Here is a 55244-nt window from a genome sequence, read left to right on the forward strand (position 1 = left end):
TGTCGGGGGCGGCGTGGACTTGGGCGTAGGTGGCGTTGGTGTGGGCTTCGGTGTTGTCGTCGGCGACTCGGGCGCAGCGGGCCGTATCGGTGTGGCCCTGGGCGGGAGCGGCGCGGTCAGTGTCGCTATGGGTGTTGCTGTTGCTGTTGCTGTTGCTGTTGGTGTTGCTGTCGGTGTCGGTGGTTTGGGTGCTGGAGGCTGCGTGGGAGTGTGCGTGGGCGTGTGCGTGGGCCTGGGCAGGGACGGTACAGGCGGTTTCGGCGTGGGCTTCGGCACTGCTGTCGCCGACGGTTTGGGCACGGGGAGCAGGGGGGACCGGGTTGCCGGTGGCTTCGGTTTCGGCCCGGACGAGGGTGCCGTCGCCGTCTGGTGAGGCGTCGGCTGAGGCCGGTTGCTCGAGGGTGCCGATTGCCGGGGACGAGCCGTCGCTGTCGGCTTGGGCCTCGGGGTGCGTGTAGACGTGGGCCGTGTTATTTCCGAAGGCGTGGGCCGAGCGGCTTCGTGGTCGGGCGTCCCTGTCGCCCAAATGCCGACGCCGATGCCACCGGCGACCAGCACGGCGGCGCCGCCCGCGATCCAAGGGGCTCGACGGGGTGAGCGTCGGTGACGGTTCATATTTCTTACTGTCTGCAAGGGGTGGCGATTGCGCCACCTGGGTCAGTGGCTTCGGGTTTTCCAGCTGATGCAGGTACACGGCCGCGAGAGCCCGCTGTCGCGATGAGCCGGTTGGGCCGTTCGGGTGACGCGGGAGGTGCTGGAGTTTGCTGCACGAGAGAATCTCGAGAGGGTGGGCCGGGACCGGCCGGGCGACCGGACGGCCGACACCCCGCCCGAGAAACGGACGGCACGCCTGCATGCCGGACAGCACCGGCCTACTGGTGAAGAGGCGGTGTCCCCGCCTTGCGCTATTCCGCAGTCCGCAGCCTGGCGTGATGTGGCGGGACGCCTGTGTTCAGAAGCGGGCCACGCTGCCCTTGAGGATGATCCGCGGGAGTGGACCGGGGTTTCATGCGACGAGTGACAGCGTATGTGGTGTGATCAGCTGTTGGTCGAACTCGGCTGGTGTGAGGTAGCCGAGGGCAGAGTGCCGGCGCCGCCGGTTGTAATAGGCCAGCCATCGGAACAGCTCAAGGCGGGTCTGCGCCTTGGAGATCCAGCGCTTTCCGTGGAGCAACTCCCGTTTCAAACGACCTGTGGCGGTGGTGGAGGTCCGGGGAGCCGATCAGCGTCATCTCGAGACAGATCGGCAAGCCGCCCGGCTCGGTGTTCACCGTCCTCAAGCACCACGGAGGAATCGCTCCCGTACCCCATAAGGCGCGCGCCGGCGCCTTGACCATGGGCGAGCGGGAGGAGATCTCACGCGAGCTTTGTGCAGGCGATTCCTACCGGGCGATTGCCGGCCTATTCGCGCGCCTGAGAATGTGTGGAGTTACAAGTCGGCCTCGGGCTCGCTGGTCGGCGGCGATCCGACCGGCCACAAGGCCGAGGCTATCGACGGCGACATCGGCAAGGTCGACAAGCACTCCGACGAGGTCGGTGACGCCTACACGGTCGTGGACGCCGGGGTCTGGATCTTCGGCGAGGAGGCTCTCCTCCCGGCGAGCACCGTGATCCAGATCGATTCGGAGAACAAAGAAGATCTTCGTCGACCGGACCAAGGAACAGATCAAGAACGCCCCTGAGTTCCACCGGGACAAGCACCTCGGCGACGCCGACTACCGCGAGGAACTGGGCACCTACTACTGCCGCGACCTCCCGGCGGCCGACCCGCCCATCGTCTGAGGCACGTGCTCCGTGGCAAGCGCAGGGCAGCAGCACATACATGAGCATGCGGACCCCGGGCGTGGGCGACATTGGGGGGCAGTTGGGCCCTCAGATGCGTTGGGCGCGGTGGAGGAGAGTGTGCAGTCGGTGAGGGCGCAGGGCGGCTCGGGCGGCGTTTGCGCCGGGCGCCCCGTGCACGCCTCCGCCGGGGTGGGCAGCCGCAGAAGCGAGGTAGAGGCTCTTGACGGGAGTCTCGGGTCGGCCGGTGCCAGGTACGGGACGGAAAACCGCCTGCTGGTGCAGGGCGGTGGTGCCGTTGTTGATGGCGCCGTTGTGGAGGTTCTCGTTCATGGCCTGGAGGGTGGTGGGGGCAAGGATCCGGCGAGCGCCGATCAGTGTGCGGAAGCCGGGCGCAAGCCGTTCCACCTGCGCTTCGATGCGATTGGCCATGGCCTCCTGTTCGCGGACGTCCCATCGGCCGGTGATGCGGTCGGCGCCTGCGTCGGAGGTGATGCGCTGCGGAAGGTGAGTGTAGGCCCAGGCCGATTCCGTGCCGGCGGGGGAGCGGCTGGGATCGGCCGTGGTCATCTGGCCGACGAGAGCGAACGGTTCGCCGGGAACTTGTCCCATGGCGATCTGGGAGGCGAACCGGGTCAAGCCGTCGACACCATCGGCCACATGGACCGTCCCCGCCCCGGTGGCCTGCGGCGCCTCCCACGGCACCGGGCCCGTCAGCGCCCAGTCGACTTTGAAAGTCGCGAAGTCCCACTGGAAACGCTCCAGGTCCCGCAGGAGGCGGGCCGGCAGATGCTCTTCGCCCACGAGGTCCCGGTAGAGGGCAGGCGCCGATACGTCGGCCAACACGGCCCGCCGCGCCGCGACGGCTTCCCCACCGGCCGTCTCGACACCGACGGCGGCTCCGCCACGTACGACGACGGATGCGACACGCGCGCCGCATCGCAGGCTGCCCCCGTGGCGCCGGAGGCGGCTCACGAGCGCCGCCGTCAGGGCGCCGGCGCCGCCGACGGGCACCGGGAATCCATGGCTCTGTCCGAGCATCGACATCAGCCAGCCAAAGCCGCCGCTGCCGACGGCCTCGGGGGCCAGGTCGGCGTGGAGGGCATTGCCGGCCAGCAGGAGGCGCCCCCCTTCCCCTGCGAACTCCTCCTCACCCAGGCGGCGCACCGGCAGGGACAGGTTGCGGGCGAGCCGAAGGCCTCCTGCAGCGCGGAGCTTCGCGGCCAGGCGGAGTCCGGCGCGGAGCGGGGGAAAGGGCGTGAACATGGCCTGTACCAGGTCCGGCCCGACACGCTTCCACACGTCGTACATGTCCTGCCAGGCGCCTGCGTCGGCCGTTGCGAACTCTGCGAGTCCGGCCGCGGTGTCCTGCACGCGGCGCTCCAGAACGGCGCACCGCCCGTCCCTCAACGGGTGGGCCAGCACACGCGGGGCGTGGCTCCACCGCAGTCCTTCCGCGGCGAGGTCGAGACGGGCGAGGACCGGTGAGACGGCGGCCAGAGGATAGAAGGCGCTGAAGAGATCCGAGATGTAGTCGGGGTGGACGCCGCGGTCGCTGCGGACCGCACCTCCCGGCTCTTCCTGTGCTTCCAGGACTTCCACGCTCCAGCCGGCATCCACCAGCAGATTCGCGGCCACCAGCCCGTTGGGTCCGGCGCCGATCACCACCGCGTCAGGCATGGCGGGTCCCCTCGTGCTGCTGTTCCACGACCCTGGCCAGGCGGGCCAGCATGCCCCGGTGCCGCAGTTGCAGCAGCGCTTCGGTCGCGGGGTTGTGGAGAGCGCCGCCCGGACCTCGCAGGGGGTGCTCGTCGCAGACGACGAGGGTTTCCTCGCCCCACGGCCGGAGCTGGAGGAAGATCCTCGCGGTGCCCAGTGGCTTGAACGAAGCCTCCAGTTCCAGCTCCCTGCCCGTTTCGCTGTGGCGGACGGTCGTGAGTCCGTCCGAGGACCAGGGACCCAGCCGCAGGGTGTAGCGGATCCGGGAACCCACTTCGGGCCACGCCTGGTCGAGGGGCGTGGACCGGGAGGGTCCCACCACCCACTCCCCGTACCGGGCCGGATCGGCAAGCACTGCCCATACCGCGTGCGGGGGACGACGAACCAGCTGATGACGGACAGCCATACAAGGAACCCTCCTGCCGTAACAAACCACGTGGAGCGCCTACCGGAGCGGATACCTGCCTGCGGTGCGCCCGGCCGGGCGCACAAGGCTGCGATATCCCGGTGCTCCCGGATCAGCAGCCGGGGATACTTTTGAGCTACTGCTTGTCATGCTTGAGCCCGTGGGGGCCGGGTGGAAGCATGGCGGCGCGCACCTCCTGGGCAGCGAAAGCCGAACCGGGCGGACGGCGGCAACGGGTGGGCGGAGGCAGGCCGATGAGTGGCTCCGTCGCGGCAGGTGCGCCGGCCGTGGGCGGTCTACTCGTCGGCGCTGGGAACGGCGAGGGGATCACCAGGGGCTTTCTTCTTGGCCGCTTCCATCTGTTCGCCGAGTTCGGTGAGACGGTTGCGGCCCATGGCCTTGCGAACGTTGGGAAACCACTCCTTCTCCTCTTCCTCGACGTGGTGGCGGACGTTCTCCATGAGGACTGTCATCTTGGCGTCGAACCGTTCATCGGCCGGGGCGAGGTCCTTGAGTTCGGAGAGCATCCACAGCACGACGTGGTGTTCCTCGATGCTCTCCAGCACGTGGTCCTTGGTGTCGGGAGCCGCCTCGCGGGCGGCCGGGTAGAAGATCTTCTCCTCGATCCAGGTGTGGGTGGTGAGCTCCTCGATCACCTGGTCGGCGATCTTCCGCTTATCGGCGTGCGCGTCGTCGCCTGCCTTCTCGAACTGCTTGAACAGCTTCTCCACCGTCTTGTGGTCTTCCTTGAGCAGTACGATCCCGTCCACAGTTCTTCCTCCGTGTCAGCTTCCCCCGAGACAGCCGGTGCCGCCCGGCGAACGTGTACCCACTGCGGCCACGAACCTGGCGCAGACGAGGTCCGGCTGGCCCGGAATGATGACCCGGGCTGGGTGCCGTTCGACCAGGTGGGCTGCAAGTTTGGGCCAAGCTCCAGGTGGCGAGGGCGCCGATGTTCCAGTCGGCGCGGGAGGCTTCCACGCAGATCACCTGCTCGTTGGTCGGCGGGGTGTCGTACAGGGCCAGGACCCGGTGCATCCTGGCGATGAAGTCCGAATCGGTGGACGCCTTCCTGGTGGTCCTGGCCTGCCAGGAGACCTTGGCGTCGCGCAGGTTGCGGCGCAGGGTCTCCCGGCTGATCGTCGCAACCACGTAGTTCGGGCCGCTCAACCTGATGCCCCGAAAGGGCGGAGCATGGCGTCCGGCCGGCAGGCGCCGTCGGCTGCGGGCCACTTACGACCGCTACGGCCGCGGGACGCACATACTCGCCCTCTGGACCTGACCACCGGGAAGATCTACTGCCGGATCCGCAAACGCAAGCGGTGGCGCGATTTCCTCAGCCTGCTCAAAGCCCGCGCACCTGCTGGCCCGGAGAGAAGCTGGTCCTGGTGCTGGACGACTTCTCGCCGCACAAGCACACCGAGGTCCGCACCTGGGCCGCCGACAACGACGTCGGGCTGGTCTTCCTGCCGACCTACGGCTCCTGGCTGAACTGGGTCGAATCGGAGTTCGCCGCGCTGCGCTACTTCGCCCACAACGGCACCGACCGCCGCACCCCCGCCGGGCAGAGCGGGCCATCGCCGAACGTGCCTGTCGCCCTGGACAGCGTGGATGAGATCCCGTCGGCCCTCGGCCGCCTCGGCGAAGGTATCGAGCGCGGCCTTCGTACGCGTTCAGACGAACCTGTAGCCTCCTGGAGCAGCACGGCGTCTGGGACGGCACTGGGCTGCGGCGGGATGCGTGGGGGTGCGGGCGATGCTTGCCGAAGACCGAGCGTTCCGTGATCGTTTGCTCGCCCGTCAAGGGGGAGGGGCGCGAAGTACGCGTGGACGGGGAGCCCATGGGGCGGCGTGCAGTCTGCGTGACTTGGCCGAGATCATCCGGATGGCGGGCGGTTCTACCAACATCACCGTGAAGGAGCTCGGCCGGGCGAACACCAACGGCGTAGCCCCCGGCGTCAGCGGACGCCGCGGGCCCGTTACCTCGCCACCAGCGAGCTGATCGGCGGCATCAACGACCAGCCGATCCCTCGTCCGGCCGGTCGAGATCAGCAGGCCATTCGGCCGCTACTGCCTGCACCGCGGGGGAAGACACCGGGCAAACAGCCGGATACAGAGCCTCACCCCCTTCAGCGACCGCACGACCAAACCGTACCGACCGAATCAGAAGCAGGTACGCATTAGGTGCCGCGCCGGTTCAGGGCGGCGGCTTCGTTGGTGAGCCTGTCTCCAGGGGGCGATCAGCGCGAGTCATGACTTCACTCGGCGTGACCTCCGATGGCCGCCATGCTGTCGTCGTCGGCAGGCTCTTGTGTTCCATCGCTCCTCTGATGCCCCGCCCACTGCCCGGGGCGCGTTTCGCGGGTGCTCTCATGCTGGTCGAGGGCGTCCAGCAGGCCCTCCACGGTGAGACCGGCGTCGGCCGGATGCCGGAGGACGGTCCCCTGCTCGATGCGGTACACATTCGAGCGGCCCTGTCGGGTGTGGGTGAGATAGCCGCTCTGCTCAAGATCAGAAATGATCTTCTGGACAGCACGCTCGGTGAGCCGGCACCGTGCGGCGATGTCCCGGATGCGAGTGCCTGGATCGTCGGCGATCGAGGCCAGCACCCGGGCGTGGTTGGTCAGGAAGGTCCAGCCGCTGTGTCCTTCAGGTACTCCACCCATGCCTCTCAGCGTAGTGCCTAACGTTCGCGTATTCAAAAGGGTGAAAATGGGTTCATGTATCTCTTGACGTGCGAGGTGGGGGAGGTCGAGGCTGGAGGAGGCAAAGTCCGTGGATGCCCCGGAAGTGACTCCCATGCCAGAACATCTGCATTCTTCTCAGGCGAGAAGCGGTGACGAAGCCGTCCATGAAACGCTGGCGGATGGCACGGTTGGAGCCCCCGCCTCGCCCTTCCTGAAGATCGCTGCCTACCCCGCCGGTGGGCGGACGGTTGTGGTGGTCGCGGGAGAACTCGACATCGACACGGAGCAGGCGCTCCAGCACGGCCTGCGCGAAGCGCTGGCCCATTCCGTCCACGGCCTCGACCTCGACCTCGCCGGGGTCGACTTCTGTGACTGCTCCGGCCTCAACGTCCTGCTGCACATCCGCTGCCTGGCCCTGGCGGAGGCCAAGTCGGTCCGCATCCAGACCGAGGGGATCGCGGTCGAGCACCTGCTCGCGCTCACCCGCACATGGCCGCTCTTCGCGTACGCAGATGACGCCGGCGCCGGTCCCGGCATGGCCGCCAACGGCCAGGGCACGCGTACCGGTATTACTTCCAACCTCGTGGAGGAGGACGAGTTGCCCGCGGAAGTCGAGGAGAAGCTGCGCACCGAAATCGGCCAGCTCAAACGGGCCATGCAGACCCGGCCGGTCATCGATCTGGCCCGCGGAGTCCTGATGGCCTCCTTCGGCCTGAATTCCGAGGACGCCTGGAGTGTTCTGGTCGAGGCGTCCCAGTGCACCAACATCAAACTGCACCACTTGGCCCAGGAGCTGGTCGGGGCGGTCAACGGCGCTCCGCTGCCCGACCGGGTGCGGCAGCAGGTCTCCGCGGCGGTCACCGAAACACTCAACCCGCTCTCCCCGAACCGCCGACGCCATGACTGGACCTCTCCCACCAGCAGACCCGCACCACCGGACCGTGACAGCCTCGGGCTGTGACTCTTCGTCAAGACGTGCGCTGTCGGCACAGGAGCCCGGGGCTCGCATCTGGAGCCGGGACGCTGTGGATGCCGCCTGCTCGTACTCGTCCGAGGCGGTGTCAGTAGCCGGCGGAACGGGCCGCCGACGATGCACTACTCCAGCGAATAGCGGCAGGGCGGCAGGGCGGCAGCGGAGCGTGCGGTCGACGGGCGACGTGCCGCACTCGCGACTGAGCGGCAGTTGACGAGGCGGCCGTGGATGGTCTGGGCCCGCGTGCCCACCACGGTGTGCCGGCGGCCATGGCTCTATCGGTACCGACAGTTGCGCCGAGTCGTCGAGACGCTTCGGCGGGGTACCCGGCAGCTGCACAGCGGTGCAGGTGGCCCGGACGTAGTACATGCGTTTGCGGCTCCGCCTCGGCGCCGCACAGGGTGAGCAAGGTGCCCCGACAGCCATTCAGGGAGTGATCATGCCTCGTGGGTCGAGCCCCAAACGGGAACGGCAGTACGAACACATCAAGGAAAGCGCCGAGCAGCGCGGCGAGAGCACGAAGCGGGCCAAGGAGATCGCCTCCCGCACGGTCAACAAGGAACGGGCCCGCAGCGGCGAGTCGAAGACAGCGAGCAGGACGTCCACGCAGGACAAGTCGTCGTCCCAGCGGGGCGGCCAGCGCTCGCACAGCGGCTCTCAAGGCCCCACTTACGACCAGCTGTACGAGGAGGCCAAGCGCCGCAACATCGAAGGGCGTTCGTCCATGAACAAGGCCCAGCTCAAGCAGAAACTCGGCAAGTAGGGCGGGGACCTGCCGTCTCCGGAGGTTGGTGTCGTCGAGTTCTCGTCGGCCACCGGGATTAGGGACCACCAACCTGGGAACGCGCGTTTTGACCCGGAATATCCGGTCTGTTCGGATACGAGGAGCAAGGAGGATGCCGTGAGCACCGTGAAGGAATCCATCGACGTCGATGTCCCGCTGCGCCGTGTGTACAACCAGTGGACGCAGTTCGAGGAGTTCCCGCGCTTTATGGACGGCGTCGAGGAGGTTCGTCAGATCGACGACGAGCACTGCCACTGGACGACGAAGATTGCTGGTGCCCGTCGCGAGTTCGACACCGAGATCGTCGACCAACTGCCCGACGAGCGGATCTCCTGGCGCACTGTGGGCGGCGAGGCCGAGCAGATGGGCGTCGTCACGTTCCAGAGGCTCGACGACGCGCATACCCGCATCAGCCTGGCCATGGAGTTCGAACCCCATGGCATGGCGGAGAAGGCGGGTGACATGCTCGGCGTCCTCGACCGGCAGGTGAAGGGTGACCTGAGGCGGTTCAAGGGCTTCATCGAAGAGCGCGGGCAGGAGAGCGGCGGCTGGCGCGGCCGGATCACCCCCGTCGGCACCGACACCGGCCCGGCCGCAGGCGACGCCCCGATCAGGGAGACGCCGCAGTCCCGGATGACCGGTGAAGGGGCACCGGTCGGTCCCGAGGACACGCGCCAGGACACCCCGCAGGGTTTCCCGGGCTCGCTCCCGACCGACCCGGACGACATGCGGCACGGCTGACCAACACCCGGCCCCGGGGTACCCGCGACCGCGGGTACCCCGGCAGTCCTGCTGTCTGTTGTCCCTGCCGCAGCTCCGCGGCGACCCGTTCACCTCCGACCGAAGGTAGGGAGCGGCCTCTGCGCTGGGCTGCCGGGTCGACGTCATACAGGCAGCGTCATCGCGGTTCACCTCCGCGAAAATCTGAGGCTCGGGCCGATCTCCACGGTGCGCCCCTCCACGTCGGACCGGGCGGGCCCGTTCGCGCTTGTCCTGCTGCGCACTCGACGCATCCGGTCACTTCACGTGAGGGCGTCGAGGTGCCGTTCCGCTCCACTGAGGGAGCGCCGGCAGCGGCTCAGCCCTTTCCATGCGTCCCCATACTTGTCGAGACGTTCGGGGAGGGTGCGCAGCGTCCACCGGCGCGGGCCCAGTTCCGGGTCGTCGAGTTCGTCCCACTTCAGCGGTGTGGCGACCGGGGCGTGCGGGCGGGCGCGTACGGCGTAAGGGGCGACCGAGGTCTGGGCGTAGGCGTTGCGCTGCGTGTCCAAGTAGAGGCGGCCCCGGCGCTTGTTCTTGCGCGGCTCGGTGGTCAGCCGGTCGCTGTGGCGGGCGGCGAGCAGGTCGGCGACGCGCCGGGCGAAGCGCCGCGCGGTGTCGAAGTCCGTGCGCCGGTCGAGCAGGACCAGCAGATGCAGGCCACGCGACCCGGTCGTCATCAGGGCCGGGCGGAGCCCGAGTTCGGTCAGCAGGTCGCCCAACTGGCGGGCGCTCCACCGTAAGGTCTCGAAGCCGGCGCCATCTTCTTCGGAGGGGTCGAGGTCGAAGACCAGCCGGTCGGGGCAGTCCAGGCAATCCGCGGGACTCAGCCACGGATGCGGGGTGATGCAGGCCTGGTTGGCGAGGTAGACGAGGGTGGCCGTGTCGTCGCAGACCACCATGGTGAGGGCGCCGCCCTCCTTGGGCACCGGTACGGTACGGATCCAGTCGGGGAAGTAGTCAGGAACGTCCTTGTGGAAGAAGGACTTTCCCAGGTATCCGTCGGGATAGCGCTCCATCACGAGTGGCCGGTCCTTGAGGTGGGAGAGCATGGGGCGCGCGACGGTCCAGTAGTAGTCGATCACCTCGGCCTTGGTGATCCCGTCGTCCGGGAACAGCTCCTTGTCGGGGTTGGACAACGCCACCTTCCGGTCGCCGATGCGTATCTCGTCCTTGGTCTTCGCCTTGGCGTTCATGAGTTCTTCCTCGCCTTTCAGCCGGGCCGCTCCCGTACGACTTCTGGTGCCGCTTTGTCGGTCTGCGGTCCCATGGACCGCGGGTGGCGCGGCTTCCCGTCCTCCGTCCACTCGGTGAACCCGATCTCGGCGACGAGCTGCAGCCGGATACAGCGGGTATCACGCTCACGGAGGCTGCGGCGACGAGCGGGGCCGGCGCTTCAGACGGTCCATGGGTGCCCGCATTCCCGATGCGCTGCCGCAGTCGCGCGGAGCTGGTCCGGGAGCCCTCGAAGGCCACGATCTCGCCGTCTACCACGAAGTCGTCGCAGTCCTGGCGGTGAAGTGCGTCCGCGATCTCGGGGTAGGTGTCGGAGAGTGACTGGCCGCTGCGCGACAGCAGCCTGGTGGGGGCGCTATCACGGACACCGAGACAGTGTTCTCCGCTGAGTTCGCACTCGCCGATCCACTCCGGGTCGGAGGAGTAGCGCTCGGTCAGCGTGACCGGCACGGGCCCGGGGGTTTTGGGCTGGGACGCTCGCCGCAACGCCGTCCGCTCCTTGGTCGGCACACGGTCGAAAAGGTCCGTCACGGATGCGGAGACGGGCATGCGCGTCCACCCTTTCCATGGGACGGGCAGCAGCCAGTTGCCTCTGCGAGTGCCCCTTGGACGTGGTCGCATGCAGGCAGCAGCGAGGAGGTGCGGCATCGAGGCCGGGGCAATACCCGCGCCCCGATAAACGATCAAAGCCGATAAAATGGAGAGGGGAGGTGTGATCATGAAGAAGCAGATCAAGTACCGCAGGATCTATGAGGAGACCTCGCCGCGAGACGGCAAGCGGGTGCTCGTCGATCGTGTCTGGCCGCGGGGGATGCGCAGCGAGGAGGCACAGGTCGACGAGTGGCTGCGCGACGTCGCGCCGTCGACCGAACTACGCAAGTGGTACGGCCACGAGTCGAGCCGCTTCACGGAGTTCCGCCGCCGCTACCTCGACGAACTGGGCGACTCCGAGCACCGGGATGCGGCCGGGCATCTGCGTGACCTCGCCGATCATGACAAGTTGACGCTGCTGACCGCCACCAAGGACGTGGAGCACAGCCAGGCGGCAGTTCTCGCCGAGTGGCTGACGGGCGGGGCGCGGCGAGCCACTCGGTAACTTACAGCTCTCCCCGTGGAAGCCCTGTATAGAAATCCTGAGGTCGATCCTCTTCTGGTACGTCCCATGCACGAACACGGCGGGAAGCCAGGGGGATGCGCGCCGTGCGGAGCGCGGTGGCGCGAATGACGCCGCCCGGGGACAGCTGGGCGTGCGCGACGATGTGGAAACCGGTGATCAGTGTGACGGGCAGCCGCATCCCGCCCACCGGGCGCAGGCCGGGCAGCACCCGCCACGCTCCCGGCCGGCCGACGCGCTCGTCGCGGGCGCGCTGGTCGAAGTTGACGGAGGAGAGATTCCGGTGTTGCGCGTGTTTCCGAGACTGTTGGGGACAAATGGATGTATCGATCGGTCCTGGGCGGGTACACGGAACGGGTTATGCCCCCTCTCTCTGGGGCACCGGAAACGTTGAATCGGTGACTAGGCGATGACTGCGAAGACCGGTAGGCAGTCTGGCAAGGAGACGACCGCCGCAGGGTGCGAGGCAGTGGTGCGTGCGCTGCTCAACCGACAGCAGCGCACATATACGGCGCAGGCCGGCATCCGGCTGCGCAACAGCCCGGCGCCGTTGTATCAGACGCTCGTGCTCGCCATACTGCTCAGCGCCCGCATCAAGGCCGACATCGCGGTGGCAGCGGCCAGGGCGCTGTTCGACGCCGGATTGCGCGACCCGCGGTCGATGGCGGACGCATCCTGGCAACAGCGCGTCGACACACTCTGCGAAGGCGGCTACCGGCGCTACGACGAGCGGACCTCCACGCTGCTCGGCAGGGGAGCCGAGCTACTGCTGGAACGCTACGGCGGCGATCTGCGCCGACTGCGCGACGAACCCGACCCGAAGAAGGCCCTGTTGGACATACCCGGAATCGGGCCCACGGGGGCCGACATCTTCCTGCGTGACGTGCAGGGCGTGTGGCCGGAGTTCGCGCCGTACATCGACCGCAAGGCCCTGGACGGTGCCCGAAGGCTCGGACTGCCGGCCTCACCCGAGAAGCTGTGCGGCCTCGTCCAGCGCCGAGAGATGCCCCGACTGGCGGACGGCCTGGTCCACGCGGCCCTCGACAAGCCGCTGGCCGACGAGGTGCTCGCCACCGCCACAGCCAAGGCGGCTTGACAGATCCTCCTGGCAACCGACGATCCACGGAAAGCTCCGATGTCTCTCCGACTCTTGATCTTGGACCACCCCCGAATCCGGCTGCTCCTGTTGCACCCGGTCATCGCACTCGTCATGACGTGCAAAAGTGAACCGCATTCCGCCGGTTCCGTTTCGCGGGACCCGCCGTCCGCTGAGGTGAGGATATTCCGGAAGAAGTGAAAGAGCAGTCCCGTAACCAGGTAAAGAAGGAACGGCAGGTTTCCGCGCGAACTCGTGGGAGGGCGAATCGTCGCAGGAGTTCCCGGCACCGTCGTTCACCAGCAGCCCGAATGCGCCGACCGGCTCTACAGGCCGCTCCGGGCCGCACCGCCCGCGCTGACCGGCGCTCCCCTCGGAGCGGCCGCGCTCCGGCGGGCCCGGCGGTGACCTGAGCGGTCTCGGGGGAGGGAGGTCGGGGCGGGGTGCCTGTGCGGCCGAAGGAGTGCCGCGCCTCAGGCCGGGCGAGTGTTCGCGCGATCGGGGTACTCGCTTCCGCCAGCGGCAAGGCACGGACAGGGTCGACAACCTGTGGGAACCGGCCGACGACCCGAAGGGCCACGAACACGGAGCCCATGGCATCTTCGACGACCGTGCCTGGCAGCACTCCTTCCCTGCCGTGCGCCGGTTCGTCGGTCTGCTGAGAGTCGAATTCGGTGCGGGCGAGGTAGCGGTCGAGCAGGGCCGTGGCCACCTTGTCGGCGAGGAGGGTGGCGACGGTGGACGCACCGACGTAGTACTGCTTGCGGCGCGGGTGATCCGCAGCGTGCAGGACGGCGCGCGCGGCGACCTCGAGCTGGTGGATGGGGGGTACGGGCTGCGGGTGGCGGGGCAGCCGGGGGAACTGGGGTGGGTGTTGACGGCCGGCATCTGAACAACAGTGATGTGCACTCGACTCTTCGCGTGCAGGAGTTCCGTGCGCACGGATGAGGTGAAGCCGCTGACGGCGTGCTTGGCGTCGCAATAGGCCGACTGCAGCGGGATGGACCGGTCGCCGAGCGCAGATCCGACCTGCACGATCGTCCCGCTGTCGCGGGGCAGCATGCTCTTGAGGGCGGTGCGGGTGCCGTACACGTATCCGAGGTACGTGACCTCGGTGACCCGTTTGAATTAGCCCGGTTCAATCTCGGTGAGCGGGGCGAACACGGAGGTGAACGCGACGTTGACCCAGACGTCGACCGGCGAAGGCCGCCTCGGCCGCCACTGCGGCGGCTTCGACGTGTGCGCGGTCGACGACGTCAGTGGGTAGCGCGAGGGCGCGTCCGCCTGCCCGTTCCACCTCCGCCGCGGCGGCGTCCAGACCGGTCGGCCGGCTGACGCAACCGGCGAGGATGTAGCCCCAGCCCGCAGGGCCCGGAGCCGCCAGTACTCGTAGATCCAGCTGCGTGGCTCCGGCAACGCAGGAAGCATCAACGAGGACACACTCACGTCTCTATGTTCACCCCTATAGCCAGTGAGCAGGGTGTCGGCGCCGCGACGCGTGGGGCGACCCGGGCGAACGGGTGACATGCCGACTGCTGGGTACGGGTAGGTTCGTTGAGCAGGTATGGACTCCTACTCTGACGGGCCGGATCCCGGCCCCGTTGGCCCGCTTGCCTTCCACGAAGAGGACACCTGCGTGTGGTGTGTGCGGCTGCGGGAAGGTGACGGCCAAGCTCCGCAGGTGCTTGAAAGGCAGGGGAAACGTTCCCCCTCACCCTGGATGGTGCCGTCGGGACTGCCCGCGCATCCTGCGCACCTTGACGGGTGATTGCGCTGAGAACGGTGATGATCACCTTGGCCGCAGTCACGATCGTGGTCGCGGCGCTCTCCGTTGCCCTGACGGGGTGAGCCACCCCTGCGGCAGCAGGGATCAGTCCCGGTTCGCCGTCAGGACCACGCCCCCAGGCGTCCAGGCTCCCGTGATCACCCAAGTGGGGACGCGCTCGGCCTGGAACTGGACGATCCCGGGTTCGATTACTCGGTGTCTGGCCGCACCGCTTACAAACAGCCAACCCCCATCGGCCCGGTCGTCGGCGCCCCGCCAACATCACCAAAAGAGTCCCGCAAATAGGGGCAGTAGTGACCTAATCCGATGGTGCCCGCATTACCCCGCCCGTTTCACCGTCACTTCTGCCTGGCGGCAGTGACGTTCGGAGCAAAGGAGTGGACGGAAGATCGATTGCTCGGAGAGTCATCATTCGCGCAGATCATTCGGAACGGTTGATTTTTTTGGAGAGCCGGGTACTCGGCGCCCATGATGACTACACGTAGCGCAGTTCATTACGTGGCTGTGTCGGACGCGGCCATAGGGACGATCGGCGCCTTCGTCGGGGGCCTCGTCGTCGCCGGCGTGCTGATGTGGGCGGTCAGCCTGGGTGTGAAGATGCGGCGGCGGGAGCCGAGGCGGCCCCGGCCGGACGAACAGCCCAGGGAGCCCGAGTCCGGCCCGGTCCGGGAAGTCCGCGAAGTACGGGAGCCGGACGAGGTGCCCCAGGCCGCCGACGAGAGCGAGCGGCTGAGGCCGCGCAACCTTCACGCCTCAGGAAGCAAACGGAGCGAGAACCAGGACGTCCCCCGATGGGTGCGCGGTTCGAGCGGTTCCGTCGGAGGCGGCGGACCTGGCAGGGCGTGAGCAGGTGGGAGAATGAGCCGATCCGACCACGCCCACGCCGACCAGGGCCCCGGGCCCGACGCGTACGACGCCACCCCTTATCTGCCGAAGCGGGGTAGCCTCCGTGCGCACCGTCGTGCGGCGGCGGAGTGCCAGGGCTGCCCCCTCCATGAGAACGCCACCCGGACCGTCTTCGGCAAGGGGGCAGTCACGGCACGGATCGTCCTCGTCGGGGAGCAGCCCGGAGACCAGGAGGACAAGCGGGGCGAGCCCTTCGTCAGCCCGGCCGGCCGCCTGCTTGACAAAGCACTGACGGGGGCCGGGATCGACCGGGACACCACCTATGTCACCAACGCCGTGAAGCACTTCAAGTTCACCCTCGCTGAAGGCGGCAAACGCCGTCTCCACAAGGCGCCGGACCTGTGGAAGCTGACCGCCTGCCGCGGCCCTGGCTCCTCGCCGAGCTGCACCTGGTCCGACCGGACGTGGTGGTGGCTCTCGGCGCGACAGCCGGAAAAGCTCTGCTCGGACGGTCGTTCCGCGTGACCAAGGATCGCGGAACCCTGGGCCGCACCCGAGCGGCGCGGACTGTCGGCCGCCGAGAGTCTGCCGCCACGATGGGGCGGCGGACTCTCGGGGTCGCACGCCGGAAACATGGACAGAGGTGCCGATAGTCGTGCACCCGGCGATCGAGCAGGGCGGCCGACCCGCCGTCGTGCGGAACGAGCTCGCCGGTCTCGCCCACGACGACCATGAAGTCGGCGAGTTTTCCGGCGGGCCGGTCTGCCCCTGAGTGCGGACATCCTCGACGATCCGGTGTGGGTGGAGTGGAGGGGCGGCCGGGCTCACGACTACGAGGCCGCCTGCATCGCACCGGGCGGGACCGGGTCCGGCCGCTATCGGCCGGTGGTGTCAGAAAAGCCGACGTCGTCCGCGGTCGTGACGCGCGCGGCCATGTTGCGTTCCATCATCCGCAGAGCTGCCTCGGCAAGGTCCTGGTGGATATGAGCGACCGCGTCGCGGGGCACCGTCACCTTCAGGTGCCGGATGTGGGCGTCGAGCGCCGAGTAGAGCACGCACTGCTCGGTGACCTGCCCGCACAGCACGACGTGGTCGACATTCTCCTGGCTGAGCAGATAGCTCAGGGGGTCTCGTAGAAGGCCGAGTGCCGCGCCTTGACGACGAACAACGACGTCTCGTCCGGGGCGATGGCCCGCACCAGGTCCGCGTGCGATCCGCGCAGCGCGGTCTCCAGGATTTCGCCATGGTGCGACCGCCACTGCCCGAAGTTGTCGTTGACGTAGATGACCGGGACGTCGCACCGGCGCGCGTGGGCCAGCAGCCTGCGCACGGCCGGTAGACACGCCCTCACCGAGGGAAGTAGCAGATCGGCGTCATCGTGGTCGTATGTGTTGATCATGTCGATGACGATCAGAGCGGTCCTTGCCATGCCTTCCACCCTGCACCGTCGACGGTTTCCCCGCGTCTGACCGGTCGACGGCACGCGGCAGGATCCGCCGCGCGGCTCGGGCGGGAGCGGGTGGGTACTCGGTCTGCGACACCGTGCGCCCCGGTGAGCGCGTCCTGCCGGGACGGCGTCCCCCGGGTAGGCGCGAAAGAGGGCTCGATGTGACTGACAAGAACCCGCTGCGAACGTATCGCGGCAAACGCGACTTCGACCGGACGAAGGAACCCCGCGGCCGGCCGGGAGCCGGTCACAAGGAGCCGCGCTTCGTAGTGCAGATCCATGACGCGAGCACGATGCACTTCGACTTCCGCCTCCAGGTCGGCGACGTGCTGAAGTCCTGGTCCGTACCGAAGGGACCATCCACCGATCCCGGCGACAAACGGCTCGCCGTGCCCACCGAGGACCATCCCCTGGAGTATGAGGAATTCGAGGGAGTGATCCCCGGGGGTGAGTACGGCGGCGGCACCGTCATCGTCTGGGACCGTGGCACCTACCGGCCACTGAGCCATGACCGGCGCGGCCGGCCTGTCCCGTTCGACGAAGCGCTTGAGCGCGGACACGTCACCTTCTGGCTCAACGGTTCGAAACTGCGCGGCGAGTACGCGCTCACCCGGTTCCGCGGTGGCAAGGACGGCGGAGAGGGCGGTGATAAGGGCGAGGCTTGGCTGCTGGTGAAGGCCAAGGACGAACGGGCCCGCACCAACGGCCGGGCAACCCCTGATCCGCGCCGGGCCCGCTCGGTGCGCAGCGGCCGTACGCTCCACCAGGTCGCCGCTGAAAGCCGAGGAGCTGAAGGGCGATGACCGATCTGCTGGGCACGCTGCCCGCCGAGGAGGCCGCACTGCCGCGCGAGGCACGGCCGGGCTGGGAACTGGCCGCGGATCCCATGCTCGCCACGCTCAGCGACAAGCTGGCCTTCCCCGGTGAGTGGATCTTCGAGCGCAAGCTGGACGGCATCCGAGTCCTCTCCGTCCGCGACGGGAACGGCGTCACGCTGCTTTCCCGTACCGGCAGACGCCTCAACGCCACGTATCCCGAGATCGTCGACGCGCTCGCCGCGCAGCAGCGCACGGACTTCACCATCGACGGCGAAGTTGTGGCCTTCTCGCACGGCCGCACGGATTTCGCCCGCCTCCAACAGCGCATGGGACTCACCAAACGCCGGGACATCGAAGCGAGCGGCGTCGCCGTGACGTACTACGTCTTCGATCTCCTGCGACTGGAGGGCGCGGACACGAGGTCGCTGCCGCTGCGCACCCGCAAGTCCCTGCTGCGCCGAGCCTTGACCTACCGCGCCCCGCTGCGCATGACGACCCACCGGAACCAGGGCGGCGCCGAACTGCTGGCCGACGTCTGCGCCCGCGGCTGGGAAGGCCTCATCGCCAAACGCGCGAACAGCCGCTATCGGCCGGGCCGATCCACGGACTGGTTGAAGCTCAAGTGCTCGTTGGGCCAGGAGTTCGTCATCGGCGGTTTCACCGACCCGGCCGGCAGCCGGGTCGGGTTCGGTGCGCTGCTGCTGGGCCACTACGAGGGCGATCGCCTCCGCTACGCGGGCAAGGTCGGCACCGGCTTCGACCGCCGTACCCTCCTCGGCCTGCGCGCCCGGCTCGATGAACTGAGCACCCCCGAGCCGCCGTTCGCCGACCGCGTCCGCGAAGTGCGTTCCCACTGGGTCGAGCCTGCTCTCGTCGCGCAGATCGCCTTCACCGAGTGGACCCGAGACGGCATGCTGCGCCATCCACGCTTCCTCGGCCTGCGCGACGACAAGGCGGCGCGGGACGTCGTCCGCGAAGGTCCTTCCGCGTTCACCGCAGGATGAACGGACTCAGGGCGGAGTGAAGAGTGAAGAGCGTGCGGTGCGGATGTATCGCACCACGGAGCCGCCAGGGCCGCAGATCAAGCGGCTGGCCATCGACCTCGGAGTCCACGCCGAGGCCCTGCGCGGTTGGATCCGCCAGGCCGAGGCCGAGGCCGACGAGCGCGATGACAGGCTCACCACCGACGACCCCACGGCGACGTGATCGAAGTGCTGGACGTCGGCTGCGCACGATGAGCCCAGACTCGGTCGGCCAGCTTCGATCCCCGCCCCGAGCCGCCTCACCTCCGTGGACGGCACCGCCTGATCGGCGCCAAGATCGGGCTGCACGTGGACGGACCTGCCGCAGGAGATTCGCCCAAGGCCGGCTGCCTGCCCTGGTCGACCGCCCGCGCTCACCCGCTTCACTCCGACGCAGTTCGCCTAGGCCAAGGCGCTGGCTTGCCGTTCCCCGCTGAGATCGGCGCGCCGCTGTCATGCTGGTCATGCCCGAACAACAGATCCTTGTCACGGCCACCTCGACCGGAGATGACTACTGCCTTGGAACGGCCTCCAGGCATGACATCTCCCACCCTCGGTTGTCACGGTGCATCGGGTCGGGACTCGTAGTGCAGGCTGTGGAAACGGCCGTTCTCCTCGCGACCCGTAGGGTCGCCGCCCAGCGCCCGTACCGCCGCGATCGCGTACTGCCGTTCCCGCTCGTCGGTGAAGAGGCGCTGCGGATAGGTACGGGAGACATTAAGGGTGGTGCGTAGACCGTGCGCGGTCAGTGTCTGGACGATCGGATGGTACGACACCGTCCGCAGCACGAACGCGCTGATCCATGCCGGTCTCCGGATGCCGTCCAGCAGCGCCGTGAAGGTTCGGGCAGTGACATAGCTGCCGCCGCCTGTCAGCGTGATGAGGCCTACCTCGGCGAGCGCGCGGCTCAGCCTGGGGCTGGGTGAGCCATGTTCCAGGTCGTCGGTGAAGGCGGCATCCAGGAGCCCCACCTCGAGCGCGTAGTGCACGGCTGGGGCCGAGACGTCCAGGCCGAAAGCTGGCACTGCGTCCGTTCGGCGCCGCTCGGCATAGAACTCCTTGTCGCGTGCCGCGAGTTCCGCCGTCGACATCGTCTGGTGGGCGGAGGAGGTGTAGCGCTCGTACATCTCCGCCAGCGTGACGTCGTGATTGAGCAGCGCGGCGTTGATCCCGTAAGAGCAGCACACGTCCAGCACCGCCGGACCGTGGGGGCGGCCGTCATCGAGAGCGGCACGTTCTGCGGCGGCCTGCCGGAAGATCGGCTGGGCGTGATGCGGGATCTCGTACTCCAGCGGGGCCAGCCGCCTGAAGTACGCGCGAGGGTCCGGCCGGTCGTAGATGTCGTCGAACCGCGACTTGCCGCCCGCCGCGCTCTCGGTACCGCCAGAGACCGACCCAGCCATGCCGTAGTCCTCCTTGCAGAACACACCTGTACTTCCATCATGTCCCGCCTCCTGCGCCCTGCAGCGCCTGCGCCACGCCGTTGCAGCGGCCTTGGAGACGCTCGAACGCTAGCCGCCCGGACTCCCGCACCACCGACGCACGATCCAGCGCTGTCGTGTCTGGCAGCTGCGCCGTTGCCGCCGCGATCTCGGGAAACACCCTGCGAGATCGGTGCCGGGCCGCGAGCGCGCAACCTGACCGTCGTCCACGCGCTCCTGGTGACGGCGTTGGGACCGGTCGCCTACGGGTACTCGTGGCCCGAGCGGCGGTGAGAGAACCGCCCGCTGCACGGAGGGATGGTTCCATGACTCAGCATGTCAGCGACGTCATGACAAGGGCCCCGTTGACCGTCGAACCACAGACCTCGGTGGCGGTCGTGGCCCGGATGATGCGGGACGAGGACATCGGTGCCGTTCTGGTCACCGAGGGCGAGCGGTTGCGCGGGCTGGTAAGTGACCGCGACCTGGTGGTCCGCGCGGTGGCCGAGGGCGGCGATCCGAACCGCACGACCGTGGCGGACGCGTGCAGCGACGATCTGGTCACGGTGAAGCCCGACGACGACCTCGGCCACGCCGTGGAAGTGATGCGCGAGCATTCCGTCCGCCGTGTGCCGGTCGTCGACGAATCGCAGCACGCGGTGGGCATCGTCTCCATCGGCGACCTGGCCATCGAGCGCGACCCCGAGTCCGCTCTCGGCGACATCAGCGCTGCGCGGCCCAACACGTGACGCGTCCCTCCTCCACACGGGGGTGGTGAGATTACTGGAGACCCGAATCGATCGGGCTGCTCTTCGCCACCACCACGCCGTCGGGCGGTGGGCCCCGGGCTCACCGCCCGGCACGCCTGAACATGCCAACCTCAAGGACAGCCAGCCGTAGGCACCTGAGCGCCGATAGGAGCGTGCGCCATGACGACTCTTGACCCCGACGCGAGGCGAACCCCAGGACTCGAACCAGGCGACGGGGTGCCATCCCGTGAGACCCCACCCACCGAAGGCGGCACTTACGGCATCTCGGGGGGCGTCGTGCCCGGTGGCGCGGTCCAGATCTCGGTGCCGGTTCAGGCCCTGCGCGGTCGCGGTCGCCCGGGAGTGGTGTGTGCCGGTCCTTCGTCCCCCTCGCACAGCCGGGCGAGACGGCCCAACATCGCGCGGTGCCGAACTTGCTGAGCTACCGCCTCCAGAAGGCCGTTGTGCAGGGCGCCCGCCGCACCGCGCAACGGGTGTTCGCTGCGGCGCACGACGGTCCGGTTGTGCAGGGTGAGCGGCCCGATCCTGATCTCGTGGCGGAGGGCCGCCCCCAGCCCGGGCCACTGCCCCTCGTCCAGTTCGACCCGTGAGGTACCCACGCCCCAGTCCCCGTACCGTTCGACTTCGGACAGGACCTCCTCCCAGACATCCTCGGGGGGCTTCCTGATCAACCGGTGCCGTACGGCCATGCGTTCCTCCGCCGTTCGAAGCGTTGGGTCCGGCGCTGCGCGTTCCCACGCTAGGACCGGCTGCGCACTGCCGCGCGGGGACGGCGGTCGTCTCGGTGCCGCCCGGTCGGCTGCCGGAGCGCCGCCCGCCGTGGCCCGGGGCATTCTGGGCGCGGAAACCGACCTGTTCCGCTGTGTGGAGGTGCCATGTCCGTTGCGAGTCCCCTGGTCGGCTGTACGGCGGTCGTGACCGGAGGCGCCCGCGGTCTCGGCGCCGGATGGCCTGACGGCTGCGGTGCCCGGCTGGGGCTGGAGGGGGGGAGCCGACGAGGACGGCGGCTGCGCCACCCGAAGGGGTCGGGCCCCTTGGCGGGTCTTCGACGTGAGCGATGCCGTCGCGATGGAGGAGACGGCCCGGTCCCGCTTCGACTCCGATTCGCGCGTGTGGAGCCGAGTCGTCGAGGTCAACGTGGTGGGCATCGCGCTGACGGCACGCGCCTTCCTGCCCGACTTGCTCCGCACCAGGGCTACTACCTTCAGGTGTCCTCCCTCGCGGTGCTCGCGCCGGCGCCGCTCATAAGCGCCTACTGCGCCTCGAAAACGGGCGCTGGGCGTCGCCGCCTGTACCTTCGAGCTCGGCAAGTGCTGGGAGACAGCGTCAAGGAACGGGCAATGAAGGTGCTCGTCAACATCGATCCGGACCTGTGCACCCACAGGCCTGGTCGGTGTCGTCGAGTACCCGCTCCGGCTTCGTGCCGGAAGGCGGTCGACGTGACCGACATCGACGTCGAGCCGACACGGGGACGGGACCATCGCGTCCAAGGCCTGCTCAACTGTTGAGGATTCCCGGCAGGGCCAGCGCCGCCAGCAGCGTCGTGCCCACTAGCATCCACGCCACGTAGTCGCCGATGTGGCCGGACTGCAGGCGTCGTAGCGGAGCCATCCATGCCCCGTCGCCGAGCGGCTTCGGGCGGGTCACGGCGAGCGTGGCCAGGCCGAGGGCCAGTAGGGTCGAGGTGAGGCCGAGGAGTAGTCCGGCAAGGGTCCAGTGCGGCGAGGGGGCGGCCCCGCCGGACACGGCGTGCCCGACCGCGGCGGCGAAGCCGGGTACCGCGCCCACGGCGAGGGACGCGGTGAGCAGTACGGCGGGGACCGCGGTCATGGTGTCCGGTACCCGGCGCAGTCGGTGCCGCGTCTCCGGTTCCTCTCTGATGCCGGTGGTCTCGTACGACGACTCGTCGCCGGGCTGGGTGCCGAGGCCGAAGAACACCCGCGCGGCGACCCGGAGTACCGCGCCCGCGGTCACCGCCGAGACAGCGACGAACAGCACGGTCAACGGGGCGCCGACCGACTCCTCCAGCACCGCCTTCCCGAGCCCGATGCCGAAGGGTGGCAGACCGGCGAGGCTCAACGCGCCGACGACGTACAGTACGGCGACTCCGCGCAGCCTGCGGGCGCGCCCGTGCAGGGCGTGCTCGTCCACCGAGCCGTAGCGGTCGAGGAGGACGCCGGTGCAGGCGAACAGGGCGGCCTTCACGCCGGCGTGTCCCAGGATGTACAGCGCGACCCCGTCGTCGGCCTCGGGACTGAGGCTGCCGATCCCGATGAGGAAGAGCCCCATGTGGGCGACCGTGGAGTAGGCGAGCAGCCGTTTGATGTGCCGCTGGAACCAGCACATGACCGCGCCGACCACGGCGGTCAGCACACCGAGGACGAGGAGGCCGCGTTCCAGGTCGGACGCCGGGATTCCGCCGGGCCCGGAGAAGACCGTCCGGTAGACCCGCCAGACGCCGTAGGCGCCGAGTTCGACCATGACGCCGGACAGCAGCATGCACACGGGCGTGGGGGCGACCGCGTGCGCGTCCGGCAGCCAGAAGTGGAACGGCACGGCAGCGGCCTTCACCAGCAGGCCGGTCAGGACCAGCGCGAAGGCCGCGAGGGTGAGGGCGTCGGGGCCGCCGTGCCGGTCGAGACCCTGGCCGATCTTCACCATGGCGAGTTCGCCGGTACGTGCGTACAACAGACCGATGCCCATCAACACGGCATACGCGCCAAGGGAGTTGAGGACGCCAAAGGACAACGCGCCCTGCACGGCCTTCGCCTCCTCGACGCGATGACCGGTCAACGCGTACGCCACAACGCTCATCAACTCGAAGAACACGAAGGCGTCGAACAGGTCCCCTGCGATCGCGAAGCCGCACATGCCGCCCTGGAAGAGCAGCATCAGGGCGGGGAAGGAGCCTGCGTGGCGACGGGGCGCTTCGTCGAAGTAGTGCCAGGAGTACGCCAGAGCCGCCACGGTCAGGAGCGAGGCGAGCGCGGCCATGCCGAGGCCGGGGCCGTCCCCGATGAGGACGATTCCGACGCTTTCGCCGCGCATGGGGGGCCAGCCGCCCACCCATTCGGTCAGGGGCGGGGAGGAGTTGAGGAGGAGGACGATCGCGAGTCCGGCCGTCCCCGCGGCGAAGGCGCACCCCATCGATTCGGCGGCGATGCGGGAGAGGTGGCGTCCGCCGGCGACGAGGACAGTGGCTCCGAGTAGGGGGACGGCGACGAGCACCGGTAGCAGGTGGTGCATCAGCCGCGCAGCTCGGAGAGTTCGTCGGGGTCGACCGTGCCGTGGAGTTTGGAGATCTGCAGGACGAGGGCGAGCAGCAGGGCGGTGACGGTGGCGCCCACGACCACGTCGGTGAGGGCGAGGGCCTGGACCACCGGGTCCACCACGGGGCGCGAGCCGGGCTTCAGGTCGGAGAAGACGGGTGCGGTGCCGCCGTCGCGGTAGCCGACGGCCAGCAGCAGGACGTAGGTGGCGGACTGACAGACCGCGAGACAGCCCACGGCATGGATGAGATTCCGGCTGGTGACCAGTCCATAGCATCCGACCAGGAACACCCATGTGGCGACGAGGTACGGCAGTACCGCCATCAAACCCCGCTTCCCTTCTCGATCTCCACGGCCTGGTCCAGGAAGCGGGCGAGCAGTACGACGACCGCGCACGCGACCTCCATGCCGATGGCAGCGTTCAGCAGCGGGACGGTTCCGCCCGACGACAGGGTGTTGAAGGTGCCGAAGGGGAGGAAGTTGGCGAGGAAGGCGGTGCCGGCCAGGAGTCCGGCGAGGCCCAACACGAGGTAGGCGGAGGCCGCGAGCGCGTCGCCGACCTCGTAGGAGCCGACCGGCCGGATGCGTTCCAGAGCGCGGTAGTCGGCGCCCAGGTAGAGGAGGTGCAGGGCGGTCGCCGCGACGACACCGCCCTGGAAGCCGCCGCCCGGGCTGAGTTGGCCGTGCGCGATCACGTACAGGCCGGTGAGGACGGCGACGGGCAGGACGACGAGCGCGTACCGGCGTACGGGGAGTGCGACCTCCTCGGGATCGGGCGCGGCGCGGTGTTCGTCGCGGGTCTGGCGCAGGAGGACGACGGTGCCGAGGACGGACGCGAAGAGGATGCTCATCTCGCCGAGGGTGTCGAAGGCGCGCTGGTCGAAGTTGACCGAGGCGATCGTGTTCGCGGTGTGCCGGGCGAGGGAGGCACGTACCACCCGGTCCCCGTACGGATGCCGGTTCCCGCCGAAGCCCGGCAGATCGAAGCAGGCGGCGACGAGCAGAGCTGCGAGGCCCGCGCCGCCGACGGCCAGGACGATCAGCCGCACCCGCCGGGTCATCGTTCCGTCTCCTTCCGCCGCTGCGGCCGCCGGACCTTGCGCACGGACAGCATCAGCAGCAGGGGAGTCAGGGCCGAGCCCACGGCCAGTTGGGAGAGCGCCACGTCGGGGGCCTGAAGCACGGTGAACAGAACGGCCAGAACCGTCCCGAGCACCGCCAGCACGAGTGCCTGCCGCGAGGGATCACGGGTGGCCACGGCGGCGGACGCGGACACGGCGACCAGCAGCAGCGCCACGACGATCAGCGGGTCATCCACGCCGACTCCCCGTGAAGCCACCGGCCAGGGCACGGGACGCGGTGAGGTTCCCGCCGATCAACAGGGCACCGACGACCAGGAGTTTCACCAGCGCACGGCCCGGACCCGTAGCCACGCACACGGTGACCACGACGCCGCCACCGAACGCCGCGACCGCGTACGTGAGCCCCCACGCCCGCGGCGGATCCTGCGCCAGATCCTCCGCGAGCAGCCGGGCGAAGACGAGGGTGCCGACGGGGCCCAGCAGGGCGAGGAGCAAGGCGAGATCGACGTACGACGGCCGGCCGTAGCCCTGGGCCAGGAGCAGCAGAGCGGGGCAGGCCAGCGAGGTGGACAGGTTCTGTGCCACGACCCGGCGCCGCAGCGGTCCCGTGGTGACACCCCACACCGTGGCCCCGACTCCCAGGGTGAGCGCGGCCGTCGCGGCGAGGGTCCACCCGTTCACCACCCGCTCACCGCCCGGCGCGCACCCCACGCGGCGAACGCGCCGACCAGGGCGGCAGACATCCCCACGACGAGTTCCAGTGTGTCCACCGCACTGATGAAGACCAGCCACAGCAGGGTGAGGGCGGCCCACCATGTCAGGACCTCGCCCGCGCCGAGGAGCGTCGTACGCCGGTTCACATGGCACCTCCGCCGACACCGCCTCGCCAGCTTTGATCGTTGAATTCTGTTGTGTCATCCAAGCAGCGCCACGCCTCCGCCAAGTGGCGGCACGCGATGACCTGGCCTCCGGAGTGCTCCGACAAGACCAAGGAAGACCGGTCGTGTGCGGAGGGTGGCGCGGAGCCGGACGCGATCGATGCCGCCAGGGTTTCCGAGCGAGGGCACGAGACTCGCCGCCGGCACGGGAGTGGGTGCCGGCGGCGTGAGGTCCGGTGCGTGTCGGTCGGCCCGCAGCTCCGGCAGCAGTAGTTCCTCGTACCTGCCCGATGCCAGCACCAGGCCGAGCATCGGATCGGGATGAACACCGCGTGCTTGGCCATGGGGGTCCTTCCCCAGACGAGGCGATGGTCGATGATCACGCGGATGAGCCGGCGTCTGGCACGGGCACGGGCCGCCGACCGGCGCTGAACGTCCCTGACGACTCCTGCATCAGCCACCCGCGCTCCGCCAGGCGCCTGGCCCTCGAACGCAGCCCCTCGACCTTCGCCGGCGTCGTCTCCAAACCCAGCTCCACCGCGATCTCCCTGGCCTTCAGCGCCCCCCCTGGCCGCCGCCCGCCCCTCCTCCAGCACGCCCAGAAGCCGCTGATAGTCCGGCGCCAGAACCGTCACCGGCAACCCGTCCCGCCAGGGCGGCACCGTCGAGCCCGGCACGGGCAAGGACGGGGTTTCCCGCTCCGCCCCGGCCTCAGTCACGGCCGTGGACTCAGCCGCACAGACCGCCAGGGTCTCGACCAGCTCCTCCCGCGCGATCACCCGCCGGTCCAGCTCGATCTCCGCGGCCTCCAACACCTCAGCCAGCCGCGCGGCTTCCTCCCGCAGACCCTCCATCCGCACCCGGGCAGCCGTCTCCCGCTCCTCCAGCATTCCCAGCACCGACGCCACCGCGCACCCCTCGACCACGAAGCGGACACAAGACGCCGCATGCCTCCCTCACCTCGGACAAAACCATGCCTGACCAGCAGGAATCACACGATCAAGTTCGGTTGAGATACGGCTTCTCAGCTTTTGCGCCAGGAGTTCGGCGGCCTGGTTAGCGGTCAGCGCATTCGGCGTCTGCGTCGGCGAAGGCGGCGAAGACCTCACTGAGCTCTTTCAGCGTTGGCGCTCCAGGGTGAGGATGGCCGCGGCGATTGACGACATTCGATTCGGGCTGCATCGGGACCTTCCGCAGGACCGCGGGGCGCGGATCGCGGGCGGTGCGCGCCCGAACGATGTCGACGTAGGACTGCGAACTGAAGCCTCGTATGACCAGCACCGGGATGCCGAGGGCGGCGAGCCAGTGGGTGAACATGCGGCGCAGGGTGTCCTAAGAGGGCGGTTCGTGAGTCTTTGACTGAATCTGCCGTCGCCTGATCGTGTGGCTGCGGGGCGGACTCTGCCGGTCCGCGGTTGGTGGTCTGGTGATGTGACCGTGTGAGTGAACGCAAGCCGTACCCGAGTGACTTATCGGACGAGCAGTGGTCGTTGATCGAGCCGGTGATCACCGCCTGGAAAGCCCGGCACCGCTCGGTCAGCGGTCATCAGGGCGCCTATGACATGCGGGAGATCGTGAACGCCATCCTCTGCCAGGGCCGGAACGGCTGCCAGTGGGCCTACCTCCCGCACGACCTGCCCCAGAAGAGCGCGACCTACTACTACTTCGCCACCTGGCGGGACGACGGAACCGACCAGGTCATCCATGAACTCCTGCGCTGCCAGGTCCGCGCACGCGCCCGCCGATTAGAGGACCCGACCCTGGTGGTTCTGGACACCCAGAGTGTCCACGTGGCCGCCGGGGTCCCCGCCGCCACGAGTGGCCACGATCCGGCCAAGCGGGTGCCCGGCCGCAAGCGCGGCCTGGCCGTGGACGTCCTCGGCCTGGTCATCGCGGTCGTCGTCCTCGCCGCGAACACCCACGACAACGCCGCGGGCATCGTCCTGCTGGACCAAGCCGCCGAGCACGCCGACGGAACCGTCCGCAAAGCCCTGGTCGACCAGGGTTTCAAGAACCAGGTCGTCGTGCACGGCATCGGCCTGGGCATCGACGTCGAGATCGTCGAACGCAACCCGCAGGTCAAGGGGTTCGTGCCGGAGCCGAAGCGGTGGAGGGTCGAGCAGACCTACGGGATCCTGATACTGCACCGGCGCCTGGTCCGCGACTACGAGCACCGCCCTTCCTCCTCCGCTTCCCGCGTCTACTGGGCGATGACCCACGTCATGACCCGACGCCTCACCGGCGCGAACGCCCCCACCTGGCGCGAGACGCAGGCGGTGGCAGCGTGAACATCCAGCCTCTGCTCGACGCCCTGGGCCTCCAGGAAGACGCCGCCCGGGCCCTGGCCGACGACCTCCGCGCACAGATCGACGACCTGCAGACCCGGCTGCGGGAGGCCGAGACCCACCTGGAGCACCTCGCGATCACCCGCAAGACCATCACCGGCCTCACCGACCGGCTCCCGGCCCACACACCGGACCTGCCCGAGCACCCGGACTACCCCGGCATCCTCGCTGCCTTCAACCACGCGGCCGGGCCGCTACGCGCCAAGGACGTCTGCGAACCTCGGCCACGCACTGCTGCCGAAGAACGTCGAAGGCACTCGCGCCAAGCTGAAACGCCTGGTCAAACTTGGGATCCTCACCGAGGCCGACACCGGCAACTTCGCCAGGAAGCCATAGCCGACGGAGCCTCCACCAGCGACCTTGCCCAGCCTCAACCGGAAACGGACATCACCTTACGAACTGCCCACTAAGAGTGTCGAAGGGGCGGTACGGAGCTCTGATGCGGGCCAGTGGCCCTCGAGCCCCGTGACCAGACGGGGGCGGCGTACAGGACCAGACGTCGCCACTCCCCCGTGCTGTCCTGGTACAGGAGGCCGGTGCTTTGCGCGGGCCAGGCAAGTGTCCATGTGCCGGCAGTTGCCTTGGCCAGTCACATGCCGAGCACCCGTCGGGTCTCGGCGGCGATCTGCTGTGTCTCGCCGGTTGCGACCACGAGGACCGGGACACCTCTCCGCGTCTGATCGATGCGTCGGAGGCCTTCCCGCATCAAATCTTCCAGTTCGGGGACGAGCAGCCCGCCTCGTACACCGAGAACAGTCAGGGCCGAGCAGATCTCCTCGCGGACCTCGGGTTGGTCTTCGCCGATCTCCCCGGTGAAGACCAGCGCGTCCAGCCGGTCCAGCGAGGCGGCCATCGAGGCGATGCCCCTGCGGCAGCTGAGTGTGAACGTCGCCAGCGCCAACGCGGCCGCGGCATCACCCTCCGCGCGGGCGCGCACCAGGTCCCGGGTGTCTCCCGAAGTACCGGAGAGGCCGAGCAGACCGGAATGCCGGTGGAGTGTGTCATCCAATTCGTCCGTGCTCAGACCGTGCCGCCGCTGCAGCCACAGCAGTGCGCCGGGGTCGAGGCTGCCGCTGCGCCGGCTCATCACCAGGCCTTCCAGCGGAGTGAGGCCCATGGTGGTGTCCACGCTGCGTCCGTTCCGGACGGCGCAGGCCGAGCAGCCGCCGCCCATGTGCACGAGCACGACCTGGAGGTTGTCGACGGGTCGGCCCAGGGCCTGCGCCGTCCTCTGCAGTGCCCACGAGTAGGAAAGCCCGTGGAAGCCGTACCGGCGCAGCCCGTATTCGGCTCGCCATCGCTCCGGCACGGCGTACGTGCGCGCCTGTGCCGGCAGATCCTTGTGAAAGACAGTGTCGAAGCAGGCGACATGAGGAACGTCGGGCAGGAGTTCTCGTGCGGCATCAATCAGAGGCAGGGCAGGGGCCACGTGCAGCGGCGCGAGATCGGCGACGTCCGCCAGCAGAGCCCGTACGCGTGCGTCGATCAGCGTATGTCCAGTCAGGTGCGGACCGCTGTGGACGATGCGGTGTCCAACCGCCGCAGGAGCGGGCACCTCGCTGAGGAAGTTCCGCAGTTCCGCCGCCGCAGCAGGCCCCGGGGGCTCCGAGGCGTCTCGATCCGCCACCCGTTCACCGTCGGCCGCGAACAGAGCAATGTGAAGGCTCGAAGAGCCAGCATCGAGGACCAGTACGTGACCATCAAGGCTCTCGTGGGAGCGGTCAGCACTCATCACACACCTCCAGTGCTCTCGCGTCCTCCGGCACGGTGCGCCCGCCACGCAGCAACGGGCCCGTACAGGTTCCCCGCCACCGCTTCGCGCCACTCCGGCAACGCAGAGTGACGACCTGCCAGGTCGTGTCGTTGATGAACCCGACGGCCGCGGTGGCGAACGTCCGCCGGGGCGCGCGAGCTGCCCCGGCACCCGGATCGGGATGCCGGGGCAGCTCGCGTGCAGGGTCCCCGGGAACACCGCCCAGGGGCGGTTGGCGCGCACCATGCCCAGGACCAGGCGGACGTGCGCAGCCCTGGCCCTGGCACCGCGTAGCACTCGTGCCTGGACTCCTCCGCGGGCGCGGGACGGCCGGCGACGAGGGAACCAGAGGCTCTTCGTCCTGCGCGGCCTGTGCCTGACGACGCCGGCCACCGCCTGCCGCTCCCGGCGCCGCAGACGCCGGGAGCCGAGGGCGGGCAGCGAGATCAGTGCGACCCTGTGCTCAGGGTCGGCCTCGGTGCGGACCGGGTTGTGCTCCGCCCGGCTCGGCAGGTCGGTGAGGAAGACGCCGATGTTCCCAGTCGCGGTCCTCCAGGCGGGTGCCGACGTTTCGGCCACGTCGGACACGTCGCCTGCTCGTTCGCCGCCAGGGGCGCCGTCGGTGTCCGCCTGCCAGCGGATGCCCCTGGCGGTGCGGCGGCGCGGTTCCTCCCGCAGGCCGGGGGCGAGGTCCCGGACCGTCTCGGAGGGCAGACCCCGGGTCGACGCCAGGACGGGCCGCAGGATCCTGCCGTTCGTGTCCGCGTCGGGCTGCCTCATAACCCCTGTCCTGCCGCCGGGTAGGCCTCGGTGATGTCGCGCCTCGCCGCTTCCCCCAGGCTGCCACCACAGGGAGGGGTCCGCTCGTCCACCCGTTCGGCAGCATGCCGCGCCTGCGGACCGGGGCACCCCTAGCATGCTGACTGTGCGACCCATTCTCCCGAAGATCGAGGGCGGCCGGGTACAGGGCCTCCTGCAGCTCATCGAGGACGGCATCCACCTCGTCGTCGCGACGCTCCTCGTACTGCTCGCGGGGCTCCTGACCGTCGGGGTCGTCCACGACGTCATCAGGTCGATCCAGGGGCCGTACCGCGAGGAGACGGTCGTTCTCTCCGCCCTTGACAACGGCCTTGTGCTGTTCATCGTGGCCGAGCTGCTCCACACCGTCCGCCTCACCATCAGGAACCAGACCCTCGACGCGGAGCCGTTCCTCGTCGTCGGCCTGATTGCCGGCATCCGCAAGGTGCTCATCGTGACGGCCGAGGCGGAGAAGTCCTTCCGGTGGAACGTCGAGGGGATCGAACTGCTCATCCTGGCGGGGCTGATCCTCGTGATGGCGACAGCGGCGTACGTGTGGCGGCGCTCGACGCGGCCGGGAGACTACTTCCCGCTCCAGGAGGCGCGGCGCTCCCCGTCGCCGGCGCCGTCACCCACCCCGGGGCGCGGGTCCTGATCCGTCACCTTCCGCCGCCACGGCCGCCCGCACCCGCTGCTCCTCGCGAGCGGAGCCGACGTCCCGTTCCAGGCGTGTGCGGCTAACGGCCGTCGCGAGGTCCTCCAAGGCTTGCTTCTGCAGTTCCGCCCCGCGCCGCACCACCGGGCTCCGGTCCCCGGCGGCGGCGCCCTCCCACGCGTGGAGCGCCTCCTCCACGCGCCCCCAGTCCGGATTCCTGTGCTCGCGCACGTCGACTGCCGCCTGCTCGGTGTCCGCCTCCAGGGCCTCGGCGAACCGCTCCGCCTCGGAGACGAAACGGCTGTCGGCCCGCGGGACGTGGCTCTCCATGAGCATCGCCGCCCGGCCGAACCCCTCGAGCGCCTCCTGCGCCTCCTGCGCCTCGCGCGACGTCAGACCCCTGGGGCGGACCGGTTCCTGCCTTGCCCGGTCGTATGCCTCCTGCCAGGCGGCACGTGCCTCCCTGCTCGCCAGCAGTGCCCTGCGCATGTCGGCGTGATGCTCCCGGGTCGGTTCGGCGTAGTTGCGGAGCACCGCGGCCGCGTAGCGGCCGTTGGCGGCGAGCCAGTCCGCAAGCCGGCCCGGCAGCCGGGGTGTCTCCCATGCGGGGAACACCACGTAGGCCAGCATCGCCAGGGCCCCGCCGAGCAGGGTGAGCACCACCCGCTCCGGGACCGTCTGCTCCCACGCCTGGCCGCCCATACCGAGCAGGAAGACGACGTACGCGGCAGTGAAGCACTGGGAGTAGGCGTAGCCGGTACGGTTCAGCGTGTACGACAGGCCCGCCGAGACCACCGCCAGCGCGCCGAACACATGGGCGTCCGGGCCCAGGGCCCGCACCATCCCGGTGGCGAGCGCGACCCCCGCCAGGGTCCCGGCGAGACGGGCCACCGCGCGCGCGTACGTCCGGTGGAAGTCCGGCCGCATCACCATCACCGAGGTGATGGGCGCCCAGTAGCCGTGGCCCAGGGGGAGCCGGGCGGCGATCAGGTAGCCGAGCGTGGCCACCGCCGCCAGGCGGACGGCGTGCCGGAACACGGGCGAGTCCCGGCGGAGCTCACGGCGGACCGCCCGGACGACGACCGGGACCAGCCGGAACATTGTCGGGCGCACCAGGAACTGGGCGCTCGTCGAGCCGGGCGGCGCGGGCGTCCTCCCGGAGACGCTGCCGCTCCCGGCGATCTCCAACGCCTCGCCGAGCAGTTCCACGAGCCGCTCGGCGGCCTGCCGGGCGGGCCCCTCCAGTACTTCGTGCTCCTCGTCGACGCGCAGGACGTCCGTGCTCCTGGGCGGCACCTCGGCGGGAGTGCCGCGGCGGATTGAACGGGCGGCCGCATCCAGGACGTCGGCAGTTGCGTCGAGCAACTCCCGCGCGCGGTCCCGCCCGGGTCCCTCCGCCGGGGCGCCGACGTCCGGGTCGGCGAGCGCGGCGACGACCGGCCGAATGCGCTCGGCGAGTCCCCGGGGGCCGTGGAGGACGGGGGGACGGGTGCGGGCCTGTGATGGCGTCACGGCGGCCGCGTCCCGGGCCGTCATCAACGGCTCCGGGTCGAACGGGGCGGTCGGGTCGTGCCGCAGCCGGCGTGCGTAGTCCGCCACGGCGGCCAGGGCGTCGGCGAGCGCGTCACGATGCGCCCCCCAACGGCGGATCGGGAACAGCAAGATCAGCACGGCCTGCGCCACGCCTCCGAGCGCGATGACCCCGGCGTGCTCCAGGGCTCGCCCGATGCTCGTGGGAAGGGTGATGGTCACCAGCATGCTGCCGACGGTCGTCGCTGCGACGATCCCAGCGGTCGATCCGACGGCCCATGCCATTCCCGCGGCAAAGGCCCATACGGCCAGCAGTGGGAGGAACGTCACGAGTCGTCCCGCCGCCAGGTAGCCCACGAAGGTGCTGAGCGCCAGACCCGCGCCCGCGCCGAGCGCGATCACCTTGCGTGGACGCCAGGTGCGCTGGAAGGTGGCCCCACCCGCGGAGTAGGCACCGAGGGCGGCGGACGCGGCGTATGCAGGGGAGACCAGCCACAGCGCCGGCCCGATGACGATCGCCACCCCAGCAGCCGTGCGCAGCGCGAGCAGGGGCTCCAGCCGCGTCTCCTCGATCGTGAGCCCGGATCGCACGACCTCCCCGAAGGCCCGCAGCCACGTCACGGGTGCGAGCCTAGCCGGAACGCCCTGCCGGGTCGCGTCGGCTGCGCCGCCGCCTCCTGGCGGCGCCGCGCTCGGCAGACGCGCGAGCCCGGGCCGACCTACACCCACAAACCGGCACCCTCGCGTACAGGGCGATCGATGACCACACCCCCAGCGCCGCAGGTTCACCCGCAGCGGCCGCGGCTCGACGTCGTCCTCGTGGCCGATCCGGGATGGCCAACGGAGGTCGCGAAGCGACTGAAGAAGGGTGACGGACCTGCCCTACCGGGACAACACGCGCCCCGTCATGGGACGCCTTGGCCTGGCAGGGCAATTCAGGGAGGCGAATTGGTCCCGACATGCGCATGCGTTCGCGCGCCCCCGTCGGCCAGGCTGACTGGGAAGCCCAGGCGCCAGGAGCCACCCCGGCGCCCGCAACCGGAGGTTGCCGTCATGACCGTGATGTCCATCGCCAGGTTCGAAAGGTTCTTCCGCGCGGCCGCGGGGCTGGACGTCGACAAGAACGATCTCAAGCGCTACAGCGACTTCGTCGACGCCAAGCTCTACGATCTGCTGACCGTCGCCCAGGCCACTGCGAAGGCCAACGGGCGCGACATCATCCGGACCTGTGACCTACCGATCACGAAAGGCCTGCAGGAGAGCATTCACCACTTCCAGAAGATCGACCAGGAAGTAGAACTTAAGCCGATCCTGGAACAGCTCGCCACCCACCCCGCTCTGGACCGCACGCCCGACGAGGAGACCGAGGCGGCCTATCCGGACATCATCGGCGGACTCAGCCTGGCCCTTGCCCAGAGCTTCAAGATCCTCCACCCCGACCTGAAGAACCCCCAGACCCAGCACTGGGACGAGGCCCGAGCCCTCTTCGACCTCCTGCTGTGAGTGGCGACCGGACCAGGCGGTGCAGGCCAAGGCCAAACAGCGTCAGCGCGCCCTGCTTCCTCGGCTGCCACAGCGATCCTGCTGGGCCGCCGCAGGGCCTCGTCCACGGGCAGGGCGCTGCCAAGAGCGGTCGTGACCTCCGCCAGCAGCGCCAGGCGGTCCAGAGCCCGCTGCAGCGCCGCGTCCACGTCGAACTCGTCCTGCGGTGGAGCGCAACGCCCGACGCGCGCTGGGCAAACAACCCTTGGGGCGGCTGACGCACCTGGTCGGTGAGCCGGCCGAGACCGCGGCGGGCACCCGCCGGCTGCTGGAGCAGACCGCCGTGCGGCTTGCGGGGATCCGCACGATCCCCGACCGGCTGGTGTCGTCAGCCGATTCCGATCCCGAAGCCCGACCAATCCGCAAGGGCAAGCCCCAGCACCCCAGACTGATCGGCCCACATCTCGGGTGTCGGAGAGCTCAGATTGTGGCGGCTCGACCTCGCAGGGATCATCGAAGGCATGGACAGGAACATGTCCGTCGGGTCCGGGGAGCAGCTGCTGGAGGAACTGGTCATAGCAGCCCAGCTGGCATCACCTGCGGAACTTCCCGTGGTCCTGAACCGGTATGCCGGGGCCATAGGTCTGGGCAGGGCCGTTATCTATCTGGTCGACATCCAGCAAAGACTGCTGGTGCCGCTTGTCGAAGGCGAGCCGGAACTGGAGCTCGACACTTCGCTGGCCGGATGGGCCTACCGCACCGACTCTCTCCGAGTGGAAGAAGGCCCCTCCGGCGGGCTGAACGTATGGCTACCTCTGGCCGACGGAGCGGAGCGGCTGGGCGTCGTGGAGCTGAACATGAGCACCCTGGACGGGCTCAAGCTACGGCGCTGTCGAACGACGGCGCTGCTCCTCGCACTGATCATCACATCCAAGCGCACCTACAGCGACGCCATCGCGCAGCGCATGCGTACCAGGCCGATGCACCTGCCCACGGAGATGGTGAGGGCTTATCTCCCTCCCCGGTCGATCGGCACCGGGCGGGTCGTTTCGACGGCGGTTCTGGAGCCTGCGTACGAACTGGGCGGCGATGCTTTCGACCATGCGTTCACCGAGGACGTTCTACACGCCACAATCCTTGACGGCATGGGGCACAACCTTGCGTCCGGACTTGCCACCTCTGTCGCCATGGCAGGCTGCCGTAACGCCCGGCGCAGCGGGGCAGACCTGAACGAACTCGTGGGCACCGTGGACGAGGCGCTGGCGAAGTGGCTTCCGGAGCAGTTCTGCACGGGTGTCTTCACCCAGTTGCACATGCCCACCGGTGTGCTGCGCTGGTGCAACTGCGGCCACCCGCCTCCGTTGCTGATCCGTCGCCACCGCCTGCTCCATAAGGCCTTGGAGCGGCCACCTGAGCCTCCTTTGGGTCTGCCCGCCAGTCTCGCCGGGACCGCCCGTCAGATGCACGACGTCAGCCTCGAACCCGGTGACCGAATACTGCTCTACTCAGACGGCGTCGTGGAGTCACGCGATGATGCAGGCGAAGAGTTCGGCCTGGAGCGCTTCACCGACTACATCATCCGGTCGACCGCAGCGGGGCAGAGCGCCCCGGAAGTGCTGCGCCTGCTCATCCATGCCATCCTCGAGCATCGGCACAACAAACTCAGCGACGACGCCACGATCTTGATGTTCGAGTGGCAGCCCCCTGATCCGTGATCGCAAGAGCCGGCTTCGACGTCGATGTCCTTGCTCTTGACGCCGGGGAGTTCGATCTCGACGTGGAAGGCGTCGTCGGACTCCGTGACATCCGCCAGGGTTTCCACGCGACGCTGGCGCCGCGCCTCCCACCGTGGATTCGATTAGTCCGCTCATCTCGCTGAGCAGTTGGTCGAACTCTGTCAGCGGATTGCGCGCCCAGCCAAGGGGCCTGTCCTGCCTTGCGCCACCGCGGTGGTGCCGGACGGGCGTGGTCGTTCCCATCGCCCCTTCTCCTTCTCGTGATCTCGTCGCCCGATGGGTGTCATGCGAGCCAAGCGGACTCCTTCGGACGGGTGTGCGGGGAGCTGTCGGTGCCGCCGGGCGCGGCCGTGTGGCCCAGGTAGCGGTGGACGAAGTGGATGCTCATCGCGCCTTCGCCGACCGCGGAGGCCACACGCTTCACCGAGCCGCTGCGGACGTCGCCGGCGGCGAAGACGCCAGGCAGGCTGGTCTCCAACGTCAGACAGTCGCGGCCCTGGCTCTGCCACAGTTCGGGAACGGAGCACGCCTGCGCCTCCGTGCCGGTGAGCACGTAGCCGCGCGCGTCGAGGGCGAGCGCGCCGGACAGCCACTCGGTGTGAGGGTCTGCGCCGGTGAAGACGAACAGGGCCCGCACCGCGAGGTGGCGATGCTCGCCCGTACGGTGGTCGACCACGGTGACCGCCTCCAGCGCCTTGTCGCCGAGTGCCTCGGTCATCTCGGTTTGCAGCAGCACGCGCACCCGCGGGTGGCGCTCGATCTGATCGATCAGGTAGCGAGACATGTGCGCCTCGAGGCTCGGCCCACGGACGAGCAGATACACCTGCGGTGCGTACCCGGCCAGGAAGAGCACGGCCTGGCCCGCGGAGTTGCCGCCGCCGACCACCGCCACCGGGTCGGTACGGCACTGCTGGGCCTCGTAGACCGTCGCCGAGTAGTGGACGCTCGCGCCCTCCAACGGCTCGATGCCGGGCACATGGAGGCGGCGGTAGCGGGCGCCGGTGGCCAGGACGACGGTACGGGCGGTGATCTCGCTGCCGTCGGCGAACCCGACGGCGTAGTGGCCGTCCCGCCGTTCGAGCCGGGCCGCCTCCGCCGGGACGCTGATCCGGGCGCCGAACTTGCCCGCCTGGAGCACAGCACGCTCGGTGAGTTCGGCGCCGGAGATGCCGGAGGGGAAGCCGAAACAGTTGTCGATGCGGGACGACGTCCCGGCCTGGCCGCCGGTGGCCAGCGCCTCGACCACGGTCGTGCCGAGGCCCTCCGAGGCGGCGTTCACCGCGGCGGCGAGACCGGCCGGACCGGAGCCGACGATCAGGAGGTCGCCGCGGCCGTTGCCCGATTGCAGGGGCGGCAGGCCGATGAACCGGGCCAGTTCAGCGTTGCTCGGATTGCGCAGCAAGGTCGTGTCCCGCCAGATCACCAGCGGCGTCTGCTCCGGACCGACCGCGAAGCGGCGCAGCAGCGCCTCGGCCTCCTCATCCGTCTCCAGATCGATCCAGCGGTGCGGCAGCCGGTTGCGGGCGGCGAACTCGCGCAGCCGCCGGGTGTCGGGCGAGTAGCGCGAGCCGATGATGCGGAAACCGGCGCCCTGCCCGACGAGCAGGGCACGGCGGCCCAGGCAGGCGCGCAGCACCACATCACCAAGGATGGAGTCCCGGGTCACCAGGTCACGCAGCTGATCCATGGACAGGGCGAGGATCTCGCCGGGGTCCCTGACCACGGCGGTGTAGAAGGCCACCTGTCCGTTCAGGAGGCCGAGTTCGCCGATGAAGCGCCCAGGGCCGTGCACACGCAGCAGGCGTTCACCGGGTGTGCCGTAGCCCTCGACGATGGCGACCGAGCCACTGAGGACGACGTAGAACGTCTCGCACCGCTCCCCCTCCCGGATCAGCACGTCACCGGCATCAACCACGCGCCTCCGGCCATGCTGCGCCAGGCGGGCCATCTGGTCGTCCGACAGGCGGGGATAGGCGCCGTAGATGTCGGGGGTCTCGAAGGGGACGCTCTCCTCCACCTCGTCCGGCACCGGCACTGCGCCCGGCCGCGTCTCGTCGCCGGGCATCACACGAACGCCTCGTGGACGAAGCACCACCGCCAGTCCTCGCCGGGCTCCAGCGACGCCACGATCGGATGGCCGTCGGCGGCGGCGTGACGGCGGGCGTGCCGGTTCGGCGAGGAATCGCAGCAGCCGACGTGGCCGCAGGTCAGGCAGAGCCTGAGGTGGACCCAGGGGGAACGCGTGGCCAGGCATTCCTCGCACCCCGGGGCGCGCGGGGTGACGGGGCGTACGAGGGCGAGGTGGGGGTCGGTCCGTACGGTCATGGCCGATCACCCTTTCCCGGCCGGTTCGCGGCCCGCGATCGACTGCTCCACCCACCGCCGCAGGGCAGGGGCAGGTGCGGCACCCGCCTGCCGGGCGATGGTCTGTCCTTTGTCGAGGACCAGCAGCGTCGGTACCGCCTGGACCTCGAACCGCCGCGCCAGGCGCGGGTTCTTGTCGATGTCGACCTTGACCAGCTTGATCGTTCCCGCGAGATCGGCGGCGACCTTTTCCAGCGCGGGGCTCACCATGCGGCAGGGGCCGCACCAGGTGGCCCACAGGTCGACGACGACGGGCACGGTGGCCTGCTCGACGACCTCGGTGAAGTCGTCGTCGCCCGCGTCGGCCATCCACGGTAGGGGCTGCTTGCAGTGGCCGCACCTGGGGCGACCCTCGGCGGCCACGGGTACCCGGTTGGTGCGCCCGCAGTTGGGACAACTGACGGTTGTCGCCTGCATCGTGCTCATGCCGCTTGCGCTCCCTTCACGTCCTCGGGCTGGTCGTAGGTGACCACCAGCTCTGCGTGTTCGGCGTCGACGCGGACCGTCGCGCCGTCCTGGACGTCGCCGCGCAGCAGGGCGCGTCCGACCAGTGTCTCGACCTCGTGGGAGATGTAGCGGCGCAGTGGCCGGGCCCCGTACACCGGGTCGTAGCCTTGGTGGGCGATCACTTCCCGGGCAGCGGCGGTGAGTTCGACGGTGATGCGGCGTTCGGCGAGCCGCTGCCGTAGTTCGTCGAACTGCAGCTCCACGATCCGCTCGATCTGCCGCTCGCCGAGCGGTTTGAACAGCACGATGTCGTCGACGCGGTTGAGGAACTCCGGGCGGAAGTGCCCGCGCAGCTCGCCCATCACCAGGGCGCGGGCGTCGGGCTTGATTTCACCGTCGGCGGTGGCGCCGTCGAGGAGGTGCTCGGAGCCGATGTTGGACGTCATGATGATCACGGTGTTGCGGAAGTCGACGGTGCGGCCCTGGGCGTCGGTGATGCGGCCGTCGTCGAGGATCTGCAGCAGGGTGTTGAAGACATCGGTGTGCGCCTTCTCGATCTCGTCGAACAGCACGACCGAGTACGGCTTGCGGCGTACGGCCTCGGTGAGCTGGCCGCCTTCCTCGTAGCCGACGTATCCGGGCGGTGCGCCCATGAGCCGGCTGACGGTGTGCCGCTCCTGGTACTCGCTCATGTCGAGGCGGACCATGTTCTCCTCGGAGTCGAACAGAGTCCGGGCGAGAGTCTTGGCCAGCTCGGTCTTCCCGACGCCGGTAGGGCCGAGGAAGATGAACGAGCCGATGGGGCGGCGAGGGTCACGGATGCCGGAGCGGGCGCGGATGATGGCGTCGGTGACGAGTTTGACGGCTTCGTCCTGGCCGATGACGCGCTCGCGCAGTATCTCGTCGAGGCGCAGCAGTTTCTCGCGTTCGCCCTCCTGGAGGCGGGCGACTGGGATGCCGGTCCAGGCGGCGACGATCTCGGCGATCTCCTCCTCGGTGACGACCTCGCGCAGCAGCCGGTTCTGCCCTTGTTTGGCGGCCAGTTGCTCCTCTTCTGCGGCGAGTCGGCGCTCCAGTTCCCGGAGTCGGCCGTAGCGGAGTTCGGCGGCGCGGTTGAGGTCGTAGGCGCGTTCGGCCTCCTCCGCCTCGTGGCGGACCTGCTCCAGTTCCTGGCGCAGTTCCTGCACGCGGCGGATCGCCTGCCGTTCGGCCTCCCACTGGGCGTGTTTGGCGTCGGCCTCGCCGCGCAGGTCGGCCAGTTCCCTGCGCAGCTCCTCCAGGCGTGTTCTGCTGGCGGGGTCGGTCTCCTTGGACAGGGCCGCCTCCTCGATCTCCAGGCGGGTGACGCGGCGGGTGATCTCGTCGAGTTCGGCGGGCATCGAGTCGATCTCGGTACGCAGCCGGGCGCACGCCTCGTCGACGAGGTCGATGGCCTTGTCGGGCAGGAACCGGTCGGTGATGTAGCGGTGGCTGAGGGTGGCCGCGGAGACCAGCGAGGTGTCCTGGATCTTCACGCCGTGGAAGACCTCGAGGCGTTCGCGCAGTCCGCGCAGGATGGAGATGGTGTCCTCCACACTCGGCTCGTCGACCAGGACCTGCTGGAAGCGGCGTTCGAGGGCGGCGTCCTTCTCGATGTGCTGGCGGTACTCGTCGAGGGTGGTGGCGCCGATCATGTGGAGTTCGCCGCGGGCGAGCATCGGCTTGAGCATGTTGCCCGCGTCCATGGCCCCTTCGGCGGCGCCCGCGCCGACGACAGTGTGCAGTTCGTCGACGAAGAGCAAGATGCGCCCCTGGGCGGCCTTGACCTCGCTGAGCACGGCTTTGAGGCGTTCCTCGAACTCACCGCGGTACTTGGCGCCGGCGACCAGGGAGCCCATGTCGAGGGCGAACACGGTCTTGTCGCGCAGGCCCTCGGGGACGTCGCCGCGGACGATGCGCTGGGCGAGGCCCTCGACGATGGCGGTCTTGCCGACGCCGGGGTCGCCGATGAGGACGGGGTTGTTCTTGGTCTTGCGGCTGAGGATCTGGGTGACGCGGCGGATCTCCGCGTCACGGCCGATGACCGGGTCGAGCCTGCCGTCCCTGGCCTCGGCGACGAGATCGCGGCCATACTTCTCCAGAGCCTCGTAGGCCACTTCGGGGTTGGCGGAGGTGACGCGCTGGTTGCCGCGGACCTGGGTGAGCGCGCTCAGGAACGAGTCCGTGGTGATGCCGGCCTCCTTGAGCAGTCGCCCGGCGGCGGTTGAAGAGCCCTCCTCAGCCAGGGCAAGCAGGAGGTGCTCCACGGACACGTACTCGTCCTTGAGGCGTTTGGCCTCCCGTTCCGCGGCATCGAGCAGGCGAGCGAGGCGCTGGGTGACGAAGACCTGGCTGGGTGCCGCGCCGGGGCCGGTGACCTTCGGACGGCGGGAGAGCTCCTCGCGCACGGCCGCACGCAGTTCCTTCGGCTCGGTGCCCGCCTGTTGCAGCAACCGCGGGATCAGACCGTCCTCCTGATCGAGAAGTGCGAGCAGCAGGTGTTCCCCGTCGACCTCGGTGTGCCCCATGCGGACGGCCGCGGTCTGGGCCTCCTGGAGGGCTTCCTGGGACTTCTGGGTGAGACGGTTCATGTCCATGGGTGTGTTTCACTCCTCGTGCCGCGGCCGCGCAGGGCGGCTTCGAGCAGGCTGATGCGGTCGAGCAGGTCGAGCACCAGGCCGATGGATGCGTAGTTGAGGCAGAGTCCGGAGCGCAGCCGCTGGATGCGGGCGAGGACCGCCGGGGCCGTGGGGTCGAACACCAGGTGCCCCGCGTCGTCGCGTTCGGCGTCGACCAGGCCGAGGGCGACGAACCGGCGGATCAGATCGGGGTGGAGGCCCGAGCGACGGGCCACGGCGTCCAGGGAGAGCCTGGGGGCGGGCACGAGCGCGTACCGGACAGCCGTCGAGGCGCTGACGTCGGCGCCCGTTCGTACCGGACGGTCGCCCACGCCGGCCCGGCCGATGCCTGCCGCTCCCGCGGGTCGGTCGTTCATCGCGTCCTCCTGGGGTCGAACGAGGAGGTGGCGGCGAGCTCCTCGAACAGTTCGCGCTCCCGGTCGCCGAGGGTGGGCGGCACCATGATGCGGAGTTCGGCGTACAGGTCGCCGTTCGCGCCGCGCGGGTTCGGCATGCCCTCGCCGCGCAGCCGCAGCCGCCGGCCGCTGGACGAGCCCGCGGGCACCGTGACCTTGGCCGTGCCACCGCCGGGGGTGGGCACCGGCACGGTCGCACCGAGGGCCGCCTCCCAGGGGGCGACCGGGACCTGGACATGCACGTCGCGGCCGTCCAGCCGGAACCGGGGGTGGGGCTGGATACGCACCCGCAGGTACAGGTCGCCCGCGGGGGCGTCACCACTGCCCCGGCCGCCCTCGCCCGCCAGCCGGATGCGCTGCCCGTCGGTGACGCCCGGCGGCACGTCGACCTCGTACCGCCGCGGCTGCCCGGTGGGACCGGCGAGTGTGACGGTGCGGCGGCCGCCTCGGTACGCCTCCTCGACGGTGAGCGGCAGTTCGGCCTCCTGGTCCGCTCCGGGGACGCCGCCTCGGGCGGCGCCGGCTCCGAACATGGAGCCGAGCAGGTCCTCGATGTCGATGCCCTCCGCTCCGAAGTCCTCGCCGAAGCCGGTGGCGTACCGGACGCGAGGACCGCCCGCGCCCGCGGTCCTCCCACCGCGGAAGCCGCCGCCCGCTCCCGCCGCGACCCGTTCGTCGAAGTCCTCTGGGATCTTACGGAAATCCTCGCCGAAGCGGTCGTAGCGGGCCCGGGTCTTGGGATCGGACAGAACGCTGTATGCCTCGTTGAGGTCCTTGAAACGCTCCTCCGCCCCGGGGTCCTTGTTGACGTCGGGGTGGTACCTGCGGGCGAGTTTGCGATAGGCCTGCTGGATCTCGTCCTGGCTCGCGCTCCGCGACACGCCCAGTACCTCGTAGTAGTCCCGTGCCATCGCCGGTCACTCCCGCTTCGCGACGGTCACCGCGGCCGGCCTGAGTTGCCACTCGCCGTCCCCGTAGCCGGGGCGCAGCACCTCGACGACGGTGCCCGGCTCGACGTCGGGATCTTGGACGACGCCGACCACCTCGTGCCGGGCCGGGTCGAAGGCGACGCCGGTCTCCGCCCGCCGCGGGTAGCCGAGCAGTTCGAGGACGTTCACCGCCTGGTCGCGTACGGCCCGGATGCCCTCCACGATCGCGCCCGGATCGGCCCCGGCGTGGGTCAGGGCGAGTTCGAGGTTGTCGAGGACGGGCAGGAAGGCGGCCGCCGTGCGGGACCGCTCGACCGCCCGTTCGCGCTCCAGTTCCCTGGCGTGACGCTTGCGAAAGTTGTCGAGGTCGGCGAGTGCGCGCCGCCAGCGGTCCTCCAGTTCCTGGATCGCGGTCGTGTACTTGTCCTCGGCAGGCGCGGGGCCGGCGGCGTCGGGTCCCGGCTCGCCGTTCGCCGCTTCCGGCCGGGTTGGCGGGCCTGGTTGCGGCAAATCCCCGCGAGGAGGGCGTACGGCGCCTTCCGGGACCGGTTCGACCGGATCCGACCCGGCCCGGTCGGGTTCCTGGGGGTGGGTGGGCATGGCGCGCCTCAGCCCTTGTCGAACTCGGCGTCGATGACATCATTGTCACCGGCACCGCCACTCGTGGGACCGCCGGTGGCGGCGTCCTGGCCGGGACCGCCCGTGGCAGCGGCGCCCTGATGGGCCGCCAGCCCGGCGAGCACCTGCTGGAGTTCGGAGGTCAGGGGCCGCACGCGCTCCACGCCCGCCTCTTCCTTGACCGCCGCCCGGGCGTCGGACACGAGCATCTCGGCGCGTGCCTTCTCGTGCGCGGGCACTGCGTCGCCCAGTTCTGCGAGGCGCTTCTCGACCTGGTAGGCGATCGCGTCGAGTTCGTTGCGGGCGTCGACGGCCTCGCGGAGTGCCTGGTCCTGGCCCCGGTTACGCTCGGCCTCCTGGACCATGCGTTCGACCTCACTGCGGTCCAGGTTGGAGCTCTCGCTGATGGTGATGCCCTGTTCCTTGCCGGTGTCCCGATCGCGGGCCCTGACGTTGAGGATGCCGTTGGCGTCGATGTCGAAGGTGACCTCGATCTGTGGTTCGCCCCGCGGCGCCGGCCGGATGTCGGTGAGCTGGAACCGGCCGAGCACCCGGTTGTCGGCGGCCCGCTCGCGCTCGCCCTGGAGGACCACCACATCGACGGCCGGCTGGTTGTCCTCGGCGGTGGAGAAGGTCTCGCTGCGGCGCACCGGGATGGTGGTGTTCCGCTCGATGATCTTCGTCATCACTCCGCCGCGCGTCTCTACGCCCAGCGACAAGGGTGTGACGTCGAGCAGCAGGACGTCCTTGACCTCGCCCTTGAGCACCCCGGCCTGGATCGCGGCGCCCAGCGCCACGACCTCGTCGGGGTTGACGCTCATGTTGGGGTCCTTGCCGCCGGTCAGCCGTCGCACCAGCGCCTGGACGGCGGGGATGCGGGTGGAGCCGCCTACGAGGATGACCTCGTCGATGTCGCTCTCGCCGACCTTGGCGTCGGCGATTGCCTGCTGGACCGGTCCCAGGCAACGCTCCACCAGGTCGCCGGTGATCTGCTCGAACGTGGACCGCATGATCGAGTCGGTGAGGTGCTTGGGACCCGAGGCGTCGGCGGTGATGAACGGCAGGCTGACCTGCGTCTGTGTCACCGAACTGAGCTCGGTCTTGGCCTTCTCCGCCGCCTCGAACAGTCGTTGCAGCGCCTGCGGGTCCTTGCGCAGGTCGATGCCGTTCTCCTTCTGGAAGTCGTCCGCGAGGTAATCCACCAGACGCCGGTCGAAGTCGTCGCCGCCCAGGTGGCTGTCGCCGGCGGTGGAGCGCACCTCCACCACGCCGTCGCCGACGTCGAGGATGCTCACGTCGAAGGTGCCGCCGCCCAGGTCGAAGACGAGGACGGTCTCGTGCTCCTTCTTGTCCATGCCGTACGCGAGGGCGGCCGCCGTCGGCTCGTTGATGATCCGCAGCACCTCCAGTCCCGCGATGCGTCCGGCGTCCTTGGTGGCGGTGCGCTGAGCGTCGTTGAAGTAGGCGGGCACCGTGATGACCGCCTCCGTGACCCGCTCCCCGAGCTGCTTGGAGGCGTCGTCGGCGAGTTTGCGCAGCACCTGTGCGCTGATCTCCTCAGGCGCGTACAGCTTGTCGCGCACCTTGAAGCGGGCCGCCCCGCCGTCGCCCTCGACGACGTCGTACGCCACCGCCCTGGCCTCGTCGGAGATCTCGTCGAAATGCCGGCCGATGAACCGCTTGGCCGAGTAGATGGTGCCCTTGGGATTGAGGATTGCCTGGCGCCGGGCCAGCTGGCCCACCAGACGTTCCCCGGTGTCGGTGAAGGCCACCACGGACGGTGTCGTGCGGTTGCCCTCGCTGTTGGGCACGACGGACGGCTCGCCGCCCTCCCACACGGCGATCACCGAGTTGGTGGTGCCCAGGTCGATGCCCACTGCCTTGGCCATGAGGAACTCCTCCTGGTACGGCGCCTGCGTCGACTCTCCGGACCGCGTTCGTTCAGGTAGGGGTGGGACCTCCGCCGGTGGTCTGCAGCCCGCCGATCAGCCCTCAAGCCTCGTCGGAGACCTCCTCGTCCACGACGACCTCGTACCGGCTCGGCTGCATCGAGCAGAGCGAGGCGAAATCCCAGCGACCACCCTGCAGGGCGTGCAGCAGCATGCCGGACAGCGCGCCGATGATCGCTCCGAAGACCAGCCCGTACAGAGCGAGGAGCAGGGCGGAGACGACGGGGTCGAGCCAGTTCACAAGGCCGAACAGCCAGCCGATCAGGACACCGGGGAGCGCACCGCTCGCCGCTCCGTGAAGCGCGGCCCTGCCGTAGTCCATCCGGCCGATCACCTGCTCGACCAAGCGCAGGCCCTGGCCGATGACCGCCGCTCTCTCCACGGGAAACCCGTGGTCCGAGAGGTGGTCAACGGCGCGTTCGGCTTCCCGGTACGTCTTGTACGAGGCAACCGGCCCACGATGCTGCTCGGTCATCGCCCAGCCCTTCCTGCCGGTGCGCATGGACGGTTTCGAACACTCCCCAGGGTGGCGAGCCGAGTGGCTCCACGCCTGCGCCTGGCGTGTCAGAAATGCACGGGTCCGGTCGCCCCACGAGTACGAGAGGAAGAATCCGAACATCTCGGATGAGCCGGCCCGAGAGCGGGTACCACCGCTCGCCTGTAGGCTCGAGGAGAACGGAGTGATCCCATGGCCGGCAGCCGGGCGCACAACCTGTACTGCCGCCGCTCCGACCGGGAGGGCAGCCTTCCGCGGGGCAGCGGCGGGCGGCATCACACGGCCGCGCGGAGAGGGCCCCGCTCACCCGCTCCAACCCCGGCCGACCATGCCCCCCACAAACTGATGGTGCTCTCCCGCGCCCTGTTCGACACCCCGGACGAAGGCGAGATCCTAAGCCTGGCCATGGACCACATAGCCGCCGCAGGGCCTTACAGCGCCGAGGCCGGATACCTCAGGGTGGACGGCGAGCTGGTCCCCAGGCCGCGGGACGGGCAGATCCGTGCCTCGGCCGTGGACCGTAGGGTGCGGGAGCTGAACGGGCAAGACGGCCCTGTGACCGTACCCGGCCGGCCCTGGGGCTGGGCCCTGGGGCTGCGCGGACTCGAGAGACTCCACGGCTACCTCGTGGTGACGTCCCGCTCCCGGCCCACCGAGGCCGAGCGATCCCTGCTCGCCACGCTCGTCCGGCACACCGCTGCTGCACTGTCAGTCGCCTTCGCACACCGCCGCCAACGCGAGGACGCGCTGGAACTGCACCGACTGAGGGACGAACGCACAGCCCTCCAGCGGCAGCTGATCTCCGTCGTGGCTGAGCTGGGGTACCAGCGAGCCGTTCACGCGCTCATGGCCGACGTCGCTGCCTCGAGCGGCGGCGAGGAAGCCATCACCCGCGCACTGCACAGGCTCACTGGGCTCCCCGCGCTGGTCGAGGACCGCTTCGGTCGGCTGAGGTCCTGGACCGGCCCCAGCCGGCCCGACCCCTATCCCGAACCGGACCCCGTGCGCCAGGACGAAATGCTGCACGCCGTCGCCCGTCAGGCCGGGCCGGTGCGGATAAAGGACCGGCTGATCACTCTGGTCCGCCCGCACGGCGAGATCCTGGGCGTGCTGGCCCTGGTCGATGCCCGGGACGAGGCCGACGAGCACACCGTGCTCGCGCTGGAACACGCCGCCACGTCACTCGCCCCGGAGCTGACGCACCTGCGCAATCTGGCAGAAGTGGAGCTGAGGCTGCACCGCGAGCTGGTCGACGACCTCCTGGCAGGGACGGACGAGGCGAGCGCCTACGCCCGGTCCGAGGCGGTCGGACACGACCTGCACCGCAGCCACTACGTCGTCGTGGTGCAGTGGTCGAACCGGACTGCGGACGATTCCTTCTCGCAGACCGTGGGCCGGGCGGCCTCTGCCGTGGGCATGCGCTCGCTGCTGACCCGACGTTCCGACCACGTGGTCCTGGTCGCCGACGACAGGCCGCACGCCCGCGCGCTGTACGAGGCGCTCGCCCGGGAGACCGGGACACGGTCCGGGACGATCGGGGTGAGCGCCCCTTGCGACTCCCTGGACGACATCCCCCACCGCTACCAGGAGGCGCAGCGGGCCCTGGAAGTGCGCCGCTACTCCCGCGAGCGCTACGGCACGACGTTCTTCGACGAGCTTGGCCTCTACCGCATCCTGGGACCTGGCAACGATTACCGGGAACTAGAGACGTTCGTCCACGAGTGGCTCGGGCAGCTCATCGACTACGACTCTCTCCACCACGCGGCCATGGTGGAGACCCTGTCCCGGTACTTCGACTGCGGCGGCAACTACGACGAGACCGCCGAATCCCTCGCGATCCACCGCAGCACGCTGCGCTATCGGCTCCAGCGCATCCGCGACATCAGCGGCAACGACCTCGCGAACGTCGAGGACCGGCTCAACCTCCAGGTGGCGACCCGAGTGTGGAAGATCGTGCTGGGCGGACCCGGCTGATGTCCCGCTAGAACTGTTGCACGAGCGGTGCCGGCGGCAGTTGGTCGGGCTGCCCTGTTACGGGAGTGTCTGATCAACGGCGGATCTGCTGATCAAGGGAGAGACGCCAAGTGAGCGAGACGATCGGGCACGAGTCCGTGGAGGAGTCGGCCCTTCGGCGGCAGGTCGTGCGGAAGGTAGGCCCACTGGCAGCCGGTCCGGCCCTGGTAGAGGATCGCGTGCACGATCTCCCGCATCGCGTAGGAGCCCTGGTGGCCGCTCACCGAACGGTGCCGGTCCTTCCACGCCGTGATCACCGGCTCGATCAACAACCACTGCCCATCCGATAAGTCGCTTGGGTACGGCTTGCGTTCACTCTCTCACCCCGCCACCCCAACAGACCACCAGCTGCGGACCAGCGGATTCCGCCCGCACCTACACCATCAGGCGACGCCAGAAACACTCAAAGACTCACGAACCGCCCTCTCAGGTCGGCGCGCCCAAGGGGATCGCCGACGGCGGTCCAATGACCTCTCACTCGGCTACGGCGCCAGCCACATCGCATGCGGGGCCGCGCTCCTCGTCGTGGTTGTTCGGCCAGATCGCCCCTGGTCGCCTGCGACGTCACCAAGCCGATGGGCTGCAGAGGGAGGGGACTATCACCGCGCACGGCGGGCAGCGCCATGGGCGTGCGGCTGACGGCAGCAGGGGACGGAACAAGGCACCATGCCCACCTTCGTCGCGAGTACATCCGCCCACGGTCGCGCCCGGCCGGTTGGTCTGGTTCCAGCCTCAGACCCACACGGCCCAGGGTCTGGCCACCGGGCCACGTGGATGGCTCACTGGCATCGCGTCGGCAGGCCGCACCAGCAGATGGCGCACTTTCTTCCCCGCTGGGTTCACTTCCTATGGGCAGGCTCTCGCGGCCCACGCCGCAAAGAGCCTGCCGCGAGGCACCGGAAGGGGTTTTGCGGCCGCACACCAATACGGTCAGTGGTTTCCGTGGGCGCTGTCCGATGCGCCCGCGAAAAGGCGCGCCACGGCGCGGAAAGGCAACGTCACGACAGTGGCGATGGCGCTGCCGATCTTTCCCAGAACGTCTGCGACAGCCTTCAACATAGCGGGCCTTTCATCCATTCGTTCACGAGAAGAGCTTGCTTTTCTCGCCGTCTATCCCGCGCTCTCGGCGACTCGAAATGCGGACGTTTCCTGATTCGCGGGACCGGCGCGGTTGAATCGGTGCCCCGGGCGCGAGTGGACAAGGCGCCGAGTCGACCCACCTCACCGAAGAATCCCTGGCGCAGATCATGATCGATCTCGGGGTGCCCACCGACCATTCCAAGGTCGAACTCGGCTGGCTCGCGGAAATGGCCGGCCACCTCAAGCCCAACGGCCACCTCTTCTCCCGCTCACCGCTCAGCGACGTCCTGGAACTGGAATCCATGCTCCTGGGCGTCCAGGGCAAAGCATCGTGCCGGCGCACCCTGCGCGCCCTGTCCGAGACCGATGAACGGCTCTACGCCGAGCACCTGGACACGCTGCTGGAGCGCGCCGACCGCCAAGCGCGCTTCTGGAGGAGATGCGCATCAAGGCAACCACCCGCAGCGTGTGCCGGCTGACCAATGCCGTCGGTGGGCTGGGGCAGCCGTGCCCAGCTGAGAAACCGTGACACTTTCGCGAGAAGTGTCGCGCTTTTCCGGGCCGGTGGCCCGGCCGCGTCGGATTCGCCGACAGCGTCAGAGGCTGAGTCGACGAGGCGGGGTTTCGGGCGGGTCGTGCCGTGTCCGGGCGGGCTGCCCGTGCGCGCTCTACAGCGCGTCCCTGGGGATCGACTCGTTCCAGGTGCGGGAGACGACGCGTCGACCGCGCTCGTAGGCGTCCAGCGTGGCGTTGATGTGGAACTCCTCGGTGTCGCAGGTCAAAGTGGTGCTCGTGCGGACTTGTACGTCCCAGTCCTTGCGCCGGAAGCTCATGGTCCACGTCGACTCACCGGTCGGTGAGGTGAAGTCGTCGGCGACCGAGGTGTATTGCTCGTGGGCACGGCAGCCGACGTCCAGGTCCATCGCGTTGAAGTGGACCGTGCCGCGGTCCTTGACGATGTTCAGCGCCGCGCCGTAGTCGATCAGGTCGCGGGTGACCTCCCAGCGCTGCTCGGGCGGCGTCATCTGTGTCGTGGTGATGGGGGTCGTGCCCTCGGGAGCCTCGAAGGGGGCCGACGCGTCCGGCTCGGCTGCCGGACGGACCGGCAGGACGAGGCGGCACGGCTGCTCGTGCACGGTCAGGAGCGTGGGCCGTGGCGGTGGCCAGGCCAACGGCCAGTACGACGTGGACAGTGAAAGCCTCACGCGGTGGCCCGGCGGGAAGGCCTGCGCCACACCGTTCAGGTGGAGCGTGGCCCGGTGGCGTCGGCCCGGTTCCAAGGGGGCGGGCTCGTCTGTGCTGTCCCGACGGGTGAGGTTGAGGACGCCGTATGTGACCCGGGTGGCGCTGCCGTCCGGGGCCACGTCCGACAGACGGGCGGCCACCATGGCCACGGGCTGGTCCGCGCTCACCTCCAGTTCGACGCATGGGGCCCCGAGGATCTCCAGCCGGTCCGTCAGCGGTTCGGTCTCGTACACCAGCGAGCCGCCGTCCTCCTCGCGCTGGTCGTAGGGCAGGTCTGGTGGGGCGTTGTAGGAGGCCCACTTTCCGGCGAACTGGCCCACGGACAGCGGGGATCGTACCGTCTGGCTCCCCGCGTCGTAGGGAGCCTCGTCCTCGGCGGTGAGGTGGCGGGAGCGCAGCGCGTAGGCGGTGTCGCGAACGTGCGGCGAGGGCCATGTCGGCTCGCCGATCCAGCGGCCGGGGCGATCCTCGTACGAGGTGGAGGGCGGCACGCTGTCCTGCATCCACGCCCGGAGCATCGGACCGTCCATCGCCCTGTTGTCCGCTCCCTTCAGCCAGTGGTCCCACCAGCTCACCACTTCCTGGAGGTAGCCGATGGCGGGTCCGGGCTCGCCCAGGTGCGGGTACTTGTGGGACCAGGGGCCGATCAGCCCCTTGCGCGGCACGTCCAGGTGGGCGAGGAGGCGGGTCACCGCGTTGGAGTAGCCGTCGGCCCAGCCGCTGGAGGCGAGGACGGGGCAGCGTACGGCGGCGTAGTCCTCGCACACTGAAGCGCGCCGCCAGTAGCTGTCGCGTCGCTGGTGGCGCAGCCAGTTCAGGACCCACGGTTCGGCGGCTTCCAGACGTTCGTGCCACAGCGCGCGCCAGCGGTCGCCGACGGCGGACGGGTCCGGCGGGCACGTGGCGTAGGCGAACATGGTGCCCGCTTCGGCGAGGTTGTCGGACAGCATCGCGCCGCCCATGTAGTGCATGTCGTCGGCGTAACGGTCGTCGGTGAACGAGGAGATGACGATGGCCCGCAGACTCGCGGGTCGCCGAGCGGCCACCTGCAGCGCCGCGAACGCCCCCCAGGAAATGCCCATCATCCCGGTCGTGCCGTCGCACCAGGGCTGCGCGGTCAGCCAGTCGAGCACCGCCTCGGCGTCGCTCTGTTCGACTTCCAGGTATTCGTCGGTGAGTACGCCCTCGGAGTCGCCGGTGCCGCGCAGGTCGACGCGGACACACGCGTAGCCGTGCCCGGCGACGTAGGGGTGGTGGATCGAGTCGCGGACCGAACTCAGATCGCCCTTGCGGTACGGGATGCACTCCAGGATCGCCGGGACGGGGGAGTCGTCCGAGGACACCGGGCGCCAGATACGTGCCGAGAGGTGGACGCCGTCCGGCATCGGGATCCTGACGCGGTCCTCCTGCCTCGTGGTGTGGGGGAGGTTCTCGATGTATCGCATGCGTCCCTCAGGTCGTACGGTCGGTCGGGTAGTTGAAGGCGAGTCGTAGCGCGGCGACGCAGCGGTCGTACTTCTCGCGCAGCTCGTGTTCGTCGGCGCCTCCGGTAAAGATGTGCGCCACCTCGTAGCTGTAACTGTCCTGCTGGTCCATGTCCGACAGGCGTTGCCCCTCGTCCGGCACGACGTCGATGCGGACGCCGGGTATCTGCTTCTCGATGCGGGCCAGTTGCTCGGGCGACGGCACCGCGCGCACGACTCCGTCGGTGAACCAGCGGTGGTACCACTTGGCGGCCAGGGCGTGCGGGCCCTGCCGGAACGGCATCGCCGGATCCTGGCCCAGGGCGAGGGCGAGCATGCAGTGGTGGTTGGGCACGCCGTCGACGTAGGCGAAGAGCTCCGCGTGCGCCTGGGAGTGGCGAGGGTTGATCTCCAGGATCGAGATCCCATCCGTGGCCGGATCGTAGAAGAACTCGATGCTGAAGGTCGCCTGCCGCCAGCCGATGTGTCGCATGACCCGGCTCGACACCTCGCGCAGGCGTCGCTGTACCGGATCCGGCAGGGCCGAGGGGTACTGGTGGCGCAGGAAGCTGGTGGAATCCGCGTAGTTGATCGAGTCGAGGACGCCGTACACGGTGATCTCGCCGTCGTGCTCGTACCCCTCGACCGCGACCTGGACACCGCCCAGCGTCTCCTCGGCGAGGCAGACCTGGCCGCCGACCCCGGCCATCTCCTGCGGCAGGTCGAGCTGGTCCAGGATGTACTCGAAGGGGCGGCCGACCCGGTGGATGCCCTGGACGACGTGCTCCACGGCCGTGCGGAACTCGTCCATGTCCCGTACCCCGTAGGCGAGTTCGGAGGAGTACGACAGCGCCGGCTTGAGCCACATCGGGAAGCGCACACCCTCCGGTGGCTGCGGGGCGACCGCGTCGAGATCCACCTGGCCGAAGCGCGGATGCTCTGCGACCACCTCCTGCTGCACGAGGCGGCTCCAGTACTTGTGCTCGCACTTGACCACCGATTCCAGGCTGGTGGCGCGCGTCCCGTATTCCTGCGCGAGCAGCGCGACGAGCGTGCTCACCGGGAAGTCCCAGTAGCCGACGATTGCGTCGATCGGCCCGTCGAAGCCGTCCAGCACGTGCCGGGCCCGGTCGATTAGGTCCGGTACGGCCACCTCGCCGTGCTGGAGCTCCCGGATGGTCAGGAGGCGGTGGAAACGCAGTTCTTCGGCATGGGGGACGGCCTGAAGGGTGTGCAGATTGGCCTCGTCGAGACCGACGACGAAAACGTTGCGGGGGCGTGGGTTCACCGACGGCTCCTGGGGTTGGTGTACGGAGCCGGGCGTGTACCCGCAGGACGACGAGGCACACGACGAGAGACGCGACGGCGTCACAGACCTACGGTCACGTTCATGCTGCTCTCCGGAACAGGATGGACGGCAGCTCGACGCCGGCGGCCCTGGACGACGCTCATCACCGAACAGCGGGCCCGGGCACCCCGGCGGGGGTGCGGAGCGCGCTGCGGTCGGCGTCCCAGGCCCGGAGGTCTTCCGTGTCGAGCCGGTCCTCCAGCAGGACGGTCGCTTGAATGCCGAAGACGATGTCGGGTTCCAGGCCGGGCTCGTTCTCCAGGAGGCCGCAGATCACGTCGTGGCCTGCGACCTGCTCGTGGACGGCGTCCGCTTCGACGTGCTCGTCGTAGAAGCGTGCGGCGGCGAGCCCGGCGTCGGCGCGGCGCATCGCCTTGGCCAGTCGGCGCGAGCCCGGTGAGGACGTCACCTCGACGGGGGCGAAGTGTCCGACGAGCGCGCCGCGCAGGGCCCGGTGCAGTCCGAGAAGGTACATGAGGTTGACAGTGGCGAGTGCCTCGGCGGGGGCCGCGTCGAGGTAGTGGCCGTAGGCGGTCTCCAGGCCGAGGTCCGCCATGAGGTCGGCGAAGAGCCGGGCACGGATGTCGTCCGCGCGCCCGGCGCCGAACTCGTCGAACTCCACCGCCGCCGTCGCCGCCTTGGCACGCCCGTACAACCGGGGGATGACCCAGGCGTGCGGATCCGCCTCCTTGAGGTGGTAGAGCGAGCGAAGCGCCGAGTACTCCCTGAGTTCGGGCAGACCGCCCTCGTGCTGGAGGCAGTGCGTGACGCTGGTGACGGGGTCGCCGACGGGTTCCGTCAGCAACTCGTCGAGGGCCTGCTGTAGCGGTACGGGGCCGGGCACATCGGGGCGCAGGGCGGCGAGGAAGCGTCGTTCGAGCGCGCGGCGCAGGGTCAGGAGGTCCGGGTCTCTCTCGTGGCCGTCGTCGACGCCGTGAAAGCCTGGTAGTGCGGTTCGTACAGGAGGTAGAGGGCGAGTTGTAGATCCTCCCCGTACGGGTCGGCGCCGCCTGTCTCTTGCAGCGGCGGCGCGGTTCCTTGGCGGAGCGTGGCGGTGACGGCAGCGGACAGTGTTCCTCGCGGGGAGGGCAGAGGCGGGCTGTCGAGCCGGGCTTCCCGATGGGCGGGCATCACTCGCCCTCCTTCGGTACCGGTGTTTCTTCGTTGTCGGTGGCCGGGGAGGGAGACCTCTGGCCTCGCGGCTTCTCATGCCGGCGGTGGCTGGTGTCGCACCAGGGGGAGGCGCGGCTGCGTCGGCAGGTGCAGATTGCGACGGCGAAGCGTCGTGAGACGACGAGGGTGCCGTCGTCCGTGATCACCTCGACCGGCCTCTCCACGAGCAGGGGTCCTTCGGGGTCGACCCGGATGCGGCGCGGGCGTTCAGGCGTGCTCGGCACGGATGACTACTACTTCTTCCAGGTTTTCGCCGGTCATCAGGCCTTCATGGCGCAGCCACGGGAGCCGGGACCGCCGCACCGGTCCGAGGGGAATCAGTGCGCGATCGGCGACCGTCGCCTTCATCCCGGCACTTTCGAGCCGTTCCAGGGTGGCGTCGGTACCGCACAGGCCCGAGTGAACGAGGAGGAGGGCTCCGCCGGGCCGCAAGGCGGAGGGCGCGGCGTCGCAGATCCGGTCCACGAGCGCGCGGCCGTCGCGTCCCGCGTCCCAGGAACGGGCCGGGCCTCGTCGGGGCAGGCGGTCGGTGGGGGAGGGGACATAGGGGGATTGCCGACGACGAGGTCGAAGAGGCGGCCGGGGACGGCATCCGTGAGATCTCCGCCGCGTACGACGACGCGCTGCCGGGCGGCCTGCGCATTGACGCGCGCGGTGAACACCGCGCGCCAGGAGATGTCCACGGCCGTCACGCGCGCTCTCAGCCGGGCCGCCGCCACCGAGAGGGCTCCGGTCCCGGTTCCCAGATCCAGTACCTGCGATCCGGGAGCCACGCCCTCGCGGCACCGGGCCCGCGTAAGGAGTCAGGTGTCGTGCTCTGGCCGGTAGACCCCGGGCGGCGCGATGAGAAGAGTCGGCGTGGGGAGCGGGAGAG

At 69.4% G+C, this 55244-nt stretch carries 47 protein-coding genes and 11 pseudogenes (1 of these 58 only partly in view); 23 read left to right on the forward strand and 35 right to left on the reverse strand.

What is annotated here, in order from left to right; translation table 11 throughout:
- Positions 1-1006 precede the first annotated feature (1006 nt).
- Positions 1007-1186 (reverse strand): annotated as a pseudogene (locus ACZ7M3_RS34680) (integrase core domain-containing protein); the annotation flags it as partial.
- Positions 1187-1403: 217 nt separating this feature from the next.
- Here ACZ7M3_RS34680 and ACZ7M3_RS34685 point away from each other — a divergent pair.
- Positions 1404-1782, forward strand: a pseudogene (locus ACZ7M3_RS34685) (PRC-barrel domain containing protein).
- Between the two features lie 90 nt (positions 1783-1872).
- On the opposite strand, the gene ACZ7M3_RS34690 reads toward ACZ7M3_RS34685, so the two are convergent.
- The 3 genes from ACZ7M3_RS34690 to ACZ7M3_RS34700 all read right to left on the reverse strand — a co-directional run bounded on the left by ACZ7M3_RS34690 (position 1873) and on the right by ACZ7M3_RS34700 (position 4677).
- Positions 1873-3462: a phytoene desaturase family protein gene (locus ACZ7M3_RS34690; RefSeq protein ID WP_472068566.1), complete on the reverse strand. Its 1590-nt coding sequence runs from the start codon at positions 3460-3462 to the stop codon at positions 1873-1875.
- Positions 3455-3907: an SRPBCC family protein gene (locus ACZ7M3_RS34695; RefSeq protein WP_472068568.1), complete on the reverse strand. Its 453-nt coding sequence runs from the start codon at positions 3905-3907 to the stop codon at positions 3455-3457. Before ACZ7M3_RS34695 ends, ACZ7M3_RS34690 begins: the two co-directional genes overlap by 8 nt.
- Positions 3908-4203: 296 nt before the next feature.
- Positions 4204-4677, reverse strand: coding sequence for a hemerythrin domain-containing protein (locus ACZ7M3_RS34700; RefSeq protein ID WP_472068570.1), 474 nt, complete (start codon positions 4675-4677; stop codon positions 4204-4206).
- A gap of 552 nt (positions 4678-5229) precedes the next feature.
- Between ACZ7M3_RS34700 and ACZ7M3_RS34705 the strand changes: the two genes are divergently transcribed.
- Positions 5230-5691 (forward strand): transposase, encoded by a 462-nt coding sequence (locus tag ACZ7M3_RS34705; RefSeq protein WP_472068572.1) that lies wholly within the window; start codon positions 5230-5232, stop codon positions 5689-5691.
- 473 nt (positions 5692-6164) lie between these two features.
- Here ACZ7M3_RS34705 and ACZ7M3_RS34710 read toward each other — a convergent pair whose 3' ends face one another.
- On the reverse strand, positions 6165-6572 hold the full coding sequence (locus tag ACZ7M3_RS34710; RefSeq protein ID WP_472068574.1) for a helix-turn-helix transcriptional regulator: 408 nt from the start codon (positions 6570-6572) through the stop codon (positions 6165-6167).
- A 133-nt stretch (positions 6573-6705) separates the two neighbouring features.
- Here ACZ7M3_RS34710 and ACZ7M3_RS34715 point away from each other — a divergent pair, with 133 nt between their 5' ends.
- From ACZ7M3_RS34715 to ACZ7M3_RS34725, 3 genes and pseudogenes are all read left to right on the forward strand, one after another.
- Positions 6706-7554 (forward strand): ANTAR domain-containing protein, encoded by an 849-nt coding sequence (locus tag ACZ7M3_RS34715; RefSeq protein WP_472068576.1) that lies wholly within the window; start codon positions 6706-6708, stop codon positions 7552-7554.
- Between the two features lie 451 nt (positions 7555-8005).
- Positions 8006-8329 carry a plasmid stabilization protein gene (locus ACZ7M3_RS34720; protein ID WP_097224239.1) on the forward strand — a complete coding sequence of 108 codons (324 nt, stop codon included), beginning with the start codon at positions 8006-8008 and terminating at the stop codon, positions 8327-8329.
- Positions 8330-8467: 138 nt separating this feature from the next.
- Positions 8468-8920, forward strand: a pseudogene (locus tag ACZ7M3_RS34725) (SRPBCC family protein); the annotation flags it as partial.
- A gap of 452 nt (positions 8921-9372) precedes the next feature.
- On the opposite strand, the gene ligD (ACZ7M3_RS34730) reads toward ACZ7M3_RS34725, so the two are convergent.
- On the reverse strand, positions 9373-10305 hold the full coding sequence (gene ligD, locus ACZ7M3_RS34730) for a non-homologous end-joining DNA ligase (protein WP_472068578.1): 933 nt from the start codon (positions 10303-10305) through the stop codon (positions 9373-9375).
- A gap of 758 nt (positions 10306-11063) precedes the next feature.
- Between ligD (ACZ7M3_RS34730) and ACZ7M3_RS34735 the strand changes: the two genes are divergently transcribed.
- Both ACZ7M3_RS34735 and ACZ7M3_RS34740 read left to right on the forward strand, forming a co-directional pair.
- Positions 11064-11441, forward strand: a complete 378-nt coding sequence (locus ACZ7M3_RS34735; RefSeq protein ID WP_472068580.1) for a DUF488 domain-containing protein — start codon at positions 11064-11066, stop codon at positions 11439-11441.
- Between the two features lie 487 nt (positions 11442-11928).
- Complete coding sequence (locus ACZ7M3_RS34740; protein ID WP_472068582.1) at positions 11929-12555, forward strand: HhH-GDP family DNA glycosylase; 627 nt, start codon at positions 11929-11931, stop codon at positions 12553-12555.
- Positions 12556-13198: 643 nt separating this feature from the next.
- Here the strand turns inward: ACZ7M3_RS34740 and ACZ7M3_RS34745 are convergent.
- Positions 13199-13939: pseudogene (locus ACZ7M3_RS34745) on the reverse strand (SDR family oxidoreductase); the annotation flags it as partial.
- A 900-nt stretch (positions 13940-14839) separates the two neighbouring features.
- On the opposite strand from ACZ7M3_RS34745, the gene ACZ7M3_RS34750 reads away from it, so the two are divergent.
- From ACZ7M3_RS34750 to ACZ7M3_RS34760, 3 genes and pseudogenes are all read left to right on the forward strand, one after another.
- A complete protein-coding gene (locus ACZ7M3_RS34750; RefSeq protein ID WP_472068584.1) occupies positions 14840-15187 on the forward strand; it encodes a DUF6479 family protein in 348 nt (115 codons plus the stop codon).
- 12 nt (positions 15188-15199) lie between these two features.
- Positions 15200-15732, forward strand: a pseudogene (locus ACZ7M3_RS34755) (UdgX family uracil-DNA binding protein); the annotation flags it as partial.
- Positions 15733-15830: 98 nt separating this feature from the next.
- Positions 15831-15959: a hypothetical protein gene (locus ACZ7M3_RS34760; RefSeq protein WP_472068586.1), complete on the forward strand. Its 129-nt coding sequence runs from the start codon at positions 15831-15833 to the stop codon at positions 15957-15959.
- A gap of 103 nt (positions 15960-16062) precedes the next feature.
- On the opposite strand, the pseudogene ACZ7M3_RS34765 reads toward ACZ7M3_RS34760, so the two are convergent.
- A pseudogene (locus ACZ7M3_RS34765) lies at positions 16063-16616 on the reverse strand (cysteine hydrolase family protein).
- 179 nt (positions 16617-16795) lie between these two features.
- On the opposite strand from ACZ7M3_RS34765, the gene ACZ7M3_RS34770 reads away from it, so the two are divergent.
- From ACZ7M3_RS34770 to ACZ7M3_RS34780, 3 genes are read left to right on the forward strand one after another with little or no spacing between them, the layout of a single operon-like run.
- The gene (locus ACZ7M3_RS34770; RefSeq protein ID WP_472068588.1) at positions 16796-17437 is read left to right on the forward strand and encodes a DNA polymerase ligase N-terminal domain-containing protein; all 642 of its coding nucleotides are present in this window, start codon (positions 16796-16798) and stop codon (positions 17435-17437) included.
- Complete coding sequence (gene ligD / locus ACZ7M3_RS34775) at positions 17434-18456, forward strand: non-homologous end-joining DNA ligase (protein WP_472068590.1); 1023 nt, start codon at positions 17434-17436, stop codon at positions 18454-18456. Before ACZ7M3_RS34770 ends, ligD (ACZ7M3_RS34775) begins: the two co-directional genes overlap by 4 nt.
- A gap of 16 nt (positions 18457-18472) precedes the next feature.
- On the forward strand, positions 18473-18658 hold the full coding sequence (locus ACZ7M3_RS34780) for a transposase (RefSeq protein ID WP_472068592.1): 186 nt from the start codon (positions 18473-18475) through the stop codon (positions 18656-18658).
- Positions 18659-19034: 376 nt separating this feature from the next.
- On the opposite strand, the gene ACZ7M3_RS34785 is transcribed toward ACZ7M3_RS34780, so the two are convergent.
- Positions 19035-19877: a hypothetical protein gene (locus ACZ7M3_RS34785; RefSeq protein ID WP_472068594.1), complete on the reverse strand. Its 843-nt coding sequence runs from the start codon at positions 19875-19877 to the stop codon at positions 19035-19037.
- A gap of 344 nt (positions 19878-20221) precedes the next feature.
- Between ACZ7M3_RS34785 and ACZ7M3_RS34790 the strand changes: the two genes are divergently transcribed.
- Both ACZ7M3_RS34790 and ACZ7M3_RS34795 read left to right on the forward strand, forming a co-directional pair.
- Complete coding sequence (locus ACZ7M3_RS34790) at positions 20222-20644, forward strand: CBS domain-containing protein (protein ID WP_472068596.1); 423 nt, start codon at positions 20222-20224, stop codon at positions 20642-20644.
- A gap of 180 nt (positions 20645-20824) precedes the next feature.
- Positions 20825-21085 (forward strand): DUF6480 family protein, encoded by a 261-nt coding sequence (locus ACZ7M3_RS34795; RefSeq protein ID WP_472068598.1) that lies wholly within the window; start codon positions 20825-20827, stop codon positions 21083-21085.
- Here ACZ7M3_RS34795 and ACZ7M3_RS34800 read toward each other — a convergent pair.
- The 8 genes and pseudogenes from ACZ7M3_RS34800 to ACZ7M3_RS34835 all read right to left on the reverse strand — a co-directional run.
- Positions 20977-21354: an SRPBCC family protein gene (locus ACZ7M3_RS34800; protein WP_472068600.1), complete on the reverse strand. Its 378-nt coding sequence runs from the start codon at positions 21352-21354 to the stop codon at positions 20977-20979. The two genes, ACZ7M3_RS34795 and ACZ7M3_RS34800, sit on opposite strands and share 109 nt — an antisense overlap.
- 808 nt (positions 21355-22162) lie before the next feature.
- Positions 22163-23911: a complex I subunit 5 family protein gene (locus ACZ7M3_RS34805; protein WP_472068602.1), complete on the reverse strand. Its 1749-nt coding sequence runs from the start codon at positions 23909-23911 to the stop codon at positions 22163-22165.
- Positions 23911-24258, reverse strand: coding sequence for a sodium:proton antiporter (locus ACZ7M3_RS34810; RefSeq protein WP_472068604.1), 348 nt, complete (start codon positions 24256-24258; stop codon positions 23911-23913). Before ACZ7M3_RS34810 ends, ACZ7M3_RS34805 begins: the two co-directional genes overlap by 1 nt.
- Positions 24258-24995, reverse strand: a complete 738-nt coding sequence (locus tag ACZ7M3_RS34815; protein ID WP_472068606.1) for an MnhB domain-containing protein — start codon at positions 24993-24995, stop codon at positions 24258-24260. Before ACZ7M3_RS34815 ends, ACZ7M3_RS34810 begins: the two co-directional genes overlap by 1 nt.
- A complete protein-coding gene (locus tag ACZ7M3_RS34820; protein WP_472068608.1) occupies positions 24992-25252 on the reverse strand; it encodes a Na(+)/H(+) antiporter subunit B in 261 nt (86 codons plus the stop codon). Before ACZ7M3_RS34820 ends, ACZ7M3_RS34815 begins: the two co-directional genes overlap by 4 nt.
- Positions 25245-25697: a monovalent cation/H+ antiporter complex subunit F gene (locus ACZ7M3_RS34825; RefSeq protein ID WP_472068610.1), complete on the reverse strand. Its 453-nt coding sequence runs from the start codon at positions 25695-25697 to the stop codon at positions 25245-25247. Before ACZ7M3_RS34825 ends, ACZ7M3_RS34820 begins: the two co-directional genes overlap by 8 nt.
- A complete protein-coding gene (locus tag ACZ7M3_RS34830; protein ID WP_472068612.1) occupies positions 25694-25876 on the reverse strand; it encodes a hypothetical protein in 183 nt (60 codons plus the stop codon). The genes ACZ7M3_RS34825 and ACZ7M3_RS34830 overlap by 4 nt, the downstream gene beginning before the upstream one ends.
- Positions 25877-27012: 1136 nt before the next feature.
- Positions 27013-27147: pseudogene (locus ACZ7M3_RS34835) on the reverse strand (IS5/IS1182 family transposase); the annotation flags it as partial.
- A 186-nt stretch (positions 27148-27333) separates the two neighbouring features.
- On the opposite strand from ACZ7M3_RS34835, the gene ACZ7M3_RS34840 reads away from it, so the two are divergent.
- A complete protein-coding gene (locus tag ACZ7M3_RS34840; RefSeq protein ID WP_472068614.1) occupies positions 27334-28182 on the forward strand; it encodes an IS5 family transposase in 849 nt (282 codons plus the stop codon).
- Complete coding sequence (locus ACZ7M3_RS34845; RefSeq protein WP_472068616.1) at positions 28179-28649, forward strand: hypothetical protein; 471 nt, start codon at positions 28179-28181, stop codon at positions 28647-28649. Before ACZ7M3_RS34840 ends, ACZ7M3_RS34845 begins: the two co-directional genes overlap by 4 nt.
- Before the next feature lie 179 nt (positions 28650-28828).
- Here ACZ7M3_RS34845 and ACZ7M3_RS34850 read toward each other — a convergent pair whose 3' ends face one another.
- Positions 28829-29866 (reverse strand): acetate/propionate family kinase, encoded by a 1038-nt coding sequence (locus ACZ7M3_RS34850; protein ID WP_472068618.1) that lies wholly within the window; start codon positions 29864-29866, stop codon positions 28829-28831.
- A gap of 1042 nt (positions 29867-30908) precedes the next feature.
- On the opposite strand from ACZ7M3_RS34850, the gene ACZ7M3_RS34855 reads away from it, so the two are divergent.
- Positions 30909-31445: a phosphate-starvation-inducible PsiE family protein gene (locus tag ACZ7M3_RS34855; protein ID WP_472068620.1), complete on the forward strand. Its 537-nt coding sequence runs from the start codon at positions 30909-30911 to the stop codon at positions 31443-31445.
- Here the strand turns inward: ACZ7M3_RS34855 and ACZ7M3_RS34860 are convergent.
- On the reverse strand, positions 31419-33596 hold the full coding sequence (locus tag ACZ7M3_RS34860) for an FUSC family protein (RefSeq protein WP_472068622.1): 2178 nt from the start codon (positions 33594-33596) through the stop codon (positions 31419-31421). The two genes, ACZ7M3_RS34855 and ACZ7M3_RS34860, sit on opposite strands and share 27 nt — an antisense overlap.
- A 432-nt stretch (positions 33597-34028) precedes the next feature.
- On the opposite strand from ACZ7M3_RS34860, the gene ACZ7M3_RS34865 reads away from it, so the two are divergent.
- The 3 genes and pseudogenes from ACZ7M3_RS34865 to ACZ7M3_RS34875 all read left to right on the forward strand — a co-directional run bounded on the left by ACZ7M3_RS34865 (position 34029) and on the right by ACZ7M3_RS34875 (position 36172).
- A complete protein-coding gene (locus ACZ7M3_RS34865) occupies positions 34029-34478 on the forward strand; it encodes a DUF1931 family protein (RefSeq protein ID WP_355588576.1) in 450 nt (149 codons plus the stop codon).
- Between the two features lie 202 nt (positions 34479-34680).
- Positions 34681-34914, forward strand: a pseudogene (locus ACZ7M3_RS34870) (ISNCY family transposase); the annotation flags it as partial.
- 64 nt (positions 34915-34978) lie between these two features.
- The gene (locus ACZ7M3_RS34875; RefSeq protein WP_472068624.1) at positions 34979-36172 is read left to right on the forward strand and encodes a PP2C family protein-serine/threonine phosphatase; all 1194 of its coding nucleotides are present in this window, start codon (positions 34979-34981) and stop codon (positions 36170-36172) included.
- 304 nt (positions 36173-36476) lie between these two features.
- On the opposite strand, the gene ACZ7M3_RS34880 is transcribed toward ACZ7M3_RS34875, so the two are convergent.
- The 9 genes from ACZ7M3_RS34880 to ACZ7M3_RS34920 all read right to left on the reverse strand — a co-directional run bounded on the left by ACZ7M3_RS34880 (position 36477) and on the right by ACZ7M3_RS34920 (position 46054).
- A complete protein-coding gene (locus ACZ7M3_RS34880; RefSeq protein WP_472068625.1) occupies positions 36477-38258 on the reverse strand; it encodes an FAD-dependent oxidoreductase in 1782 nt (593 codons plus the stop codon).
- Entirely contained in the window at positions 38258-38518 is a 261-nt protein-coding gene (locus tag ACZ7M3_RS34885; protein ID WP_075033266.1) for a UBP-type zinc finger domain-containing protein, read from the reverse strand. Before ACZ7M3_RS34885 ends, ACZ7M3_RS34880 begins: the two co-directional genes overlap by 1 nt.
- A gap of 6 nt (positions 38519-38524) precedes the next feature.
- Entirely contained in the window at positions 38525-38983 is a 459-nt protein-coding gene (gene trxA / locus ACZ7M3_RS34890) for a thioredoxin (RefSeq protein WP_355588582.1), read from the reverse strand.
- Complete coding sequence (clpB, locus tag ACZ7M3_RS34895) at positions 38980-41619, reverse strand: ATP-dependent chaperone ClpB (RefSeq protein WP_472068626.1); 2640 nt, start codon at positions 41617-41619, stop codon at positions 38980-38982. The genes trxA and clpB overlap by 4 nt, the downstream gene beginning before the upstream one ends.
- On the reverse strand, positions 41610-42017 hold the full coding sequence (locus ACZ7M3_RS34900; RefSeq protein ID WP_355588586.1) for a chaperone modulator CbpM: 408 nt from the start codon (positions 42015-42017) through the stop codon (positions 41610-41612). The genes clpB and ACZ7M3_RS34900 overlap by 10 nt, the downstream gene beginning before the upstream one ends.
- Positions 42014-42967, reverse strand: coding sequence for a DnaJ C-terminal domain-containing protein (locus ACZ7M3_RS34905; protein WP_472068627.1), 954 nt, complete (start codon positions 42965-42967; stop codon positions 42014-42016). The genes ACZ7M3_RS34900 and ACZ7M3_RS34905 overlap by 4 nt, the downstream gene beginning before the upstream one ends.
- A 6-nt stretch (positions 42968-42973) precedes the next feature.
- Positions 42974-43585, reverse strand: a complete 612-nt coding sequence (locus tag ACZ7M3_RS34910; protein ID WP_472068629.1) for a nucleotide exchange factor GrpE — start codon at positions 43583-43585, stop codon at positions 42974-42976.
- An 8-nt stretch (positions 43586-43593) separates the two neighbouring features.
- The gene (gene dnaK, locus ACZ7M3_RS34915; protein ID WP_472068631.1) at positions 43594-45492 is read right to left on the reverse strand and encodes a molecular chaperone DnaK; all 1899 of its coding nucleotides are present in this window, start codon (positions 45490-45492) and stop codon (positions 43594-43596) included.
- A gap of 103 nt (positions 45493-45595) precedes the next feature.
- Complete coding sequence (locus tag ACZ7M3_RS34920; RefSeq protein ID WP_472068633.1) at positions 45596-46054, reverse strand: YflT domain-containing protein; 459 nt, start codon at positions 46052-46054, stop codon at positions 45596-45598.
- A 186-nt stretch (positions 46055-46240) separates the two neighbouring features.
- On the opposite strand from ACZ7M3_RS34920, the gene ACZ7M3_RS34925 reads away from it, so the two are divergent.
- Positions 46241-48022: a PucR family transcriptional regulator gene (locus ACZ7M3_RS34925; protein WP_472068635.1), complete on the forward strand. Its 1782-nt coding sequence runs from the start codon at positions 46241-46243 to the stop codon at positions 48020-48022.
- 152 nt (positions 48023-48174) lie between these two features.
- On the opposite strand, the pseudogene ACZ7M3_RS34930 reads toward ACZ7M3_RS34925, so the two are convergent.
- Positions 48175-48378, reverse strand: a pseudogene (locus tag ACZ7M3_RS34930) (transposase); the annotation flags it as partial.
- 613 nt (positions 48379-48991) lie between these two features.
- Positions 48992-49120 (reverse strand): LPFR motif small protein, encoded by a 129-nt coding sequence (locus tag ACZ7M3_RS34935; RefSeq protein ID WP_472068706.1) that lies wholly within the window; start codon positions 49118-49120, stop codon positions 48992-48994.
- 188 nt (positions 49121-49308) lie between these two features.
- On the opposite strand from ACZ7M3_RS34935, the gene ACZ7M3_RS34940 reads away from it, so the two are divergent.
- Positions 49309-49620 carry a hypothetical protein gene (locus ACZ7M3_RS34940; protein ID WP_472068637.1) on the forward strand — a complete coding sequence of 104 codons (312 nt, stop codon included), beginning with the start codon at positions 49309-49311 and terminating at the stop codon, positions 49618-49620.
- A gap of 189 nt (positions 49621-49809) precedes the next feature.
- On the opposite strand, the gene ACZ7M3_RS34945 is transcribed toward ACZ7M3_RS34940, so the two are convergent.
- The 5 genes and pseudogenes from ACZ7M3_RS34945 to ACZ7M3_RS34965 all read right to left on the reverse strand — a co-directional run.
- Positions 49810-51831, reverse strand: coding sequence for a CocE/NonD family hydrolase (locus tag ACZ7M3_RS34945; protein WP_472068639.1), 2022 nt, complete (start codon positions 51829-51831; stop codon positions 49810-49812).
- Between the two features lie 7 nt (positions 51832-51838).
- Positions 51839-53137 carry an ATP-grasp domain-containing protein gene (locus ACZ7M3_RS34950; protein ID WP_472068641.1) on the reverse strand — a complete coding sequence of 433 codons (1299 nt, stop codon included), beginning with the start codon at positions 53135-53137 and terminating at the stop codon, positions 51839-51841.
- Between the two features lie 163 nt (positions 53138-53300).
- Positions 53301-54328, reverse strand: a pseudogene (locus tag ACZ7M3_RS34955) (iron-containing redox enzyme family protein).
- Positions 54328-54594 (reverse strand): CDGSH iron-sulfur domain-containing protein, encoded by a 267-nt coding sequence (locus tag ACZ7M3_RS34960; protein ID WP_472068643.1) that lies wholly within the window; start codon positions 54592-54594, stop codon positions 54328-54330. The pseudogene ACZ7M3_RS34955 and the gene ACZ7M3_RS34960 overlap by 1 nt, the downstream one beginning before the upstream one ends.
- Positions 54578-55244: pseudogene (locus ACZ7M3_RS34965) on the reverse strand (HemK2/MTQ2 family protein methyltransferase); it runs 13 nt beyond the window's last position. The gene ACZ7M3_RS34960 and the pseudogene ACZ7M3_RS34965 overlap by 17 nt, the downstream one beginning before the upstream one ends.

This window comes from Streptomyces sp. NPDC111656, assembly GCF_055656965.1.

Excerpts from the sequence above, each read along its gene's own strand:
- ACZ7M3_RS34720 (WP_097224239.1), top strand. The coding sequence starts at position 8,006 with ATGCCTCGTGGGTCGAGCCCCAAACGGGAACGGCAGTACGAACACATC.
- ACZ7M3_RS34900 (WP_355588586.1), bottom strand. The coding sequence starts at position 42,017 with ATGAACGACCGACCCGCGGGAGCGGCAGGCATCGGCCGGGCCGGCGTG.
- ACZ7M3_RS34800 (WP_472068600.1), bottom strand. The coding sequence starts at position 21,354 with ATGGCCGTACGGCACCGGTTGATCAGGAAGCCCCCCGAGGATGTCTGG.
- ACZ7M3_RS34940 (WP_472068637.1), top strand. The coding sequence starts at position 49,309 with ATGATCGATCTCGGGGTGCCCACCGACCATTCCAAGGTCGAACTCGGC.
- ACZ7M3_RS34855 (WP_472068620.1), top strand. The coding sequence starts at position 30,909 with ATGCTGACTGTGCGACCCATTCTCCCGAAGATCGAGGGCGGCCGGGTA.
- ACZ7M3_RS34920 (WP_472068633.1), bottom strand. The coding sequence starts at position 46,054 with ATGCGCACCGGCAGGAAGGGCTGGGCGATGACCGAGCAGCATCGTGGG.
- ACZ7M3_RS34815 (WP_472068606.1), bottom strand. The coding sequence starts at position 24,995 with ATGACCCGGCGGGTGCGGCTGATCGTCCTGGCCGTCGGCGGCGCGGGC.
- ACZ7M3_RS34810 (WP_472068604.1), bottom strand. The coding sequence starts at position 24,258 with ATGGCGGTACTGCCGTACCTCGTCGCCACATGGGTGTTCCTGGTCGGA.
- ACZ7M3_RS34910 (WP_472068629.1), bottom strand. The coding sequence starts at position 43,585 with ATGCCCACCCACCCCCAGGAACCCGACCGGGCCGGGTCGGATCCGGTC.
- ACZ7M3_RS34885 (WP_075033266.1), bottom strand. The coding sequence starts at position 38,518 with ATGACCGTACGGACCGACCCCCACCTCGCCCTCGTACGCCCCGTCACC.
- ACZ7M3_RS34875 (WP_472068624.1), top strand. The coding sequence starts at position 34,979 with ATGGACAGGAACATGTCCGTCGGGTCCGGGGAGCAGCTGCTGGAGGAA.
- ACZ7M3_RS34715 (WP_472068576.1), top strand. The coding sequence starts at position 6,706 with ATGCCAGAACATCTGCATTCTTCTCAGGCGAGAAGCGGTGACGAAGCC.
- ligD (WP_472068578.1), bottom strand. The coding sequence starts at position 10,305 with ATGAACGCCAAGGCGAAGACCAAGGACGAGATACGCATCGGCGACCGG.
- ACZ7M3_RS34925 (WP_472068635.1), top strand. The coding sequence starts at position 46,241 with ATGGCCGGCAGCCGGGCGCACAACCTGTACTGCCGCCGCTCCGACCGG.
- ACZ7M3_RS34735 (WP_472068580.1), top strand. The coding sequence starts at position 11,064 with ATGAAGAAGCAGATCAAGTACCGCAGGATCTATGAGGAGACCTCGCCG.
- ligD (WP_472068590.1), top strand. The coding sequence starts at position 17,434 with ATGACCGATCTGCTGGGCACGCTGCCCGCCGAGGAGGCCGCACTGCCG.
- ACZ7M3_RS34905 (WP_472068627.1), bottom strand. The coding sequence starts at position 42,967 with ATGGCACGGGACTACTACGAGGTACTGGGCGTGTCGCGGAGCGCGAGC.
- clpB (WP_472068626.1), bottom strand. The coding sequence starts at position 41,619 with ATGGACATGAACCGTCTCACCCAGAAGTCCCAGGAAGCCCTCCAGGAG.
- ACZ7M3_RS34865 (WP_355588576.1), top strand. The coding sequence starts at position 34,029 with ATGACCGTGATGTCCATCGCCAGGTTCGAAAGGTTCTTCCGCGCGGCC.
- ACZ7M3_RS34945 (WP_472068639.1), bottom strand. The coding sequence starts at position 51,831 with ATGCGATACATCGAGAACCTCCCCCACACCACGAGGCAGGAGGACCGC.
- ACZ7M3_RS34790 (WP_472068596.1), top strand. The coding sequence starts at position 20,222 with ATGACTCAGCATGTCAGCGACGTCATGACAAGGGCCCCGTTGACCGTC.
- ACZ7M3_RS34795 (WP_472068598.1), top strand. The coding sequence starts at position 20,825 with ATGACGACTCTTGACCCCGACGCGAGGCGAACCCCAGGACTCGAACCA.
- ACZ7M3_RS34880 (WP_472068625.1), bottom strand. The coding sequence starts at position 38,258 with ATGCCCGGCGACGAGACGCGGCCGGGCGCAGTGCCGGTGCCGGACGAG.
- dnaK (WP_472068631.1), bottom strand. The coding sequence starts at position 45,492 with ATGGCCAAGGCAGTGGGCATCGACCTGGGCACCACCAACTCGGTGATC.
- ACZ7M3_RS34710 (WP_472068574.1), bottom strand. The coding sequence starts at position 6,572 with ATGGGTGGAGTACCTGAAGGACACAGCGGCTGGACCTTCCTGACCAAC.
- trxA (WP_355588582.1), bottom strand. The coding sequence starts at position 38,983 with ATGAGCACGATGCAGGCGACAACCGTCAGTTGTCCCAACTGCGGGCGC.
- ACZ7M3_RS34695 (WP_472068568.1), bottom strand. The coding sequence starts at position 3,907 with ATGGCTGTCCGTCATCAGCTGGTTCGTCGTCCCCCGCACGCGGTATGG.
- ACZ7M3_RS34805 (WP_472068602.1), bottom strand. The coding sequence starts at position 23,911 with ATGCACCACCTGCTACCGGTGCTCGTCGCCGTCCCCCTACTCGGAGCC.
- ACZ7M3_RS34785 (WP_472068594.1), bottom strand. The coding sequence starts at position 19,877 with ATGGCTGGGTCGGTCTCTGGCGGTACCGAGAGCGCGGCGGGCGGCAAG.
- ACZ7M3_RS34690 (WP_472068566.1), bottom strand. The coding sequence starts at position 3,462 with ATGCCTGACGCGGTGGTGATCGGCGCCGGACCCAACGGGCTGGTGGCC.
- ACZ7M3_RS34935 (WP_472068706.1), bottom strand. The coding sequence starts at position 49,120 with ATGTTGAAGGCTGTCGCAGACGTTCTGGGAAAGATCGGCAGCGCCATC.